Below are 55,153 nucleotides of genomic sequence, written 5' to 3'. Positions count from 1 at the left end.
CGCCGCCCGGAGGGGCGAGGCCGTTGCCGCGCAGACCGACGTCGCAGCTGGCGTGGTGCAGCTGTGCCCCGCGGGACCTTTACTGCGGTGTGGCAGAAGAAAACTCCGTCTCAGCGCCGGCACGCAGGCGGTGACCGCGCCAGTCCCGCGGGGACAGTCCGTATGCGGCGCGGAAGGCGCGGCTGAAACTCGACATGTCGGAGAATCCGTGCCGGCGCGCGACACTGGCGATGGTCACCGTCGCGTCGCTCCGGCCCAGCTCGTGGCGCGCGGCTTCCAACCGCCGGGTACGGATGTACTCGGCCAGGCTGATGTTGGCGTCGGCGCACTTTTGGTAGAGATGCCGCACCGAGACGAAGTGTGCCGCTGCGATGCGTTCGGCGTTGAGCTCCGGATCGCGCAGATGTCGAGACACGTAGTCCAGAATCCGGACGAGCAGCGTGTTGGCGAGGGGTTCGGCCGCGCGCTCTGCATAGCCCAACTGGGTCGTGATCACCGCGCGAAGCAGTTCGATGCTCGGGTGCGCGACGAGATCGCCGTTGACCGCGGTGAACAGGCTCGGATCGGCCGCCACCCGCCGGAGGTGATCGAAGGTCAACGTGGCCAGCGGATGCTCAGGGATAAGCGGCACGGCGCACGCTTCGCGGATCAGTTCAGTCGGCAAAGCGAGCGCGGAGTGGGGAATCTGGAAGAACTCCCCACCCATGCCCTCGGGGTTGAGCAACGTGTAGGGGGCGCTGGAGTCGTACAGCGCCATCGCACCGGGGTGCAGAACCGCCTCCCTGTCCTCCTGCACCACCATCGCGGTACCGGCCAGCTGCAGATTGACGAAGACTGTGGGCTCGGCGCCATCGCGCGCCAGCGCTGGTGTCCGGACCACCCTGTTGGCGGTCGTCTCTCCGACGCAGACGGTCAGGTCACCGAGCGGCGTGACCAGCCCGTGAGCGGTCGCGCCCGGGCCGTCTTCCACCCAATGCCATTCGACAGACACCATGGCCGCGCCCATCGCCCAGTGCATGTAATCGGAGCGTTCCACCGGGTCGACAGGGTCGGTATCGAGGACGATGGCCATGGGGAAGACTTCCTTTCACCTGGCAGGCGAGGGCCCCGTTGCTTGATCGCAATCCTAAAACCGGACCCGCGAGGCCGCCAAGCGTCGGGCTGGGCCAAGCGCTGTCGCACGCGTCGCCCGCCGCGGTGTCCCCGGTTTGCCGCGAACATGGGTTGCCGCCCCTCGGGGCCCGTGGCCCAGTGGTGTTCGGCGTGCCGCCGAGGAGAACTGGTCAATCACCGATCGATTCCAGCCAGGAGCAATTCACCCAACGCGAGCGCTTCTACCATCGCCTTCAAGAGTCCAGAAGGCCTCCGTAGCAGCCTTCTACCGTGGAGGGGACAGCGATGCCGACGTTCAACCACAACATGTTCGACCACGCGGATGTCAGGATCCATTACGTGACCGTGGGTACCCCGCCGAGTCACGGTGGCGACGATCGGACCGTGGTGCTGCTGCACGGCTGGCCCCAGACCTGGTGGGAATGGCGCCATGTCATAGGGCCCTTGCACGAGGACGGCTGGTTCGTCGTCGCTCCCGACTACCGAGGTGCCGGGGGGTCCTCCAAGCCACCCGGCGGCTACGACAAACAAACCATGGCAGGTGACATCAAGGCCCTGCTCGACCATCTCGGTGTGCAGAAGCCCATCACCTTGGTAGGCCACGACCTCGGGCTGATGGTCGCCTACGCCTACGCCTGCCTGTACTCGACCGACGTCGAACGTCTTGTGCTCATGGAGGCGCCGATCCCGGGGACCAATGCGTACGAGAGCGTGGCCACGACCAAGTACAGCGCGAATAAACTCTGGCACTTCCACCTGCACGGGGCGGCCGACAACGTCGCCGAGACGCTCATCGCTGGAAGCGAATTCCCTTACCTACGTTCGTTTTACCAGCGCCTGAGCGCCAATCCCGACGCGATCTCAATATCGGACGCGCAGCGATACGTCGCTGACTACACGGCCCCGGGAGCCATGCGTGCCGGCCTCGAATTGTTCCGCGCCTTCGAGCAGGACGCGTCCGACAACCGACGCATTCTGGCGGAGCAGGGCAAGCTCACGTTGCCGGTTCTCGGACTGGGCGGGACCGCGAGCTTCTTCGTACCGATCGCCGAGGCCATGCTCTTGGAGGTCGCCGACAACGTCACGGTCCGGCCCATCGAAAATTCGGGACACTGGATCGCCGAGGAACAACCCGAGGCGCTCCTGTCGTGCCTGCGCGAATTCATCGAGGTAACCGGCGGTACGAAGGGACGCGCGGCGTGATCATCTTGAATGTCTTCTTCGACGTGGCGCAAGCGCACGAAGCCGATTTTCTGAAGCTGTTGAACCACATGGTGGTTGAGTCCAACAAGGAAGACGGCTGCGGCCTGTATCAACTGTGGCGCAACGCCCATGATCCTTACAGTTACGTCCTCGTCGAACACTGGGCCTCACAGGAGAGCCTTGTCGCCCATGGCAAAACGCCGCACTGGATCAACTTCAACGACACCGTCAACGGATACTTGAAGTCCGACTACGAGGAACACCACTACAACGAGATCCCACGCTGAGCCCCAGGACGCGAGCGCGGGTGGAGATGCTTTGGACCCGCTGGGCTACAACGCGTACAGCGCCGGTAGGTTGACGACGATCGCCTCTTGGCTGCTGCGGGCAATGACCAACTCTGCCGGTGTGTTTGGATCGGGATTCTCCTCACGGTGGGGCAGATGTGGGGGTACGAAGACGTAATCGCCAGGATCGGTCCGGACCCGAACCTCGCGCTCCCCGTCAAAGAACACAAACTCGGGATGCCCGCTGCGGACGTAGATCATCGTCTCGGAATCACCGTGGTGATGGTTGGCCGAGACGCTGCCCGGCGACGCCAAGGTTTCTCCCATCCAGAGCTTTTCGCTACCCACGGTGGATCCACTCAGCGCGGCGAAGCGCTGCATGCCGTCCGTCTGCGCTGTGGTGGCATCAAGTTCGGTTGACTTGACGTGGCGGACGCGATTGCGCTGTACATGCTGCTGGGCATTGGGGGTGAAATCGGGATGAAAACCGTCGGGGCCGGCCATGCAGTCGAGCGTAGACCTCCCGAGAGGCTCAACAATCGCCGTGCCCCGGACGAATTCGAGACAATCAGCGATCAAATCAAGTCAGTCTCAACACATTCGCGGTGGAGGCCGCGACGGTCGGTGGTCGACCTTTACAGTCAGCCGTTCACCGCCTGCTCGCGCGCCCACCGGTAGTCGGCCTTGCCCGACGGGCTGCGCTCGATTGCCGCGCGGAACACGATCGCTTTGGGTAGTTTGTAGCGGGCCAGCGATTGACCGGCGTGGGCGACCAACTCCTCGGCGTCCGCGCGGGCGCCTTCGGCCAGCGCGACGACGGCCACGACCTCCTGGCCCCACCGCTCGCTGGGACGGCCGGCGACCACCACGTCGGCCACCGCCGGGTGCGACGCGATGGCGGTCTCGACCTCCTCGACGAAAATTTTCTCGCCGCCCGAGTTGATCGTCACCGAATCGCGGCCCAGCAGTTCGATCTTGCCATCGGGATGGTGGCGGGCCCGGTCGCCGGGAATCGCGTAACGCACGCCGTCGATGACGGGAAATGTCTTGGCGGTCTTGGCCGCATCACCCTTGTAGCCCAGTGGGACGTAGCCGCGTTGCGCCAGCCAGCCCATGCCGTCGTGGCCCGGCTCCAGGATGGTGGCCAGATCCTCGGCCGCCACGAACGTGTCCGGGCCGGCGTTGAAGGTGCCGGTGGACACCGCTCCCGAAGTGGACATGTGGTGCATCTGCGCGCCGGTTTCCGAGGATCCGACACCGTCGACGACGACGGCGTTCGGCAGGACTTCGATCAACCGTTGCTTGACGAACGGGGTGAGCAGCGCGCCGCCGTTGGCGACCACCGCCAGCGACGACACGTCCGCAATCCCTTTCTCGATGGCGGCGACCAAGGGGCGGGCCATCGCGTCGCCGACCACCGTCACCACGGTCACGCGCTCGCGCTCGATGGTGCGGACGACCTCGTCGGCGTCCAGACGATCGACGACCGAAGGGAAGACGACGGACTGCCCGGTCGTGATCGCCGTCATCACGCTCCACTGGGCCGCGCCGTGCATCAGCGGCGGCAGGATCATCAACTTGGTGCCGGGGCCCGCGACCACTCCCGCCGCGATCTCCTCGACGGACCCGAACGGCTCGCCGGTCATCAGGTTGCGCCCTCCGAAGGACGTCATGAAGATGTCGTGCTGGCGCCACAGCACACCTTTCGGCATGCCCGTCGTGCCGCCCGTGTACAGGACGTACAGGTCGTCGGGCGAAGGCTGCACCGGGGGTGGCTCCGGCGTGGAGGACGCGATGATGGTCTCGTAATCCACTGCGCCGTAGATCAATTCGTTGCCGGAGTCATCGGCGATCTGGATCAGGACCCGCAGCTGCGGGAGGTCCGGCAGGATTTCGGCCACCCGTGGCGCGAAGGCGGCGTGGTAGATCAGCGCGGTCGCCCCCGAATCCGCCAACAGATACTGCAGCTCGCTCTTGACGTAGCGGAAGTTGACGTTGAAGGGGGCGACTCGGGCTTGAAACGCGCCCAGCAGCGCCTCGACGAATTCGTTCCCGTTGTAGGCGTAGATGCCGAGCAGGTCCTGACCGGCCTCGTGGCCGGGGATCCCGGAGCGTTCGGTGTGGCAGCCCAGCCCACGGGAGTGCAGGTACGCGGCGAGGCGTTGCGACCGTTCGAGCACCTGTGCGTACGTGTACCGCCGTTCACCCTGGATCAGCAGCTCCCGGTCGGGAATCGCGGCCGCGACGGCCTTCGCGACGGCGGGGACAGTGAATTGTGTTGCGGTGTCGGACATCAGGCCTCTCAAGGCTGGTGGGGGAGCAAGCGGACCATCAGGCCGTTGGCTTCGCTGAGCAAGGTTCCATTGCCGGCCGTCATAGTAGCGTCAATGAAAAGTTTCCTGCCGTCGATGCGGGTGATGCGTCCGTGGGCGGTCAGCGGCTCGTCGATCGGGGTGATGGCTCGGTAGTCGACATGCAGGTATGCGGTCCGGGTAGGTGGCGTGCCCGCTGTGGAGACCACCATCCCGAACAGCCAGTCGTAGAACAGCGGGATCATGCCGCCGTGCACGGCGTTGTTTCCGCCGATGTGTGCGGTGGTGAAGTGGCCGGCCATGGTTACGCCGTCGGGGCCTGACTCGGTCACCATCCAGGGCGGCATCAAGGGGTGGGCCAACCCGGGCAGGCTCAGCACTCGCCCGGCGACCGACTCGGTCTCCGGGACCTGGTGGCCATCGAGCAGCGCGCAAGCGCTCTCCAGGTGCATGGTCGCGGCGGCCCAAAGCGCGGGGTCGGGCTTGGTGGACACGGTCAGGTCCTGCAGGCGGCGCAGCGCAGCGACGAACGGACCGAGTTCCTCGGGCGCGTCCTCGACGGGATTGACGTCGGGGAATCCGCCACGAACACCGGGTGCGGTGCCGGTCATGGCCGCGTCCACACGTCGAGCAACTCGTCGGTGGTGGTGATGGTCGCGAGCAGCGACAGGGTGTTGGCGATGATGGCCTCTCCGTATTCGGTGGGTATGCCGGCGACCGCATCGCGGGGCACGACGACGCGGTAGGCGGCGTTGACGGCGTCCATGACGACGTTGGGGATGGCGATGTTCAGCGACACCCCGACGACCACGATGGTGGACACCCCTAGGTTGCGCAGTATCGCGTCCAGGTCGGTGCCGCCCATAGGCCCGACGCCGTGCCAGCGGCTGAGCACCAGATCGCTTGGCTCCGGCCCCAATTCGGGCAACACGGCCGCCCCGGGGGTGCCCGGGGTGATGTCGACTTGACCGTGCCCCATGGCGAAGATCTTGGCGTTGTGGTTGGAGCCGAGCCCGTCGGGGCGCCGCTGCACCAAGCAGTGCACGACGCGGACACCGGCCGCCCGGGCCGCCGGCAACAGCCGGACGATGTTCGGCAGGGCGACCCGCCGTGCTTCCTCGGCCAGCATCGCCAGTCCGGCGTGGGGCCCGATGACGGCGCCCTGACATTCCTGTGTGACGATCGCGGTGCGCTCGGGTGCGGCGATCTCGGCGAGTTTCGGGGTCATGCCGGTACTTCGTAGAACTGTTTGGCCCACTTCCGCAATGCCATATAACCTTTCGCGTCCACCTTGGAGAGCGCCGGATTCTCGACGTACTTCTGGTACCGCCAGATTCGCAGATCGTCGAAGACGGTGGACAGGAATTGCTGTTCGATCACGTCGCGCAGCTTGCCCTGCGGTACGTCGGATGTGTCGCCGGGGACCCGCGGCCACCAGATCGAGTAGAACAGGTCCGAACACTCATCGTCGGCCGGAGTGCAGGTGAAGATCAGCCGATGGTTCTGGGCGCCCTCGAAGACGCTGATCGCTCCGCCCAGGCCGAACAGGTGGCTGTGGAACCGCAGCGCGAGGTCGTCGGGGTTGTCGCTGCGCGCGTCCGGCCAGCCCGCGACGAACTGCCACTCGTGGTCGACGATCTTCCAGTCCAGCACCCGCGGCGTCACCGTGGCATGGTGTACGAATTCGAAATGTGCGCTGTCGGGGGCATTCTCCGCGACGATCTGTGGATGCACCGGCTCGCGTTCGGCGCGGCGAGAGAACTCCGGGTACGCGCGGTAATACGCCGTCGGGTCGGTTTCAAATTGCGGAAATTTCCTAAAGATGTCCGGCATGTCCCACTGCGGCTCCTTGCCTTCCGGCTGGTGCCAGATGAACACGCAGTCGTACTGCTCGCGCACCGGGTACACCCGCAGCCGCAGCGCGCGGTTGGGCCGGTCGGGTTGATAGGGGATGTACCGGTTGGTGCCGTCCGGGCCCCAGCGCCAGCCGTGGAAGGGGCATTCGACGCAGTCGCCGAGCACCTTGCCGCCGTGGCCGATGTGGGCCCCGAGGTGTTTGCAGTGCGCTTCCAAGACGTGTAGCTCGCCGGACTCGTCGCGGTAAGCGACCAGATCCTCGCCAAAGTAGTGCAGCGGCCGCACCTCGCCAATCGGAAATTCGGGCGACCACCCGACCATGAACCACCCGGTGACCTTCCAGGTGAAGGGCACTTTCACGCCGAAGCCTCCGATTGCCTGATACTAAGTCCGTTACAGTATAGATTTCAGCAGTCCGGCCCGTGCACGGCAAGGAGTTGATGTGACTGAAGCGGCTGACACCCGGAGCGACGTCATCGTCATCGGCGCCGGCTTCTCCGGGGTCTACACCGGCCGAATCCCCGAATATCGACGGCGCCGCTGCGACGAAATCGCGGCCGGCGGATACACCGGTTTCAAGCTGGCTTAGGTGAGTGGCATGGCGAAGGTGACCCGTGGGCTGGGGCTCGCCAGGGAGGCGACCCGCGAGCTCGGCATGTTGTTGCCGCGCACGGTGGCCAGCCTGAACGAATCGACCGGCTGGGCTCCAATGTCGCCGCGTGGCGTGCGCCAGTTCGGCGAGGTCATGCTGGACGAGCTTGTGCTGAGCGGCTTTTCGCTGCTCGGCGGGGGCCCGGCGGCGATGCGCCCCCTGGCCGGCTGCGCAGCCGCGGCCGAGGAGTTGTCGGCCCTGGGCATCGACCGCGCGCACGCGGACCCGAATCCGCTGCGGGCGACCTCGGTGCGGCGGCGGCGCATCGGCAACCTGGCGTACGAACGGATGACGTTCGAGCACGATCCGGGGTTGCCGAAATCGCTGGAAGCCGAGGGCCTGGGCGGAACGGCGAGGGCGGTGGTGCACCTGTGCCGGCACACCGACGGCCCGAGACCGTGGCTCATCTGGGTGCATGGCGCCGGCCAGGGCGGCACGGAAGACCTGCTGTTGACCCGCATCGGCCGAATACATCACCAGCTGGGATTCAACGTCGCATTGCCGGTGCAGCCCGGTCATGGATGCCGGCGCAGGGAATGGCCCGCCTATCCCGACATGGACCCCTTGGGCAACGTCGCCGGCATGATGCGCTCGGTCTCGGAGATCCGCGCGGTGGTGCGATGGGTACAACCACAGGCGAGTGCGGTTGTGGTAGCTGGGGTTTCGATGGGGACTCCGGTCGCGGCGCTGGTTTCGCACCTGGAAAGGCAGATCGACGCAGTGGCGCTCTACACGCCGATCCTCGGGCTGAATGCGATGATCGCGCGGCATCTGGGGCGCGGGGGATCGTCGCGGGACGGATTCCGCGACCTGCTGGCCTCCCCGGACGTGGCGAACCTGACCTCGGTGGTCGACCCACTGCGGGTGGATCCGGCACCGCCGCCGCACCGCCGGCTCATCGTCGGCGCCTGGCACGACCGGATGGCGATGCGCGATCCCGCGGTCGAGTTGCAGGAGCGCTGGGGCGGCCAACTGTACTGGTACGACGGCAGCCACGTGGGGCACATTTTCTCCCGGCGCGTGCAGCGGGTGACCGATCGATTCCTGCGCGAGGTGGCCGGCTGATGGCGGACCCGCGCACCGCCCGCGAAGTCGTCGAGCTCTACAACCTCGTCGTCTGGAACCAGCACAACCTGAAGCTGGCCGAGGAGTTGTTCGCAGACACCGTGATCCGGCACGGGGTGGGTGAGGCGCATACGCTGACCCGCGACCAGGCGGTCAGCCGGGTCGAAGACGTCTGGGCGATGTTCGACCAGTTGAGGTTCGATCTGAACGTCGTCGCCGCCGGAGACGACGGCGAGCACGTCGCGATCGTCTACGACTCGTCGATGACCGCCAAGGACGGCACCACGGCGAACGTCGCCAGCATCGAGGTGTTCCGCGTCGTCGACGGGAAGATCACCGAAGTCTGGAATTGCGGCTATCAGCAAGGAGTTTGGAGTTGACCGATCGCACTCTCGATGAGTTGGGCTACTACCTGCTGGCCGGCGCCGGCGGGGAAGGCCCGGCAACGCTGGTCGATGAGGCCCGCCGCGGCGAGGAGCTGGGCCTCGGCACCGCGTTCATCTCCGAGCGCTGGAACGTCAAGGAGGCGTCGTCGCTGACCGGTGCCGCGTGCGCCGTGACGACCCGGATGCAGATCGCCACCGCCGCAACCAATCACAACACCCGCCACCCGCTGATCACCGGGTCGTGGGCCACCACCATGCACCGCCTCTCCGGCGGGCGATTCACGCTGGGGATCGGCCGGGGCATCGCGGCGATCTACGGGGCGTTCGGCATACCGGCGGTCACCACCGCGCAGATGGAGGACTGGGCCCAGGTCATGCGGCGCCTATGGCGCGGCGAGCTGATCTTCAACCACAACGGGCCGATGGGCAAATACCCGATCCTGTTCCTCGACCCCGACTTCAACGAGGAAATCCGCTTGGCGCTGGTGGCTTTCGGGCCGAATACGCTCGAGCTCGGGGGACGCGTGTTCGACGACGTCATCCTGCACACCTATTTCACCCCGGAGACGCTGCAGCGCTGTGTTAAGACGGTGAAAGCCGCGGCCGAAAAGGCCGGACGCGACCCGGACGACGTGCGGGTGTGGTCGTGCTTTGCCACCGTCGGCGACCACCTGCCCGAGGAGTTGCGGTTGAAGAAGACTGTCGCGCGCCTGGCCACCTACCTGCAGGGCTACGGCGACCTGATGGTCCGGACGAACAATTGGGATCCGGCTGTGCTGCATCGCTTCCGGGACGACCCAGTGGTGACGTCGATCGCCGGTGGGATCGACCACAAGGCCACGGCCCAGCAGATCGAACACATCGCGACGTTGATTCCCGACGAGTGGCTGGAGCCGTCGGCGACCGGGTCTGCCCGGCAATGCGCGGATCGCGTCCGCAGGGAATTCGACTACGGGGCCGACGCCGTGATCATGCACGGCGCGACGCCGGACGAACTGGAGCCCGTTATCGCGGCCTACCGGGCGGGTGACTAGCACCAGTCAGGGCATGATGACGGTCCGGCTGACCGGTTCGGCGGCGGCCTGCCGGCTCGACAGTCCACGAAGCAATGAACTAAGCAAGGCATCACGGGTTTCGCGGGGATCGATGAGTTCGTCGAATCCCAGATGTTCGGCCGAGCGATAGGACGCCTGCAGCTCGGCGTCGCGCAGCTTCGCGGTGATGTCCTCACCGGCATGCGTCGCCCGGCCCAGCGCCGCCGCGCTCATGGCGCCCATGGTGGCGCCGGGGTAAGCGAAGGTCGCGCTCTGGTGATCGAAACCCAACAGCGACATGACCATCGAGCCGAATCCGTATGCCTTGCGCAGCGTGACGTGCAGCTTGACCGTGGTGGCCGCGGTCTGCGCGGCGAACATCCGCGCACCGGCGCGCAGCACGCCGCTGCGCTCGGACCGACTACCGGGCAGCATGCCGGGGTTATCGGCAAGGAACACGATGGGCAGGTGGAAGGAGTCGGCCACCATGATGAAGTGTGCCGCTTTGTCGGCCGCGTCGGCGTCGATCGAGCCCGCGAGCACGTTGGGCTGGTTCGCGACGACCGCGACCGGGTGGCCACCGAGATGGGCCAACGCGCAGATGATCGCTTTGCCGTACTGCGGCTGGACTTCGAACCAGTCGGGCCGGTCGAAGACCACGTCCAGCACCGCCCGCATGTCGTAGATGCGGCGGTTGTCGCGAGAGACGATGTCGAGCAGTTCGGGCGTCGCACGGGGCCCGCTGGCCTCGTCCGGCGGCCGCGGCGCCGGGTACGACCATGCGCTCGGCGGGAAATACGACAGGTACCGCCGGATATCGGCGATCACGGCTTCGTCGTCTTCGGCAACGTTGTGGATCACCCCGCTCGGCAATGCGGTGCCGGGCCCGCCGAGGTCCTCCTTCGAGATCTCTTCTCCGGTGGACTCTTTGACGACCGGCGGTCCGGCGGTGAAGATGGCGCCCTGTCTGCTCATGATGCGGAAGTCGCACACGGGCGCGACCAGCGCGCCATGTCCGGCCGACGGACCCAACACCGCGGCGACGGTCGGCACCTTGCCCGAGCACTGCGCCTGGGCGAGCAGGTCGGTCGGGGCGCGGCCGTAATGCCCACCGCCAGGGCGAAAGCCGGCGCCTTCGAGCAGCATCACCAGGGGAACCTTGTCGCGCAGCGCGAGTTCGGCGATGCGATAGCGCTTGGAGTTGCCGCCGGGTCCGATGCTGCCGGCCATGGTGGTGAAGTCCTCCGAGCCCAGCATCACCGGTGAACCGTTGATCGATCCGGAGCCGACGACCAGCCCGTCGGCCGCGATGTCGCCACCGACCAGCGTGCCGATTTCGCGGAACGTCCCCGGGTCGAGGAGGTGTTCGATGCGCGCGCGGGCGTCGAGCTTGCCCTTGCCGCGGTGCTTGTCGAGGCGTTCGGGACCACCCATGCCCCACGCGCGCTGACGGCGCCGCCCGAGATCGTCGAGCGTTTCTCCCCAGTCCTGGGCTTTCGGCATGCCTATGTCCTACCTCATGGAAGTTTCGTCTGGCGAGCAGGCCCGATGGTGGCGACCCGCCGCGCCCGGCTACGCCGCGCTTGCGATCGCCACGTCTGCAGGGTCACATACTGGATTGCTTACTGTAAAGTTACCCGCATGGCCGACGCCGCCCGCCTCAAGGTCGACGGGGGCATCCCCAATCAACTCGCCCGGGTGACCGATGCGGCGGTCGCCCTGGAACGTGACGGGTACGACGGCGGCTGGACGGCGGAAACAAGTCACGACCCATTCCTGCCCCTGCTGCTCGCCGCCGAGCACACGTCGCGGCTCGAACTCGGCACCAACATCGCCGTGGCGTTCGCCCGCAACCCGATGATCGTCGCCAACATCGGTTGGGACCTGCAGGCGTACTCGAAGGGCCGGTTCATTCTTGGGCTGGGCACCCAGATTCAGCCGCATATCGAAAAGCGGTTCAGCATGCCGTGGAGCCATCCCGCGCGCCGGATGCGCGAGTTCGTCTCCGCCCTGCACGCGATCTGGTCCGCTTGGAAAGACGGCGGGAAGCTGCGTTTCGAGGGGGATTTCTACACCCACAAGATCATGACCCCGATGTTCACGCCGGAGCCGCAGCCCTATTCCCCGCCGAAGATCTTCATCGCGGCGGTCGGCGAAGCGATGACCGAGATGTGCGGCGAGGCCGCCGACGGTCATCTCGGACACCCGATGGTTTCCAAGCGTTACCTGGACGAGGTCACGATGCCGGCGCTGCTGCGCGGCATGCAGCGAGCCGGCAGGCGCCGCAGCGACTTTGAAGTGTCCAGCGAGGTGATGATCGCGACCGGCGAGAACGAGGACGAATTGGCTGCCGCGACCGCCGCCGTGCGCAAGCAGATCGCCTTCTACGGGTCGACGCCCGCTTACCGCAGGGTGTTGGAGCTGCACGGTTGGGGAGACCTGCAGACCGAGCTGCACCGCCTGTCGATCGCGGGCGAGTGGGACGCGATGGGCGCGCTGATCGACGACGAGGCGCTCGCGGCCTTCGCCGTCGTCGGCCCGGTGGACACCATCGCCGCCGCCCTCAGAGGTCGCTGCCACGGCGCGGTCGACCGGGTCCTGCCCATCTTCTTCAACGCCTCCCAGTCCTCGATCACGGCCGCACTGAAGGAGTTTCGCGAGTGAGCACAACCACGGTAGACGAGTCCGCCAACCTGCTGGCGGATCCCTTGGCGTACACCGACGAGGAGCGGTTGCACGCGGCGCTGACCCATTTGCGCGCCAACGCACCGGTGTCGTGGGTCGAGGTGCCGGACTACCGGCCGTTCTGGGCGATCACCAAGCACGCCGACATCATGGACATCGAACGCGAGAACATGCTGTTCACCAACTGGCCCCGCCCGGTCTTGACGACGACAGAGGGCGACGAGATGCAGGCGGCTGCGGGCGTGCGGACGCTGATCCACCTCGACGACCCGCAGCATCGGGTGGTGCGTGCGATCGGGTCCGACTGGTTTCGGCCAAAGGCGATGCGGGCGTTGAAGGTTCGTGTTGACGAGCTCGCGAAGACCTACGTCGACAAGATGATGGCCGCTAGCCCGGAGTGCGACTTCGTTCAGGAGGTCGCGGTCAATTACCCGCTCTACGTGATCATGTCGCTGCTGGGGCTGCCGGAGGCGGACTTCCCGCGGATGCTCAAGTTGACCCAGGAGCTGTTCGGCAGCGACGACTCCGAGTTCAAGCGGGGCACCACCAACGAGGATCAGCTGCCCGCCTTGTTCGACATGTTCCAGTACTTCAACGGGGTGACCGAGTCCCGCCGCGAGCGTCCCACCGAGGATCTGGCATCCGCCATCGCCAACGCGCGCGTCGACGGGGAGCCGCTGTCGGACATCGACACCGTGTCGTATTACCTCATCGTCGCCACCGCGGGCCACGACACCACCAGCGCGACCATCTCCGGGGGCCTGCACGCGCTCATCGAAAATCCCGACCAGCTCGAGCGCCTGCGCGGCAACCTCGACCTGATGCCGCTGGCCACCGAGGAAATGATCCGCTGGGTTACCCCGGTCAAGGAATTCATGCGCACCGCCACCGAGGACACCACCGTGCGCGGCGTGCCCATCGCGGCGGGGGATTCGGTGCTGCTGTCCTACGTGTCGGCCAATCGCGACGAGGACGTCTTCGCCGACCCGTTCCGCTTCGACGTCGGGCGCGATCCCAACAAGCACCTGGCCTTCGGCTATGGGGTGCACTTCTGCATGGGCGCCGCGCTGGCCCGCATGGAGGTCAACAGCTTCTTCACCGAGCTGCTGCCCAGGCTCAAATCCATTGAACTGAGCGGTGATCCAGAACTTGTTGCCACGACCTTCGTCGGCGGCCTCAAACACCTGCCGGTGCGTTACACGCTGACCTGAGGAATCGCCCGGGTTGAGCGACCCGCTTAGTCCGGGTGTGCGACGATCGCGATCGTTACGCTCCCCCCGGAGGACTAGGCAATGACGCGTAGGACGATTGTCATCACCGGTGCCAGCGATGGCATCGGCGCCGCGGCGGCCCGCCGGCTACACCGCGACGGCGCGAACGTCGTACTGGTCGGACGAACGGAAAGCAAGACCGCCGCCATGGCTGCTGAGTTGGACGCCGCTTATTTTGTGGCCGACTTCGCCGATCTGTGCCAAGTGCGGGCCCTGGCGGACAAGATCCGTTCGGAATGCCCGCGGATCGACGTGCTGGGCAACAACGCCGGCGGGGTGTTCAGCAAGCTGCGCGACACGGTCGATGGCCATGAGATCACTTTCCAGGTGAATTACCTGGCGCCGTTTCTGCTCACCACGCTGTTGCTCGATGTGCTCGTCGTTTCGCGCGCCACGATCGTCAACACGTCGAGTTCGTCGCAGCGGCTGCTCCGCCACGTCACCCTCGGTGATTTCGAAACGACCGTCGAGCGCCGGCCGAGCACCGCCTACGCCGTCGCAAAACTGGCAAACATCTTGTTCACCAGGGAATTACATCGGCGCTACTACGTCGACGGGCTTTCGGCCGCCGTGGTGCACCCGGGCTTCGTCAACACCAATATCGGTCACTCGTCGGGATCGCGATTCCTGACCACCATGCAGCGCACCCCGGTGAGCCGCCTCATCAAAGCCCCGGATCGGGGTGCCGACCAGCTGGTCTGGCTGGCCTCGACTACGCCCGGCGTCGACTGGGCATCCGGCGAGTACTACTCGAACGGGAAGGTCGCGAGGGCCAACCGCGCGGCAAACGATCCCGTGCTCGCGCGCGAGCTGTGGGATCGCACATTGGCCAAGGTCGCTTAGGCGATCGCCAGAGCCGACGCAGAAGTAGGCCGTCTCACACTTTCAATACCAGCTGGTATCCAATCGATACTGAAGAGTATGCTGCCGGTCATGTCGCCTGTCAAACCGCGCCGAACCCGCCCCACTCGCGACGAGGTTCGCGACCGGATCCTGGACGCGGCGTCGAAGGTATTCGCCGCCGAAGGGTTCGCCGGTGCCACGATCGACGCCATCGGGCAGGCCGCGGGCTTCACCAAGGGCGCGGTCTACTCGAACTTTGAATCCAAGGACGACCTGGTCCTGGCTCTCCTCGACCGCCAGTTCGAGCTTCGTGGCGAGCAGATCGCGACAGCGCTGGACAGCAGCGGCGGCGACACCCGCGCGGCCGCACTGGAATTGAGCAGATCGGTGCTTGACACAGTTCGCGACCATTCCGACTATTACGTGTTGTTCGTCGAATACTGGCTGCGGGCCCAGCGTGACCCCCAGGTGCGCGAGCGCCTCATCGAACGCCGCCGCGCCGCCGCCGCCGACCAAGCGCTGCACATCGTCGGATCAAATCCTTCGGTGGCATCCGATCGGGAGCTGGCCGACGTCGCCCAGCTCGTCGTCACGATCAACCTCGGCATCGCGATGGAAGAGGTCCTCCGTCCTGGGACCATGAACCCCGACCTGCTCGCGCAGCTGATCACCGTAGCGCTGGAATCAGTCCTGGTTTCCGCCGAGGAGGGAATGCCCCACCATGGACACAAATGACGCGCCGGACGCCGCGGCGCCGGTGATCATCGCCCGCGGGTTAGGCGTCGACGGCGAGCACGGCCCCCTCTTCTCGGATATCGATCTCGCGCTGGCACCGGGTTTTCACGCGATCCAGATGCCCGGCGGACCCGGCCAGACCACGCTGCTGCTGACGCTCGCGGGACGATTCAAACCGAGCCACGGCACGCTGACCGTCCTCGGCGAGACAACCGCGCGCGCGATCCGCCGGCACTGCTCGATCGCGGCCTTCGAAGACATTGACGACCTCGAGGAATCGGTGACCGTGGGGACGGTGTTCGCCGAGCAACTTCGGTGGCTGGCGCCGTGGTATTCATCGGTGCCGGCGCAATCGGGTTCGGCCGAGCTGTCCGAGGTATTCGGCGAAATACCCCCGCCGTCCCACGACACCTACATCGTTGAATTGTCGGACCTGGAACTGTTTTTGCTGCGAATAACGCTCGCGCTGCTGTCGAAGCGTCCGATTTTGGTGGTCGGCGACCTTGAACAGGTTCGTGACAATTCCCGGCGGGCGCTCGCGGCCGACAGGCTCGGTGTGATCGCCGAGCAGCGCACCGTGGTCGTCGGGGTGACCAACCCGCTCGGCACGGACGCGCCGGACCACGAACTACACGATCACCGCATCCTGACCGGAGAGGACTGAAGATGCTGGCTGGACTCGCCTTCGGCTCGGAGATCAAGCGATTCGGCCGCAGCCGCCTGACGCGCGTGGCCATCGTCGTGCTGATGCTGCTGCCCCTGGTGTATGGGGCGCTGTACCTCTGGGCGTTCTGGGATCCCTTCGGCCACACCAACAAGATGCCGGTGGCGCTGGTCAACTCCGACCGTGGCGCCGTCGTGTCCGGCCAGCAATTCAACGCCGGCGCGGAGATCGCCAAGAGCCTGACCGCGGACGGCGGCTTGGACTGGCACGTCGTGGACTTGCCGGAGGCACGCAACGGAGTCGACCACGGCAAGTACTACTTCATGGTCGAGTTGCCACCGGACTTCAGCGCGGCGATCGCATCACCGGTGACCGGGCAACCCAAGAAGGCCAACCTGATCGCCGTCTACAACGACGCCAACAACTACATCTCGACGAGTATCGGTCGCACCGCCATCGGTCAGGTGCTCAACGCCGTGTCCAGCCGGATCTCGGGGCAAGCCGTCAATCAGGTGCTGTCAATAGTGGTTTCATCGGGATCGGGTATCAAGCAGGCCGCCGACGGGGCCACTCAACTCGACGACGGGGCCGGTCAGCTGGTGGCCGGTCTGGACACCGCCCGGTCCGGCTCGGCAACGCTCGCCACCGGAGCCAAGCAACTGTCGGACGGAATCAACCAGGCCACCGACCCGCTGCTCGCCGTGGCCAAGGCGGTGTCGCAAATCGGCGGCAGCACGCAGCAACTGCAACAGGGTGCAACGGCGCTACAGCAGGCCAATGACCAGATCGGTGCCATCGCCACGGCGCAGGATGCCGCCGCAAACTCCCTGTCAGCGGTGATCGATCAGCTCTCCGCACGACAGGATCCGCTGGCGAACAACCTGCGCGGCGTCCAGGATCAGCTCCGGGGCCACCAGTTCACGCCCCAGATCCGTCAGCAGCTCGCCGATGCGCAGAATGCGGCGATCGCCTTGACATCGGGATTGCGAAACCCGGGCAGTCCGCTTGGGTCGGCGCTCGACCAGGTCGGCAGCAAGGGGCAAGACCTGACGAACAAGCTCACCCAGCTGCGTGACGGAGCACAGCAGGTTGCCACCGGCAACGCCGAATTGGCTGGCGGCATCGCCAAACTCGACGACGGCGCACGACAACTCAAGACGGGATCGGCCGAGCTGGCAACGAAACTCGCCGACGGGGCCAGGCAGGTGCCGAACTGGACCACCCAGCAAAAGGATGCGGTCGCCGACACCATCGGTGGTCCGGTGCAACTCGAGGCATCGCATGAGAACGCCGCGCCCAACTTCGGCACCGGGATGGCCCCGTTCTTCCTCACGCTCGCCTTGTTCTTCGGTGCCTTGGTGCTGTGGATGGTGTTGCGGCCCTTGCAGAGTCGCGCGATCGCCGCGGAAGTCCTGGCGATTCGCGTGGTGCTCGCGAGCTACCTGCCTGCCGCCGCGATCGCGGTATTCCAAGCGATCATTCTCTACTGCGTGGTCCGGTTTGCCCTCGGTGTGCACGCCGTGCACCCGGCCGCGATGCTGGGGTTCATGATGCTGATCTCCGGCGCGTTCGTGGCCGCGACGCAGGCCATCAACGCGCTTGTCGGTCCGGCGGTGGGTCGGGTGCTGATCATGGCCCTGCTCATGTTGCAGCTTGTCAGCGCGGGCGGCATGTATCCCGTGGAAACCACGTCACGGCCCTTCCAAGTCCTGCACCGCTTCGACCCGATGACCTACGGCGTCAACGGGCTCCGCCAGCTCATACTCGGCGGCATCGACGCCCGACTATGGCAGGCGATCATCGTGCTGGTCGGGATAACGGCTGCCGCACTGGCGATCTCCTGTCTGTGCGCGCGAAGAGACCGGGTCTGGAATCTCAGCAGGCTGATCCCTGCGATCAAGATGTAGGCAGACGTTCCGCGTCGACGATCGACGTTGCATGATGGTGGGCAAGCTCTGCGATCGAGAGGAAGCCCATGTTGGGTGTTCATCATTCGGCAATTTGCACCTCTGATGTCGAACGGTCGCTTCGATTCTGGTGCGAAGGCCTGGGACTGAGCCAATTGATGGATTACGACTTCGTCGGCGATTGGCCAGAACTGTTCGGCGCCGGGAGTGATCGGCTGCGATCGGTATTTCTCGGCGATCCGCAGACATCGGGCAGCGGGTTTGTCGAACTGGTGGAGTTGGCCGGTGCCCTTGAGGCACTGCCGGATTCGACCGCGTTACGGCACGGGTTCATGTTGCTCTCACTGCAGCGTGAAGTCGACGAGACGCTCGCCGCCTTGGCAGCATTGGGTTTCACCGACGGCGTGCGGCGCATCGACGTCGCGGCCCCGGACGGAAGGACCGTCGCGATGGCGGTGATCGAAGCGCCGGACGGCGTACTTGTCGAGCTGATCGGGCGCGCGAAATGAGCACCGCCCTGGTGACCGGCGGGGCGTCGGGAATCGGATTCGAAGTGGCCGCTCGGTTACGCGCCGCGGGCCACGACGTCGTGGTGTGGGATCTCGCCGATGCCGACATCGCTTGCGATATAAGCGATCCCGATGCGGTGACGGCGGCCATGGACCAAACCGTGCGCGAGCGCGGCGTGCCGAGGCGGGTGGTGACCTGCGCGGGAATCGGTGCGTCGGGCTTGCTCACCGAGCAGTCGCCCGCCGACTGGCGACGGGTGCTGGAAGTCAACCTCACCGGTACCTGGCTGACGCTTCGGGCGGCCGCCCGAGCCATGATCGATGGGGGAGGGGGCGGTTCGTTGGTCGCGGTCTCCAGCATCAGCGGGACGGTCGCCGATCGTGATATGGGCGCGTACTGCGTGTCGAAAGCCGGGGTGGACATGCTGGTGAAGGTCGCAGCCGTGGAGTGGGGTGCTCACGGAATCCGGGTCAACGCGGTGGGACCCGGCGTCACCCGAACCCCGATGCTGCCCAACCCGGAACAACTGCCCGGCTGGGTCGAGGGCATGTCCGAACGCACGGCCCTGGGCGGACTGGGAGCGGCCACGGACGTGGCCGGGGCCATCGTCGGTGTGCTCGAATTGCCTTGGGTGACCGGTCAGGTCGTGCACGCCGACGGTGGTCTGGCCCTGCACAGTCCGATCGACGCCTACGGCCAAGTGCAGCGATTGCGCAGGCTCAGCCGGCCCGACCCAGCATCAGAGTGACCTGGCGCAGCAGCGCGGTCCGAAATTTGTCCGCCGTCGGGTTTCGAAAGTGCAGGGTCCGGGGCACCATGGCGCCGGCAAGCCAAACCAGTACCAGGTCGACGACGTCGTCGGGGCTGGCGATCGGCGCGAAGGCCCCCGAGTCACGGCCCTCGGTCACCGCTTTGACGAACGGGGCGCGGTAGCGCGCCCAGCCCTCCTCGCTGTAGTCACGCAATTCCGCATCGCGCATGCTGGACCGCCAGACCTCAAGCAGCAGTTGGTGATTGCTCAACGGAGTGTTGAGGTTTCGATCGATCATGGTGACCAGGCGATTCCACGGATCCCGCTCCGCCTCGGCGACGGCCTCAAGCGCGACGGCCTCCACTTCGGTGGCGTGCCTGATGGCCTCGATGAGCATGTCCTCACGCGACCCGAAGTAGTTTTGCAGCGTGCTGATGGCCACACCGCTGGCCGCCGAGACATCGGCGAAGCGGGTGTTCTCGTACCCGCGTTCGGCCAGGACGGTTGCGACCGTCTCGGTCACCTCGACTCGACGCGCTCCGCCCGCCCGGCGAGTGCGCCGCTGGATAGTCATGGATGTATGGTACGGCTATACCGACAGATTGCAATCGCATTCACGCCGCGCCGTGGGGCGGGATGTTGTGGTTGAGGCGAAACCTGTTGTGCGGGTCGTAATTCGTCTTGACCGCCCTGAGCCTGTCGTATACCTCGGGATCGTAGGCGTTCCGCACGCGTTCCGGCGTCGCATCGCCGGGGCCCTGAAAACTGGGGCTGGCCATCTCGTGCAGCCACGGCTTCAGCGCCGTGAGAAGCTCGGAACCGCAGTGCATGTGGCGCACCGGTTCGTGCCCGGGTGGCACGACGGTCAGGCCGAAGAAGGCAAAGGCGGCGTCCCGCGCTCCAACGGCGTTGGGGAAAGGCGCCGGCCTGCCGAACGCGCCTTGCAGGTGTCGGATGTCAACGATGTTGATGGGGCTGCCGGAGTCCGGGCCGACGACATCGACGATCGCGGCGACGGTGTCTTCGGTCAGCTCCCGGAGCAGGCCGAAGTGTTCGACCGCGGCCGCCGGATCCGTCGGATCATTGCTGATCGATGCGAATTCGGTGTAGGGCATGCTACGGACGGTGTCCGCCAGCGCGGGTGCGACCTGGCGTATCGGATCGATCAGCCGGGCCCCGACGGCGCCATCTCCGGCGAAGGAGACGCGCAGTGAGATGGTCAGCTGGCCCTGCATGAAGGGCGGAAGGCCTGGCAGGGGAGGCAGATTCAGCAGAGCCAGGCTGGTCGTCAGCTCGTCGGGCGCCGTGGCCGTGAGCTCGCGGTAGGCGTCCAGTACCTGCCGGGCGTGCCGGCCCGAGTAGAAGATGGATCCCGCGTAGAGCGTCGTCACGGGAAAGAGGGAGAACTCCATCGCCGTGACGACCCCGAAGTTGCCCTTGCCGCCCAGCAATGCGCCGAATAGGTCGACTTCGGAGTGCGGAGACACCCGGCGCAGCTGACCGTCGCCGGTCACCACGTCGATGCGGGTGACATGGTCGGCGGCCCAACCGTATTTGCGTCCCATCGTCAGACTGGCGCCGCCACTGAGGGTGTAGCCGACGACGCCGACGCCGGGCGACGATCCGGGCAGCGGAGCCAGTCCGTACTCGGCGGCTGCTTCCACCAGTGCTCCGAACCGCACACCGGCGTCGACTCGCGCCAAGCGGGTCTCGGCGTTGATCGTGATGCCCGACATCCTTCTCGTGGTGATCATCAGCGCGTCGCCGTCGGCGGCGAGCGATGGCCCGTGCCCGGTATTGAGGACGCCGATCTTGAGGCCGTGGCGCGCCGCGAACCTCACCGCCGTCGACACGTCGCCGGCACTGGCCGCGCCCACCACGACGGCGGGCCGATGCTGCAGCGCCGTGTTGAAGACCGCCACTTCCCGCTGGTAGCCCAAGGTCCTCTCCGTCTCGACCGGGCCCTGTAGGGCCGCTTGCAGTTCGGGGAGTTTGTCGCCCCACGAATCCATGGCAGGTCCTTTCGATAGGTACCGTGATACGGTATCACGATACCGATTGCTCGATCGGCGTTTATGGGCCAGATCACAAGAAGCGAGGATGCGGATGTATCGCCGAACGCGACGCGGGTGGGGCAGACCAGATCGGCATGAGGACGTATTCGTCGGAGCGATAGTCCGGAATCTCATCTCCTCGGCGGCCCTGCTTGCCATCGCGGCGTGGCTCGCCTACGCGCTGATCGGAGCCGGGCGAAAACCTACCGGCGTGGACTACGAGGTGGTAGCGCAAACCTCAACCGAGGGAAGAACGTTCGTGGTTCGCGATACCACGATTGCCCCCGGTGGTGCCATAGGTTGGCACTGGCATCCAGGCACCGTCATCGCGGTGGTGAAGCAAGGTACCTTGTACCACTATGGCAACGACTGCACCGTCGATGGCATCTACCGGCCCGGCGACTCGTTCATCGAGCCCAGTGGTCCCGCCCATGTGCACGATGGCCGCAATCACGGAACGACTCCGGTAGTGCTCGAGTTGCTGTTGATCGATCCGGTGGGCACGTCACCCGCGGAGGCGACTGACCCGCCGCGAGCTTGCAAATGACCTCGACCGGCGGTGATTCACTGAATCCCGTAATCGATGATGCCCCTGACGATCTTTCCGTTCCGGAGATCGTCGTAGGCGTCGTTGATTTCGTCGAGGCGATAGCGCCGGGTGATCATCTCGTCGAGCTGGAGCTGCCCGGTCTGGTAGAGCCGGGCCAGCCGGAAGACGTCGGCCCTCGGGTTGCAGGAACCGAACACGGTGCCGGCCAGCGTCTTGTTCATCAGGATGAAGTCCTGCAGATCGATCTTGACTGACGCGGTCAACTGCGAGGTCATCCCCGTGAGCACACAGGTTCCGCCCTTGCGGGTGAGCTTCACCGCGTCGCGAACATCCCCCGGTGTGATCAGCGACGGCGAAACCACGACCGCATCGGCCATCACGCCATAGGTCAACTCACGCACCAGGTCCAGCGCCTCTTCCGCCGTCGCGGCGGTGTGGGAAGCACCGAACTGCAGAGCCGACTTCTGCTTGAAATCAACGGGATCCACCGCGACGATCTGCGCGGCACCGCCGACCCGGGCGCCCTGGACCGCGCCGGTGCCGATGCCGCCGACCCCGATCACGACCACGGTATCGCCCACCCGCATGTTGGAACGGTTGGCGACCGAGCCGAAACCGGTCGGGATCGCACAGGACAACAGGGCGCTCGGCGCAAGCGGCAGATGCGGCTCAATCTTCACCAGCGAATTCGTCGACACGACAGTGTGTTCGGCGAACGCACCCACTTTGGCGATGTGACCCAACGGCTTGCCCTCGGCGGTGTGGTGGCGGAAGGTGCCGTCGGTCGGCATGCCGGGCGTCATGACGCTGGCCCCCATGTCGCAGATGTACTCCATGCCGCTGGCGCACCAGCGGCACTGCCCACACACCGCGACGAACGACATCACGACGTGATCGCCGGGCTCGAATTCGGTGACACCGTCGCCGACTTCCCGCACGATGCCCGAACCCTCGTGACCGCCGATGGTCGGGAACATGGTCGGCAGCCCGAGCTTCCGCAGCGTCTCATTCGGCGCCGCCATGTCGCCCTTGAGGATGTGGTCGTCGGAATGGCACAGGCCGGCGGCGGCCATCTCGACCAGAACTTCCCCCGCCCGAGGCGCGTCGAGCTCGAATTCCTCGACAGACCACGGGCCGCCGACGTCGTGCAGGATCGCCGCGCGGCTTCTCATGCGACCGGGGAGAAGGTGACCGGAAGCTTGTTGGGGGAGCGGAAGGTGAGCCCGACGATCTTGGACTCCACACCGGTGCCGTCGTCGGCCACGAAGGCCACGTCTTTGACGCGATCGAAGAGGCTGTTCAGCATGACGCGCGTCTCCAGTCGGGCCAGATGCATGCCGAGGCACATGTGGATGCCGCCGGCGAACGCGATGTGGGCGTTGCGCGGCCGGGTGATGTCGAATACATCGGGGTCGGCCCAGCGTGTGTCGTCGCGGTTGGCCGACCCCATGCACAGGTCTATCTGGGCGTCGGCCGGGATCGTCTTGCCGCCGATCTCGATTTCTTCGGTGGTGGTCCGCATGACCATGGTCAGCGGCGTTTCGACCCGCAGGCCCTCCTCGATGGCGACCGGTATCAACGACCGGTCTCGGGACACCATCGCCAGTTGCTCGGGATGGGTGAGCAATAGGTACAACAGGTTGCCCGACGATCGATAGGTGGTCTCCAGTCCGGCGGGCAACAGTAGCCGAAGGAACGCGATGATGGCCTCGTCGCTGAGTTTTTCGCCGTCGATCTCGGCCGTGACCAAGTCGCCGATAATGTCATTGGTCGGTTTGCGGCGCCGCTGCTCGACCTGGTCGAGGAAGTAGCCGTGCAACTCCTCTGCCGCGGTCAGCCCCGCCATGATGTCGGCCTGGATCGAGATGAGGTCGAGGGACAGCCGCCGGAACATGTCCAAATCCTCCGGCGGCAGACCGAGCAACGTCGAGATGATGCGGGTCGGAAATTCGAACGTCAGCGCCTTCACCAAGTCGGCGCGGCCCTCGTTCTTGATCTCGTCGATCAACTGATCGCAGACCGGCCCGATGACCGACGGCTCCCAACGCTCCAGCGCGGTCGCGCGAAACGCCTTCGCCACCAGGCTGCGGTGATCGTGGTGCTCCTTCCCGCCCATGGCGAGGATGGTGTGGCCCATCACCAACCCAATCGTCTTGTCGTAAGCGGCCGACGTGAAGATCCGGTCGTCTCGGAAGGCGCGATGGACCCCGTCGTAGCTGAACAAGACCCACTCGTCGCTGGGCAGCAATTCCTCCGGGATCTGCTCACGATCGCTCAGGGAGCCGTGCCAAACCGGGTCCGTGCGCCTCATGTATTCGAAGAACGGGTAGGGGCTCGTTTCGCCGGTGAGGTCGAGTGTGACGGGCTGGTTGGCGGGGTCGGTGCTGAGCGTCATTCAGCGCTCCTCCTGGGCAGCCGGTAAGCGGATGGATCGACGGGATTATCGCTATCATAGTATAGATAGCAACTAAGCCCAACGGCTTGTCGTGGTTACCGTAACGGGCACAGTATTGATGCTGCGTGGCGTCGGAGGCGGTGATGCAAGTGGCCGAGCGGCGATTCGTGTGCTCGCTGGACGATCTGCCGCCCGGCGGGATGAAGCTGGTCGACGTCGGGAAGTTCGGCGTCGGCGTGTACAACGTGCGCGGCGAGTTCTACGCGATCGTGAACTATTGCTCGCACGAAGGGGCCCCGCTGTGCCTCGGTCTCCTCGGTGGGACCAACGAGTTCGCCCCGGACGAACCCGGCGGGCTGCGGCGCGTTCGCGACGGCCAAATCATCCGATGCCCTTGGCACAACTGGGAATTCGACATCACCACCGGTCAAAATCTCGCCGATCCGACCCGGCGTATCCGCACCTACCAGGTCGACGTCACCGATGGGGAGGTGTACCTGACCGCATGAGCCCACAGATCATCGATGCCAATGTGCAACCGCATTTCCGCTCCAACGCGGAGATCCGGCGCTACCTGCCCGCCGCCCATCAGCTGCGATCGATCCCCGACGTCGAACAGCAGTGGTACTCCGCACCCGGCGGCGACTACCGGCAAGACCTCTACGGGGAGCACTACCCGGGGTCAGACCCGGAGACGGTCAGTGGCGACCTGTTCGCGCAGGGCGTCGAGTACGCCATCCTCAACCCGCTGACGCGCGGCAACATCGCCGACTACCTGCTCAACAGCAGAATTTGCGCGGCGGTCAACGACTGGCTGCTCGACCGCTGGATCGAGCCCGACAACACCGATCGATTCCGGGGCACCATCCGCGTCAATCCGGAAGACCCGAAGGGGGCCGTCGCGGAGATCGAGCGCCTGGGCGATCACCCGAAGCTCGTCCAGGTCGGCGTCCCGATGCAGTCACGCGAGCCCTACGGCAAACCGATGTTCGAGCCGATCTGGGAGGCCGCCGCCGCCCACGGGTTGCCAGTGGCGGTACACATAAACGGCGGCAACGGCGTCGACTATCCGCCCACCTTCGCCGGCCACGCCCACACCTATCCCGGATATGCCGCGTTCATGCCGCTGAACTACTTCGTGCATCTGGCCACCCTCATCGTCGAGGGGATGTTCGGCAGGCACCCCGGCCTCAAATTCGTCTTCGCCGACGGCGGCTATGACATCCTCACCCCGTTGATCTGGCGGCTGGACACCTTCTGGGTGTCCATGCGTGACCAGACGCCGTGGGTCGACCGTTACCCGAGCGAATACCTGCCCGGCCACGTCAGGTTCTGCTCGTCGGCGTTCGACGGACCGACCGACGCCGGCGACACGCAGCGCTGGATGGAGTTCACCGGCAAGTCCGACCTGCTGATGTACGGCTCGGCGTATCCCCATTGGTCCACAACTCCGCCGGAGACCATCGCCGAGGGCCTCGATCCCGCCCAACGCCACAAGGTGCTGTGGCGGAACGCCAGCGAGCTGTACGGGCTGAAGGAGCGTGTCCGATGACCACCATCGAACGAGTCGATTCGCAGACCGGTCACGACGACGAGATTGCGGTCAGCATCGTCGACACCGACGTGCACCCGTTGCCCCTCTCGACCGACGTGCTCAAGTCGTACGCGCCGTCCGAATGGGTGGACAAGATCTGGCCGACCGGCAACGCCGTCACCCCGGTGCCGCATTTCTACGACACACCGGACTCGTACAAAACCATGTCGCTGCGGATGGACGCCGCCCCGCCGGGGGGTGGGGTTGCGGGCAGCGACCCGGAATTCGCCGCCAAGCAGTTGCTGCTCGACGCCGGCGTCAGCATCGCGACGCTGGAGCCGATGTGTGACGCCCAGCTGCCACAGGCCGAACACGTTCTGAAGTCCGCCTACAACGACTGGCTTGCCGATGTCTGGCTCGACACCAACAACGAACACGGCCGGTGGCGCGGATCGATCAGCGTCAGCGCGCAGACACCCGAGCAGGCGGCGCGTGAGGTCGAGCGGTGGGCGGGACATCCGTACATGGCCCAGGTGCTGATGACACCGCAGACTCGTGGGATCCCGTTCGGCAACCCGCATTTCGACCCGCTCTATGAAGCCGCTGCACGCAACGGTTTCCCGGTGGCCACGCACCTGATGGGACAGACGCCGTTCGAGCTGATTCCGTTGTATCCCGTCGGCAACCCCGCGCACTGGCATGACTTCTTCGCGTCCTGGCCGCTGCTGTATGTCTCGCACCTGATGAGCCTGGTGTTCGACGGCGCGTTCGACCGCCACCCCGACCTGCGGGTGGTGTTCGTCGAGGGTGGGTTCACGTGGGCGATGCCGGTGATGTCGCGGATGGACCGCATCTGGGAAGCCCGCCGCGGCGACCTGCCCCACGTGCGGCGCCGCCCGTCGGAGTATGTGCGAGAACATGTTCGGTTCACCACTCAGCCGCTGGAAGATGCCGACACCGTGCAGTTCCGGGAGTATCTGGAAATGATGGACCTGGGCGACAACCTGATGTTTTCGACGGACTACCCGCACTGGAGTTACGACGCGCCAACCTATGCGATCAGCCGATTCCCGGCCGACCAGCGCGAGCGGATCATGCGCGGCAACGCGACCGCTCTCTACGGGTTACCGGCGACGGTCAAGGCGCTTCCCGGAGAACTCTGAATCCGCCCGCGCTGAAGCGATGCGCCCCTCGTCTGTCACCACCCGGAATCGCAGGTCTACCTTGAAGAAAGTTTCCGGCACGGCCCCGCGCCGGGACCGGACGAGCCCGCACGACGAGCCCGGAAGACGAGAAGGTATGACACAAACGAATCTGACGCGGCCACAGGGCCTTACCCGGATCGACCCGGTACTCCGAGAGGCCGCCACCGCATTGGGCGTCGTCGAATTCCGCGCCGAGACACTGCCCCCCGAACGGGAGCACGCCAACCGGCTCGCAGCCGAGCGCGCCGCCGCGGTCGACACCGCCGATGTAACCGTCGAAACGCGCACCATCGCCGGCCCCGGCGGACATCAGCTGAAGCTTCGCTTCTACCGCGGTCCCGACCTCGATCGAGCCGGATCAGATGCACCGCTTGTCCTGTACGCCCACGGCGGGGGATTCGTGACCGGCAACCTGGACACCGATCATGCCCAGTGCGTGGAGCTGGCCAGAGATGGCGGATGCCTGCTGGTATCGGTCGACTATCGACTCGCGCCGGAACACCCTTGCCCGGCCGCGTTGGACGACGTCGAGGCCGGCCTCTACTACGCCATCCGCAACTGCGCCGAGCTGAAGGTGGACGTCAACCGCATCGCCGTGATGGGACGCGACGCGGGCGCGGCACTGGTCGCGGGCCTGAGTCAGCGCATGTTCGATGACGAAGGTCCACAGATCCTGGTGCAGATCCTGCACCAGCCGATGCTCGATTCCGACGCCACCCAATCCCGGCGCGAATTCCAGCGCACGCCGGGCCTCAACGGCCCGGCCGTGAGCCGGGCATGGGGTCATTACCTCGGTCACGCGAGCGCCAACGGCCAGCATGTCCCCGCGCACCGCGCGAACCTCGAGGGCCTGCCGCCGACGTTCATCAGCTGCGCGGAGATCGATCCCTGCCGCGACGAAGCCATCGACTACGCGAACAGACTGTTGCACGCCTACGTGCACACCGAATTACACGTCATCGCAGCAGCATTCAACGGGTTCGACTCACTGGTTCCCGATTGGGTTGTTTCTCAGGAGAACCGTGCCCTGCACGCGCGTTCGCTGCGTCGCGTGTTCGCCATGTAGCGCCGAACAGCACTATCGACGGAACTCCGGTATCTCTTACCGTAGCGTTAATTGCTACCATCGAGAACGCCGGAGAACTCTCCACGAGAGGCAGCATGACCACACTCGACTCTCCCGAAAAGACGCTGTTCACTTCGACCACCCAGGCTTTTCTGGAAAAGGAAGCGCCACTGCGCCGCGTGCGGGAGTTGCACGCCGCGGGGGTGTCGTTCGATCCGGCATGGTGGCGGCGCGCCGCGGAGCTCGGCTGGACGGGCCTCTTGGTGCCGGAGGAATTGGGCGGCGGCAGCGTCTCGGACAGCGGTTTGGCGGATCTGGCCATGGTCGCCGAACAGCTCGGCAAGACTGTGGCGCCCGGGCCGCTGTATCCGGTCAGCGTCGTACTGGCCGCGCTCGTCGAGTGTGCGGACCGGCAACCGCATACCGACGCCATCGAGGCTCTGATGTCCGGTGAAACCGTGGCATCGTGGGCGGTTTCGGAGCCGGGCCAAGGGTGGGCGCCACTGGATCCGTCGGTGACGGCCACCCCGACCGATTCGGGTTATCGCATTGACGGCACCAAGGACCGGGTCGAGGCCGGCGCGCAGAGCGCGGTGCTGCTGGTGGCGGCGCGCAGTGGCGACGAGCTGCGCGAGTTCTTGGTCCCCACGGACGCGCCCGGCGTGACCATCGAGCCCCAGCAGTCCGTCGACCTGGTCAAGCAATATGCCCGGGTGCATTTCGACGGTGTGATGGTGGATCGATCGGCGGCGGTCGGCACCGCCGCCGAGACCGCCGCCCTGATCGACCGGCAGAGCCAGATCGCCCAGACCCTGCAGTGCGCCGAGGTGGTTGGCATCCTGCAGACGGTGTTCGACCTGACCGTCCAGTGGGCGTTGGACCGGCACACCTTCGGGCGCCCGCTGGCGTCCTACCAGGCCCTCAAGCACAAGTTCGCCGACATGAAGCTGTGGCTTGAAGCGTGCCGCGCCACCACGGCCGCAGCGGTCGCCGACGTCGCCGCCAACTCACCCGGCGCGGGCCTGTCGGCCAGCATCGCCAAGTCCTACGTGGGTGAGATGGCCGGCCAAATCGTCCAGGCCTGCGTGCAGATGCATGGCGGCATCGGCGTCACCTGGGAACACGATCTGCACCTCTACCTGCGCCGGATCACGTTGTATCGCTCCATGTTCGGAACACCGGAGGAACACAACCTGCGCGTGTATGAACACGAGAAGGCGGGTCGGTCCAACAAATGACACCGACCGAATCCGTTGCCGAGTTCGCGGCCCGGGCCCGGGAATGGCTGGCGGACAACATGCCCCGCATCGATCCCGAATCGCCGCCGCCCGCCCCGCGCGACGACGAACGATCCTGGCTACGGGCCCGAGAACTGCAAAAGCGGTTGTACGAAGGCGGATTCGCCGGGATCTGCTTTCCCCGCGAGTACGGCGGCCTCGGCCTGGACTACGAGTACCAGAAGTCCTTCGACGCGGAGACCATCGACTACGAGATGCCGCTGATTCTCAACACTCCGACGTTCACCATCTGCTGCGCCACGCTGCTCGACACCGGAAGTGAAGATCAGAAGAAACAACACATCGCGGCGGCGCTGCGCGGCGACGAGGTGCTGGTGCAGTTGTTGTCCGAACCCAGCGGCGGATCCGATCTGGCCGGCGTCCTCACCCGGGCCGAACGCCACGGCGACCGCTGGATACTCAACGGCGCCAAGACGTGGAGCACCAGCGCGTTCGCCGCCGACTATGGGCTGTGTCTGGCCCGCACCAATTGGGATGTGCCCAAGCACGAGGGCTTGACGATGTTCCTGGTGCCCATCGCCCATCCGGGAATTACGTTGCGGCGCATCACCATGCTGAGTGGTTCCACGGAGTTCTGCGAGGAGTTCCTCGACGGGGTGGACGTCGGCGACGACGCCGTCGTCGGGGAGGTGAACAATGGCTGGGCGGTGGCGTCGCGGCAGCTGTACCACGAGCGCAGGGCGGTGGGGCAGGGCTCCGAGTTCGCCAGTGGCAGCGGCAGTGAGGGCGGCAATGCGAATCCCGTTGACTACGTGGCCCTTATCGAGAAGACGGGTCAGGCCGGGAACGAACGCGTGCAGCAGATGGCCGGCCGCGCACTCGTACAACGTGCGGTGGCCGAGCAGCTGATCGGTCACGTCTACCGCAGCGTCCGCGATGGCACGCTGCCGCCCGCCGCCGGTACGCTCATCAGGCTGTTTCACGCCGAGACCGTGTTCGTGGATGTCGACACCGCCATGGCGATCGCGGGAAATGCCGGCGTGGTCGGAGAACCCGGGGACGGCCTGGAAACCGGTCTGCGTTACCTGGCCCGCCAGACCGTCGCGATGGGCGGCGGCACCACGGAGATGGCGCGCAACGTCATCGGCGAGCGGGTGCTGGGCTTCCCGCGGGAATACGCGGCCGATCGAGGCGTGCCGTTCAAGCAGGTGCGGCACGGCCAGCGATCCGAGCGGCTCTAGCCCTCCGCGACGAGATTCTCGGCGAGTCCGCCGGCGACCGGGAGCTGTACCAGCGACAACACATGGTGCGCCGGGCTGCCCGGCGGGGCCACCAGCACGTACTCACTGCCCTGGCGTAGTGCACGGTCGCGCGCGGCCGCCAGCGCGCTGACGCCGGCCGACCCGAGCTGGGTCACGGCGCTGAGATCGATGGTCAACGGCGCTACCCCGGAACGGCTTTCGACCGCGATCTGGCGATCCAGCGTGGAGGCGGTGGTGGAGTCGACGTCGCCGCTGACGACGATGCGGCCCGGTTCGGTGACCACGGAGACGAATTCGGAGTCGGTCGACCTCCGCTGCTGATCGGTCCGGCTGACGAGCGTGTCCGTGACGAAATTGGCGGGTCGCGACAGGCGGTGCGTCAGGCTGGCGGTGGTACCGCCGGGCCCATGGGTGACGTGGGCGCTGGATACCAGGGCTTCGGCCATGGCCAGGCCGCGGCCGCGACCCTGCTCGCCCTCGAGATGGTCCTTCCACTGCCCGTGGTCGGTGACCGACGCGTAGAGGTTACCGTCCCCGGCCAGCGATGCCTCGACGACAACACCGTCGGAAACCTCTGTGGTGTAACCGTGTTCGACCGCATTCTCGACGAACTCGGAGATCGCGTGCACGATGTCGGAAATGTCATCGGGGGCGGCGCCGACCTCGGCGAGCCACTGACGCAGTCGAGAGCGAACCGCGCGCGCGGCATGAATCGTGGCATCCAGCGTCATCTGGAGTGGTGGCGGCGGCATACGCCGTTGCGCCGCAAGCAATGTGATGTCGTCGCTGTAGCCGGTCGACCGCAACAGCAGTTCCAGCGTCTCCGCACAGATGCGGTCGATGGGCCGCCCCGAGGACTCGATCACGAACCCGCCCTGGCCGCCGGCGATGTTGGCTGCCAAGTCGGCGAATTCGGCGGTGCTGGCCATCAGCGGTCGGCCGGGACGTTCGATCAGACCGTCGGTGTAGAGCATGACCACGTCGCCCAGGTCCAGGAATTCGGTGCGCACCGGGAAACCCGTGCCGCTGCCCAGCGGGCCAGCGCCGGACGGCTCAAGGTAACGCGACTCGCTCTCCGAACCGACGAGCAGCGGCGGCGGGTGCCCGGCCGTGCAGTACTGGAATTCTCCCGTGCCGAAGTCGAGCGAGCCCACGCACATGGTGGCCGACCTCGAGCCGGGCACATGTTCGTGGAAGCGATCGACCGCCGCCAGCGCCTCGGCGAGCGGATAGCCCGCGACGATCTGCATCCGCAGCGCAGTGCGCAATTGCGACATCACCGCGGCCGCCTCGACGCCGTGGCCGACGACGTCACCGACGATGAGCACCAGCCGATCTCCGAGGGGAATCGCGTCGAACCAGTCGCCACCGGCGGCCGTGTCCTGGGCGGCGACGAGGTACTCGGCGGCGACGTCGGCGCCCGGAACGACGGGTACCGACGGCGCCAGCAGCGCCTGCTGCATGACGGTGGCAGAATCGCGCACGTTCCGGTATCGCTCGGACAACTCGTGCATGCGCGACTCGGCGGCCAGCCGTGCGCGCACCCGCTCGGTCACGTCGACGAAGGCGAGCTGCACCCCCTCGATCGAGCCGTCGTCTCCGCGCCGTGCCGTGACGATGAAGTCGAAGAAGTGCTCTTGTGCCGTCCCCGAGCCCTCGAAGTCAGCTTGCACCCGCCACTCGGTTCCCGACTGCGGCTCGCCCGTCTCGTAGACCCGGTCGAACATTTGCAGGATCTGCTGGCTCTCCAACTCGGGATAGACCTCGCGCACCAGGAGCCCGATGCTGTCGATCGGAGGACTGAGCGCGCGGTAAGCGGCGTTGACCGCGACGAATCGGTGGTCGGGCCCTTCGAGGCCGACCAACAGCGCGGGAACATTCTCGAAGATGCGGCGGACGTCGTCGGCCGCGCCCACGGTGTTGTCCCAGTTCCTTTCGGCGGCCATTGGCCGTTCCTCCTACGGCCCCCCGTTTTCGGGCTGAGTCTCGCAAGCTGGTCACAAAAGCGCTGAGCACTCGCCAGGCACAGGCACTAAGAATATCAATGGCGGCCGCGTGCTCAATGCAACAGTTTGCCCAGCGTGGCGCGCGTCGGGCTACGGTCCCGGCAATTTAACCAGGACAGTTTGTAATTAATCAGCGCGGGTACCACGGCTTCATGGTCATTGTCGTCCCGCGGCGGTTGATCTCGATCTGGCGAAGCATCGTGGCCTCACCGGTGCTCACCCTGAACGGCTGGGTTGCGTTCAACCTGCCGCGAACGGTGACCGCACTGGGCGCATCGCTGCTGGTGGGTCTGGTAGCGCTACACGCCTACGTATGGATCAGGGAACCGGACGTTCCCTGGTACTTCTCCGTGTACTCGGCTTTGCTGGCGGCCTGTTGCCTCGCGGCCGTGGCCGCGATGGTGTTCGCCGTCAAACCGCGTGTGCCACAGGCGGGGTGGTACCTCGGCAGCGTGATCTGCTTCGCCTTCCTCGCGGTCTACCTCGTCAGCCGGTGGGTCACCCTGCCGGGGCTGGAGTCGCTGACCGGCCGATGGGACCTCGCGCCGGGCACGTTCGCTTTGGCGTTCGCCGCCGCGTTCATCGCGGTGCACACGACGGTGCTGTCCGCCGTCAACGTGGCCTACCCCCAACGGCAGCAGTGGTACGACTGACTGGAGCTCATGCATGACGACACTCGACTATCCGGCGTGGCTGCGAGTGGATCATTGGCTCAACGTCCTATTCGTCACCCTGATCATCCGCAGCGGCATCGAGATCCTCGGCACCCACCCGAAGTTGTATTGGCACGACGACAGCAAACCCGGCAGCGAATGGGCGCGCTTTACCCGCAAGGTCATGCCGCGCAACCGGTTATACGACACCCTCGACGAAGAAGAGTCCTATAGCTCGCTCGTCGCGCTACCCGGTCACAAGAAATTGGGTATGGGTCGCCATTGGCACTTCTTCACGGTGATCTGCTGGATTCTGCTCGGATTGTCCTACTACGTCCTGCTTTTCGCGACCGGCCAATGGCATCGATACTGGCCCTATTCGTGGTCGATCTTTCCCGAGGCGGCCAATGACATCATCACGTACATGTCGTTCAACCTGCCGCCGCTGCTCCCCGGCGAGCCGTTGGACGCAATTCAGAAGCTGACCTATGCCGGGGTCGTCTTCATACTTGCGCCGTTCCAAATTCTGACTGGCGCCGCGCAGTCACCGGCGATCGAGGCGCGCTTCCCCTGGTACGTGCGGATGTGGGGTGGCCGGCAGTGGGCCAGAAGCCTGCATTTCCTGGGGTTGGTGGCTTTCGTCGTCTTCATCCTGATCCACCTGTCGATGATTTTCTTCTGGGGCTGGGGCCAACTGACGGCGTCGATGATCTTCGGCTCCGTGCGCAACATCAATTGGGCGACGGCGCTGTCGCTGATGATCATTGGAGCCATCATCGCCGTCCACGTCGCGGCCACCAAATGGAGCCTCCGCCATCCCGTCCAAGTGCGTCGCATACTCGGCGCCGTGGTGACCGGCGCCCGGCTGCTCTTGCTGCGGCCCTTGAATTCCCGGCAAGACTATCCGGTTCGCAAGTTGACCAAGGATCACCGGGTGAACGGAAAGCCGCCCGCCAGTACGGAATACAAGGTGATGGCGGTCCACAACTTCGTCGACTGGAGGCTACCGGTCGGTGGACTCGTCGAGAACCCGGTGACCTTGGACTTGGCCGCGCTGCGGGCGCTCGCCGAGCGGCAAACCCAGCGGACGATGCACAACTGCGTGCAAGGGTGGACAAGCATCGGCGAGTGGAGCGGAATTCTGCTTGCCCAGCTGGCGGATGTGGTGCGGCCGTTACCGCAAGCCAAGTACATCTGCTTCCTCAGTATGCAGGAGACGGGGCGTGACGAACCCGCGGCGGAGACGCCGGGGGGCCAGTTCTACGAGGTGATGGACCTCGAGCTCGCCTACAAGCCGCAGACGCTCCTCGCATATGAGATGAACGGTCGGCCGCTGCCCATCAAGCATGGGGCTCCGCTGCGATTGCGGGTGGAGACCCAGGTTGGATTCAAGATGGTCAAGTGGATCAACCGGATCGAGTTCATCAACGACTATGCCGGCATCGGTAAGGGCTTGGGCGGCTGGCGCGAGGACCATGTCCACTACGACAAAGACGTGGAGATTTGACATGACCGGTGGCGACCCGACGGTGCGGCCGGAACTGATCGACCTCAATTCCGCTGCACGGCACCGAGTTATGGAAAACGTCTCCGCCAAGGGCGGCCACTGCGAGGCGTGCGGCGGAACCGAGTTCGAGGTCGGCCACGCCCTGTATCTGGGGTTTCTGTTCCTCAACGAGGATGAGGACGCCTACATGGTGGCGCTGACGTGCCGCAATCCGGATTGTCCGAAGCCGCGCACCGGGATCGTGTTGCCGGAGCGGGATTTCCTCAGCCTGGTGAACTCGGCTTCGGAGAACGCGACCGCATCCTGAGGCGGCGTCCCTTTGCCCGCGCGATCTGATCGCCGGGCAGCGCCGGGCGCGGCAGCCCCAACTTTTCGGCGAGACCGGCAACCCCGCGGAGATCCTCGCAGAGTGACTGGAACCGGTGCTGATCCGCGTCGTCTAGCAGACCGAGCGAGCTGTAGTGCACGAGGCGGGGCAGCCGCCCCGCCAGCGCCGCGCCCCAACGGACGCTCAAGTCGTAAAGTTCGTCGTCGTCAACCGAATCCTTTTGGCCCAAAGCCCGGAGGGCCTCAATCTGCTCGGCGAGAAACTCGACGTCGGGGTCGATGCTGACCGGTGCCCGGCCTTCCGATGCCACGCTCATCTGTCCTCCCGTCACTCTGACCGCGCAACGCACGTCATCACGTGGCGTATACCCGCCGACGTGGGTTTACACGCCGCGTCGACGGGTACTGCCGAGTCGCGTGCACGGTGCTCACAGCCACATCGGCGACCGCGCAAGGAGGGACGACATGAGCGAATGGACCACTGAATTCGCCCGGCAGGGTGGCAGTTTCGCGGGCAGCTCCGGCTCCTGACCACCGGCCGGTTGTGCGATGAACGGATTCGTACTGCAATTCTTCGACGGGTGGCGACCGGCAGCCTACGCGGCGCTCAAGGCCCTCGCGTTATTCGCCACCGCCGCAACTGCTTTCCGGCTCACGCAGCGGCGAACCATCGCCGAATTCACGCCGTTCGACTGGGTCACCGCCGTCGCGGTCGGCGCCATCGTGGGTCGAACCGCGACCGCCGCCGACACCTCATGGCTCACAGGGTCTGCAGCGCTGGTGGCCCTGATCGCCGCCCATGACCTCGTGGCGCGGCTGCGCTTCATCCCGTGGGTGCGCCGGCTCGTCGACCCGCCGGTCCGGGTGCTGATCCGCGACGGCGAGCTCAACGAGGCGAACCTGAGGCGTTGCCGGATTACCCGTGAAGACCTGGATGCGATCCTGCGTCAGCACGGGCACCGAACACCCGCCGACGTCGGCCTCGCGCTGTTCGAGACCAAGGGCGTGGTTTCCGTCTTCGACGAAGCCGACTGATCAGGCGGAGACTGGCTTCTTGGCCGGCGCAGAAACCTTCATCAGCTTCATCAGGTTGCCGCCCATGATCTTGGCGATGTCCGCCTCGTCGAAGTCGGTGAGCTCGTCAACGAAGGAGATGGGGTCCTTCAGGCCTTCGGGGTGCGGCCAGTCGGAGCCGAAAAGCACTCGGTCCGTGCCGACCATCTTGACGATCTCGGTGAACCGGTCCTCCCAGAACGGCGTGATGTAGACGCAGCGCTTGAACGCCTCGATGGGGTCCTCGCTGAACGACTGCGGCATCTTCTTGTAGACGCCCTTGAGGCCCTTGAAAAGGTCTGGCACCCAGTCGGCGCCGTTTTCGATCGACAGGATCCGCAGCTCCGGGTTGCGGGACAAAGCGCCGTGGCAGACCAGCGCACCCATCGCGTCCAGGATCGGGCGATGGCCCATCGCGAAGCTGCGGAAGGCGGTCGGTTTGAACGGCAGGAACTCGTCGCCTGGTTCCCACACGTTGGCGAACTCTGAGTAACCACTGTCCGAGGCGTGCATCGATACCGGAATCTCGGCTTTGATGCACGCCTGCCAGAACGGGTCGAATTCTTCGAGGCCGAACGACCGGCTGCCCTTATAGCCGGGCACCGGCGCCGGGCGGACCAGCACGGTGCGGGCGCCGCGCTCCAGGCACCATTCGAGTTCTTCGAGCGCCCGCTCGACGATGGGCAGGGTGATCACAGGGGTGGCGAAGATGCGGTCCTTGTAGTTGAACGACCACTGCTCATGCATCCACTGGTTCAGCGCGTGGATAACGTCGTGGGTCATCTCCGGGTCGTCCTTCATGCGCTCCTCGACCAGGCTGGCCAGGGTCGGGAACATCAGGGCGTAGTCGATGCCGAGTTCGTCCATCACCTCCAGCCGCGCGCCGGGTTCGCGGAAGGCGGGGATGGCCTTCATGGGCTCGCCCAGGATCTCGCGGTAGCTCTTGCCCTGCGCGCCGTTGCGGAAATAGTCCTCCTGGGCGCCGGGGCGTGCCACCACCTCGAAGGTGGGGTTGGGGATGTACTCGCTGATGTGCCCGCGCACCACGATCTTGGTCCGGCCGCGCACCTGCACGTAGTCGATGACGCGTTTGCGGTTCTCCGGCAGGAACTTGGTCAGCGCCTCCTGCGGCTCGTACATGTGGTTGTCCGCGTCGAACACGGGAAAGGAAAGTTCGCGAGACGGCATGGCGATCTCCTTGCGGAAGTACTCGGGTTCTCTATAGGTGGTAATGACGTTACCACTTCGGCCCCGTCGCGTGTAGCGCCCTATTCCGCTCCCGCTCGGTCGCCGGCGCTGGACGTCACGCCGGCGTGACGCTCGTCGTCGCCGGCTAGGCGTCCGGCCAGTTGGGAAGGTTCGGCGTCGCTCCGTTGATGACGGCGAAATTCACCGTCGCGGTCGCGGCGAGCTCGTCGTCGGCTTCGCCGTAGATGTCGACCTGCATCACCATCGCCCGCCGCCCGGACCGCAGCATCCGGGGCACCGCGACGGCCGAGCCCTGCCGGATCGGGCGCAGGTAACGGATGAAGAGGTCCGCCGTCGTCATCGTGGTGTCCGGCTGCAGGTAGTCCAGCCCGAACTGACCGCCCGCCACGTCGACGAGGGTCGCGATCAGGCCGCCCTGCAGCGCGCCGGAAGTGTTCACGACGGCCGGGCTGACCGGCATCGTCATCGCGAATTCGCCATCGTGGGTTCCCGGCCTCATGCCGATCTGGGCGAACAGTTCGCTTAACGACGGCGTGTTCGATTCTTCGTCGCCGTCCCGGATGCCCAGGGCGCGACTGCAGAAGTCATACAGTTGACCGACGTCGACCGGAGCTCCGTTCAATTCCGTTCCCAGCCAATGCAATCGCTGTGCCCCCATCACCGTCTGCATGACGATGGCGGCCGCCGCACCGACGTCCACTCCAGGGTTGAAGACGCCCTCGGTGATGCCCTGGCCCACGATGCCGCGAATGAGTCGATGCAGGGGTGAGAGCACCCGGGCGTAGTCGCGGGGACGGGTCTCGGCCAGATGTTGGTTGTAGAGGGTCAGCGCGCGATTGAGGCTGTCTTGGGTGCTCGATTCCGGTTGCTGGCTGATGCGGTCGATGACCAGCTTCAGTGCCGCGGTGCTGTCCAGCCCGTCGGTCTCCGTCCGCCAGGTTTGCACCGATTGGGCGATGGTCCGATCGAACAGCGCGAGCAGCAACTCGTCCTTGCTGCTGAAATGCTGGTAGAAGGCGCGCAGCGATGTTTTGGAGCGGGCGACGACTTCCTGCACGGTGAAGTCGGTGCGCCCGGTTTCGCCCAATATCTCGACAGCGGTCTTGATGAAGCGGTCACCGCGCGTCACTTCGACGTCGTCGCCAAGGTCGGTCATGAGCGATTCGTCCCCTTCCGCGGCGCGGTGCGCGCTATGAGAATGAGGTTACCGTGGGCTCACCGCGTATCCGAGAAACCGGAGATTCCGGGCGACACATGGTTGAGGGCCGCGGCGCCGGCGTGGCGCGTCGTGTCGACGGCTTTGCTGCCAGAATCTGCTCTACCAGCCAGGATTCAGGGTTTAGGCTGCTGGAATGGCAGCGAGCGTATCCGGAAAGGTTGCATTCGTCACCGGCGGCGCTTCCGGCATCGGCGCGGCATTGACCGCCGAGCTGGTCGCCGGGGGCGCCGAGGTTTGGATCGCCGATCGGCAGATCGGTCCCGCACGTGAGTTCGCAGAGCGCCTCAACAGCGGCGGGGGTAAGGCGCACGCGATCGAGCTCGATGTGCGCGACTACCCATCGTTTGAGCGCGCCGTCGCTGAGGCGGTGCAGCAGTCAGGGCGGATCGACTACCTGTTCAACAATGCCGGCATCGGAGTCGCCGGCGAGGTCGACAAGTACACGCTTGACGACTGGAACGACGTCTTCGATGTGAACCTGCGCGGTGTCGTGCACGGTATCCAAGCGGTGTATCCGATCATGATCCGGCAGCACTCCGGGCATATCGTCAACACGGCCTCCATGGCCGGTCTCATGACGACTGCGGGCCAGGCAAGCTACACCGCGACCAAACACGCCGTCGTCGCGCTGTCGAAATCGTTACGGCTGGAGGCCGAGCGCCACGGGGTGCAGGTCTCGGTGCTCTGCCCTGGCGTGATCCGGACCCCGATCCTTACCGGCGGCAAGTACGGACGCACCGATATGGCAGGGTTCAGCAACGAGGAAATCCTGAAAATGTGGGAGCGGATGCACCCCCTTGCGCCCGAGAAATTCGCCGAGCGCGCCCTTCGTGCCGTATTGCGCGGAGACGCGATCATCGTGGTGCCCGGGTGGTGGAAGGCGTTTTGGTACCTCGAGCGGCTTTCGCCGGCGTTGTCGATGCGAGCCGCAAAAACCATGCTCAAGCGCGCCCGGGAAATGGAGCGAGCCTCGGCGCCGTCGGCAGGTTGACAAAGCCGGCAACGGCTTTCGAGGTCGTGAGTGGTTAGGGTGTGGCTGGGGCAGAACTATGGCACGGTGAGCATGTGTTGAAAAAAGCGCTGACAGCCGCGGCAACCGTACTGGGCGGCGCCGGTACCGTTCTTGCGCCGCAGGTGTTCACGCCGATGGCCGCCGCCGATCAGGACAACTACGTGGCTTTCCTGTCCCCGTCGCGCAACATCAGCTGCGAAATTGATTACCAGCGCCGCGGCATCCCCGACGAAGCGTTCTGCTTCAGCATCTCCCCGCCGCAGTCGGTGACGATGGATGCCGCCGGCGTTCTATCCCGTTGCAGTGGTGAGGGCTGTCTGGCCAATCCGGCGGAGGGCACCCCGATCCTCGGTTACGGGCAGACGAAGGGAGCCGGCCCGTTCAGCTGCCGGTCGGAGACGGACGGCGTGACGTGCACTGTGACCTCGGGTCGCGGGTTCACGATATCCAACGCCGGGATCGCGACCGTGGGCTGACTTTCGGCCCTCAGCCGCCCCGCGCCTCGATCATCGCCGAACGATTGACCTTGGTCGCCGCGGTGCGGGGAATCGCGTCGACGAACTCGACGGTCTTGGGCGCCTTGTAGTGGGCGAGCCGGCTCTTGGCGTACTCGATCACCTGCTCCTCGGTGAGCGCCACGCCGTCGGCGAGCTGCACCACCGCGTGCACTCGGCGTCCCCATTGCGGGTCGGCGAGGCCGATGACGACGACGTCGGCGATCCCGGGGTGACCCGCCAATGCCGATTCCACTTCCGCCGGAAAGACATTCGCGCCGCCGGTGACGATCATGTCGACTCGGCGGTCGACGATATAGAGGTAGCCATCCTCGTCCAGGTAGCCGATATCGCCGGCGGAACGGAAGCCATCCTCGGTGGACGGCAGTGGCGCCGCGCCGCCCACATAGCGGGATCCCGCGCTCATCGGTGCACGCAGGTAGATCTCGCCGTGTTCACCAGGGCCAAGCTGTCTCGTTCCGGCGTCGAGAATCCGGATCTCGGTATCGCGGAAGCCGCGGCCGACACTACCCGGGTGGGCCAGCCACTCGTCACCGCGTAAGGCCGTGAGCCCGAGGTTTTCGGTCATGCCGTATGCCGACACGATCTGCTGCGGGCTCAGCAGTTCGAACCAGGTATGCATGAGCGACGGCGGCATCACGGCGGCGCCTTGCAGGATGAACACGATGCTGGACAGGTCCCGCTCCCGGACGTCCGGCCGGGCCGCGATGCGCGCCAGCATTGTCGGCGTGGCGGTGAAATTGGTGATCTTGAAACGTTCGATCACATCTAGAACCAGTGCGGCATCGAACTTTTCCAGCACCACCAAACGGTCGCCGGCCAGCAGGAAGAAGAAGGTGGCGAAGCCGTTGGTGTGATACATCGGCGCGGGCACCATGATGGTCTGCGGCTGAGCCACCGGCGTCCAGTTCGCCAGGAACGGCTCGCCGTGCTGTGGCGTCCACAGCGATGGCGCCAGGCTCAGGATCACCTTCGGCACGCCGGTCGAACCGCTGCTGCAGATGCCATTCACGTTGGGGGAGACGGCTTCGGGCAGCGCGCTGTCGGACTCGGCCGCCGCCCGCGCCTCGAGGCGCCACCGACTCGCCTCGTCCACGACGACCGCGGGGTTGATCACCTCGCGCACCCTGTCACGCTCCCACTCCGGCAGGTCCCAATGCATGGGAACCGGAACGGCGCCGATCTTCCAGCATCCCAGCGTGGCCAGCACCAGGTGGATCGAATTCGGGATTGCCAGCGCGACAAGGGAACCGGACTCGGCGCCGTGGGCGGCCAGCGCCCGGCCCCACTGGTTGGCGCGGGCGTCGAGTTCACCGAATGTCAGCGACTGCGCGGTGCCATCGAGGGCGACCACCGTCACCCCGATGTCGTCGCGACACTTTTCGGCGAGCTGTTGAAGTTTGGTTCCGAACGGGATTCCGTCCGCTAACGGGTTGGCTGCCACTTCGGTCGCGGCGGGCTCAGTCACGCCGATACCGGCCTGCTGAACAGTGTCTCGAAGGAGCCGTCCGGGACGCCCGGGATCAGCCGCAACGCGAGCGCCTCGGCGCTAAGGGGCAGCCGGATCAGCGGCTGGGTATGCCGGTCGAGCACGCTGACATCGGACTCATCGCAGAAGCCCAGTGCGCCGAGCAGTTGGTGCGAGGTCCGGAGCACCTGCCTTGCGGTGTCGGACGCCTTGAGCCGAAGGACGAGCGCGTCGGCCGAACGAACCTCTATCGGTAGCGATTCCGGACGGCAGACGGTGAATTTCGCCAATTCGTACAGTCCGCGCACCGCGACCGCGGCTTCCGCCACGGCGAACCGGACGGCCTGAAAATCCGCGAGTGGCTTACCGAACTGAACCCGGGCGCGCACATGATCGGTGACGATCTGCAGCGCCTGCTGCACCGATCCCAGAATCCGCCATGATCCCAGCACGAGGTGAAGGTTAACGTCGGCGGGCGGAACGGTTCCGTCGGGTTCGCCGAGGGATGCGGGCACCAGGAACGGGCCGAGCTTGGCGTTGGTCCGCGCAGCCGGCCGCGGGTGGTACCGGGTGCCGTCCAGGTCGGCGGCGATCCAGTCGCCGGGCAGGTCGCCATGGTCGATGCGCGGCGCGCAGGGATCGATCAGGGCAAGGCGGGCGCCGTCAATAGCCAGCAACTCCTCGACGAGGGGATAGGGCAGCACGGTCGCGCCGGCGGCGCGGCACAGCACGGCTGCGGCGAGCAGGTCGTCGGGCGCCGATCGGACATCGAGCTCGAACGCGCCAACCTCGCCGAGGGAACCCCGCGCCGCGTCCCGGATGCTGTCGTCGGTTTCGGCGCGCAACGCTGCCTGTGGCCCGCCCAGCCGGCCCAACCGCTTGGCGGCGACGGCAGCGAAGTCGCTGATGTCTTGTGGCAGATCAGTTTTCACCGGTGCTCTCCCAATACGTCCCGGGCCACCAACATCTTCTGCACTTCGATGGTGCCCGATGCCACGGTGGCGGCCTGTGCGTAACGCCAATGGTCTTCGATCGCCCCGTGCAGCGCGGCACTCGCGCCGCTGTCCAGCGCGACCGGGCCCAGCACGTCGAAAAGTAGCTCGGCGACCTGCTGGTCACACGTCGTGGTGGCGATGCGGGCTGCACTGGCCGCCGCGCCCGCCGCCGGGTCGTCCTGCAGCGACACGGCTCGGTAGGCCAGCAACCGGGCGACCCGTAGATCGACCAGCGCCCGCACCCACCGCGAGCGAAGCGATTCGGGCAGCCCGTCCCAGTCATCGCCGAGCTGGGTGCACATCCGGTCGAGCAACGATTCGCAGCGGGCGTAGCGGGCGATGCCCACGCGCTCGAATGCCAGCGCCTCGCGCATGACCCGCCAGCCGTCGCCGACCTCGCCGAGAACATCACCGGGGAACGCCTGCACGTCGTCGAGGAACATCTCGTTGAGGTGATGCGGCCCCAGCATCGACCCGATAGGCCGGACGGTGAAGCCGGGCCGGTCCATCGGAATCAGAAAGAGCGTGAGCCGCTTGGGCTTTGCGGCCTCGGGATCGGTGCAGGCCGCCAGCACACACCAGGACGCCATCAGCGCGTACGACGTCCACACCTTCTGTCCGGTGATGCGCCAGCCGTCCCCGTCCGGGACGGCGCGGGTACGCAACGAGGCGAGGTCGGTACCGGCCTCCGGCTCGGAAAAGCCCTGACACCAGATCACGTCGCCGGCGGCGATGGCAGCCAGGTGCTTGGCCTTCTGTTCGGCCGTTCCGTAGCGCATCAGGGCCGGGCCCACCCAATTGATTCCCATGTATTGGGGACCGCGTGGCTCGTGCTGGGCCCACATCTCCTCGCGCAGCACCGTCTGCTGCCACACCGAACCACCGCCGCCGCCATGCTCTTTCGGCCACGCCAGCGCCAGGAGGCCCTCGGCGGCCAGCAATTTGCAGAACGTCTCGGTGGTGGCGAGATCCTGCGGGTTCTCGGTGCAGGCGCCCAGGAAGTCGGCGGGGATGTGGTTGGACACCAGCTCGCGCAGGTGGTTTCGCAGTTGTGCGGCGTCGTCGCCGAGGTCGTAATCCATCGTCGTCATCCCTTCGGCAGCCCGAGCAACCGCTCGGCGATGATGTTGCGCTGGACCTCCGATGTTCCGCCGTAGATGGTCGCGGCCAGCGCGTCCTGGCGTTCGAAGAGCAGATCCGGGTCGGTGAGCGACTGCGTTCCCTCGGTAACGGCGGCGAGCTCCCAAACCCGTTGCAAAGTAATCGATCCCAGCAGCTTCATGGTGTCTGCTTCTGGACTCGGACATCCCGCCAATTCGTTGCCCAGGGCGCGGTATCCGGTGGCCCGCAACGCTTCGGCATCGGCCAGCAGCGAACCGAGCTCGGTGCAGATATCGGCGGTCGGCTGCGCCCTGCGTACCGACTCGAGTCCACGCTTGATCTCGACCCAGTTCATGATCCAGATCATCTGGCGTTCGTGGTGCAACGACGACAGCGCGACGTTCCACCCACCGTGCAGCGGGCCCAGCAGGTTTTCCATCGGAACTTCGACATCGTCGAGGAAGACCTCGCAGAATGTCTCGTCGGAGATCGACGCCATCCGGATGGGCTCGATCCGCACCCCCGGCGAATGCAGGTCGAGGATCAAGCAGGAAATGCCCCGGTGCTTCGGCGCCTCCGGATCGGTGCGGGCATACAGGGTGCACCAGCGCGACTCGTGGGCCTGGGTGGTCCAGATCTTGTGACCGTTGACCCGAAACACGTCTCCGTCGCGTTCGGCGCGTGTGCGCAGGCCGGCGAAATCGGATCCGGCTTCCGGTTCGGACATGCCCAGCGCCCACCATTCGTCACCGCGCAGCAGGGGAGCCAGGAGGCGGTCGATCTGGGCGGCGGTGCCGAATTGACGGATGCCGGGTGCGGCGACGTTGGGGCCCGCGATGTTGGGCAGCTTGGGCGCGGACCGCAGCGCCCCCTCGAGCCGGACCTCCATGGCATCGCGCAGACCCAGCGATCGGCCGCCGTGCTCGCGCGGCCAGGTCGGTTGTATCCATCCGGCCTCGAAGGCAGCCCGCTGGTAATCGCGCCGCAGCCCCAGATCCCAGCGATAATCGCGATAATTCTCGTAGTAGTCCTTCGGCAGAAACTCCGTCAGCCACGCCCCGAATTCGTCGACCACCGCGCTCATGCCGCGCCTCCAGCGAAACGGCGGCCGACCTCGTGATAGAGCGCGCGGCTGTCTCCCAGCATCGCGGCGGCCTGCCAGGCGTGGCGGACATAGAGGTGGGCGTCGTGCTCCCAGGTCTGCCCGAGCGCCCCGTGCACTTGCACCGCGGTTCTCGCACAATTGGCGGCCGCATCGCCGGCCGCCGCCTTGGCGAGCGCCGCTGTGGTCCAGGCGTCCGCGGGCGTCGTGGCCGGATCGCCGAGCCGGGCGGCCGCGGCGTAGGTGAGACTGCGGGCGCGCTCCAGGCCGACATAGTTGTCGGCGAGCGCGTGCTTGATCCCCTGGAACGCGCCGATCGGGGTGCCGAACTGGCGGCGAGTCTTCGCGTGCTCAACGGCGCGGTGCAAGGCTGCGCTCGCGGTGCCCACCAAGTCGGCTGCCGCAGCCACCAGCGGCGCCGTCAACGCGCTGTCGAGGTCGACGGGCGCAGCAGCCAACGGCTCCGCGTCGACCTCGACGTCCGCCAGCGGCTGCGCGGGATCGGTCGACTCGCCCGAGATCACCGCCACCCCGTCGCCGCAGCGCGCGACCACCACCACCGTGCCGTCGGGGCCACTGGCGCCACCGTCGGCGCGCGCCAGCGTGACGAGCAACTCGGAGCGGGTCAGGTTGGGGACCGCGACCGCGCGCCCGCGCAGGCGTCCCCCGCGCAGGGTCATCGGCACCACGGGCAGCCGAGATCCCCTGGCGTGCACGGCCAGGGTGGCGACGGCCCCGCCGGCGATGTCGTCGAGAACTGCGTCGAGGCCCGTGCCCCGCAACGCGCCGGCGGCCAGGCCGACACTGCTCAACAAGGGGATGGGCGCGATGGCGGCACCGCACTCCTCGAGCACTACCGCGAGCTCGACCGGTCCGTAGTCGCCGGTCCCGGGCGCGGCCAGTTCCGTCCAACCGAGATCGACGACTGTCTTCCATAGGGTGCGCCATCGCTCCGGATCCGTCATCGCTTGGCGCGCGGAGTCGGGCGGGCACTCGGTGCGTAGGACATCGCGCGCCGTGTCGCGCAGCGACAACTGCTCCGAATTCAGTCCGACATCCATAAGACCCCTAACATAATAAAAATAGTAAACTAGCGGCCTTGTGCGCAATCGCACCGGAACAAACGCATAGGTGGGCCATGGTCGAGTGGTATTTGTTCCTGCCGCAGGTGCGGCTGTCGGCGGCCGACCTCGTGGAGCGGGCACGTCACGCCGAGGCCAGCGGCTTCGACGGCATGGCATTCATCGATCACCTCGAGGCGCCCGGGCTGCCCGATGAAAGCATTTGGGAGGCAATGGGCATTGCGAGCTGGGTGGCGGCCAAGACGGAACGGCTGCGAATCGGCCATCTGGTCCTTTGTGACGCCTTCCGCCACCCCGCCGTGCTGGCCAAACAAGCCGTCACCCTGTCGGACGCGTCGGAGGGCAGGTTCGATTTGGGCCTCGGTGCGGGGTCCTGGCCCGCGGAGTTCACCCGATTCGATGTCGGCCGGCAGGACGCGGTGGCCCGGGTCGAGCAGCTCGGGCGGCACCTCGAGTTGATCAAGCAATACTGGGGTGACGATCCGGGCGGCGGCCCAGCTCCGCAGGCCCCGCCGAGGTCTCATCCGATCCCGCTGGTCCTGGGTGGCACCGGCCCTCGGATGATGGAACTCGTTCGCAGACACGCGGATTGGTGGAACCTGCCGGCGAACCACCTCGACAAGTTGCCCATCCTGGCCCCCGCCGCGGGGACGGCCCGGATGTCGGTCCAGCAGATGGTGGGGTTCGTACGATCAGGTACCGACCCCGATACGGTGCGCGAGGTAAGCACGCGGCGATTCGGCAACCTGGGCGCGGGGCTGGTCTGCGGGGATGCCGACGAGCTCATCGGCCACTTCACCGGGCTAGCGGCGCAGCGCGTCGAGCGGTTCTACGTGTGGTTCGCCGATTTCGCCGTGCCCGATTCGCTGCACGAGTTCGGTGAAACGGTGATTAAGGCGTTTCCGCCGCGGTAGCCGTCAACCCCGTTGCGCCGCGCGCCGCCGCGCTTCCGTGGGAACGACCGGCGGCCGGGCGAACGGTCCGCGCTGGACCGCGCTGAGCCGGATCTCCGGCAGGTCGACCGATGGGTCGACGGTGTCCAACCAGGCCACCGCGTCCGCCACATCGGAGACCTGGATGGCGTACATCTCGAAGGGAACATCGGAAAGCATCTCGGTTTCCACCGGGCCGGGGGTGACGATGTGGACGCTGATGCCGTCACGATCGACTTCGAGGGCCAAGGCCCGGGCGAACGCGTTCATGCCGGCTTTGGATGCCGAGTAGGCGGTCCGCGCCATCATCGGTTCGTGCGCCGCCGACGAGGAGATGAACACGAACCGCGAGCCCGCCCGCATCCTGGGCAGGGCTGCGGCGGTCACCACGAAGCACGAATCCAGATTGGCCGAGATGATGGTCCGCCACTGCTCGAACGTCTGCTTGCGCGCGTAGGTTCCGCCCAGCGTGCCGGCGGCGTGGACAACGAGGTCGATTCTCTCCAATGCGCTTGTCGCAGCCGCAAATCCGTCCGGGTCCGAGGCATCGGCCACGAGGTGGCGCGCGCCGATCTCCTCGGCCGCCGCGCGCAACGGGGCCTCGCGACGCGCCGCCAGCACCACGTCGTAACCCAACTGGGCCAACTTTCGACCACACCCTTTGCCGATCCCGCCGCTGCCGCCGGTGACCAATGCGGTTCTCACGGGCTGCCTCTCAGGTTTGACGGAAATCCCGCGTCCGCGACAGCGCCTGCGGCGACAGCGCGTGAATTCGTTGATCGTGCCGACCGGAGAGCACGTACGTCTGGGTGTCGGCGAGATGGCGACCCGCGATGCGGCGCGCCCGGTCGACGTCGCCCTCCGCGATGGTCTCGGTCAGCTTGACGTGCGTGCTGAGCACGGCGCGGCGCTGCGCCAATGAGGGATAGGTCCCCCTCGCCGCGCTCTCGTCTGCCCACTGTTGTTCGTGGCTGGTCCACAGCGTCTCCAAGCTGCCGACCACCGCGATGATGGTGTGGTTTCCGCAGCCGCGGACCACGAGATCGTGGAATTCACGGCCGATTTCGGTGAACAGCCCGCCGTCCTCGATGTTCTCGGCCATGGAGTCGTTGACCCGGTTGAGCTCCGGGACCAAGGTGTCCGCCCGGTCCGGGCGCCGGGCGGCCAGCGCGGCGCACGCGGGCTCGAGTTCCTGCAACGCCATGCCAAGGTCGGCGACCGCTACGGACTCGCTCTGCAGTAGCAGCCCGAGCATGTACGCTGCACTGGTCTTCGCAGGGGCATGGACGACGGCGCCACCACGGTTGCCCCGCCGCACCGAAACCAGGCCCTCGGTCTCCAGGATGCGAAGCGCTTCGCGCAGGGAAACCAGACTCACGTTGAACTGCTCGACGAGCACCTCTTGCCGCGGCAACAGATCGCCGTCGGCGAGGTCACCGTTGATGATCTGGCGGCGCAACTCGTCGGCTACGATTTCTGCGATCCGCGGCGCCGACAATCGGCGACGGGCGTCGCTCCCAATTCCCAAGGCGGTCATCCGATCCTCGATGCATAGCAACTCGCTGGCTTAGCTATTTTAGCAGTAATGGTATAAATAGCTTCTTCGATCGCGCGTCGATCGGGAGGGCGGGTGTAAGTGAGCGAGCGGTTCGACGGCCGGCCCACACCGCTGCACGACCTGCGTGTCGTCGAGATCAGTGATCGGATCGCCGGCAGTTACTGCGGAAAGCTGCTGGTCGATGCCGGGGCCCAAGTGTGCAAAATTGAACCGCCGCAAGGAGATTGGCTCCGACGATACTCCGCGACGGGCTCGCCGATGCCGGATGGGGAGAGCTCGCCGTTCTTCGCCTACCTCAATGCCGGTAAGCGCAGCGTGACTTATCCGCCCGATGCCGAGCGCTTCGCCGCCGAACTGTCCGCCGCGGACGTGGTGGTGGTCACCGCCGGCCGGGAGCAGGCCGCCGCGTTGGGCGTTGACCCGCAGCGGCTGCTGGCGGACTGTCCGCGCGCAATCATCGTCACGATCTCCGACTTCGGCTGGACCGGACCGTACGCCGACCGTGCCGCCAGCGAGTTCACCCTGCAGGCGTGGGCGGGCTCGCCCGGCTTCCGCGGCGATCCGGCGGGACCGCCCATCTCGATCGGCGGCGACTTGGGGGAGTACATGGGCGGCGTCTACGCCGCATTCGGCGCACTGGCCGTGCGCCGCCGCGTCGAGCGCGGTGGCCCCGGTGAGCACCTCGATCTCTCCATGCTCGAGGCGTTGACCGCGATGCAGAGCAGCGAATGGCTGCACTCCCAGCTGCTGCGGGTGCCACCCATCCGCCGCACGCTCGAAGTGCCATCGATCGAGCCCGCCAAGGACGGCTACGTTGGGATCACCATGGTCACCGGCCAGCAATGGCTCGACTTCGTCGCCATGGTCGAATGCCCGCAGCTCGAAGAGATCGAACAACTCCGCTTCCAGATCGGCCGGTGGGCCTACCGCGACCTGATCCGCGAACAGATCGGCCCGTGGCTGGCCGAACGCACCGTCGGGGAAATCGTCGAACTGGGCCAAATGTTCCGGTTGCCCATCGCCGCGCTTGGCAACGGCTCCACGATCCGGGAGATGGAATACGTCACCGAGCGCGGGGCATTCGTCGAAAACCCCGCCGGCTTTCACCAGCCCCGGCCTCCCTGGTTGATGTCGGCATGCGCTCCCACCCCGCCGCGGCCGACCCCCGCTCTCGGTGAGGCCAATGACGAAACCCTCTGGTCGCCAAGCGAATCCACGAGGAGCGCGACGCAGACAGGGCTGCCCCTGGCCGGTGTGCGCATCGTCGACCTGACCGCGTTCTGGGCGGGTCCCGCGGCCACCCATCTGCTGGCCGCGTTCGGCGCCGACGTCGTCAAGGTGGAGTCGATACAGCGACCGGACGGCATCCGATACTCGGGCGGCATGCGCACCGACGTCCACGATTGGTGGGAGTACGGCTGGGTCTTCCACGCCATGAACACCAACAAGCGTTCCGTCACACTGGATTTGGGTTCCGAAGACGGGCGCCGCCTGTTCACCGAGCTGGCCGCCGGCGCCGACGTGGTGATCGAGAACTTCTCCCCGCGGGTGATGGACCAGTTCGGCCTGACCGCCGACGTGCTGCTCAACGTCAACCCCAAGCTCGTCGTCGCCCGGATGCCCGCGTTCGGACTGGATGGGCCATGGCGGGATCGCGTCGGATTCGCTCCCACCATGGAGCAGCTCGCCGGCCTGGCCTGGGTGACCGGGCTGCCCGAGACCGCGCCGGTCACACCGCGCGGGGCTTGCGATCCGCTGGCCGGTGTGCACGCCGCGTTCGCCGTGCTGGCCGCGCTGGACTTCGCCGAACGCACCGGATCGGGACAGCAACTCGAGCTGCCGATGCTCGAGACGGTGCTCAACGCGACCGCGATACAGGCGATCGAATCCGAGGTCTTCGGGATAACGCTGACCCGGCGCGGCAACCGCGGTCACGGCGACTCGATCCAAAACATCTACCGGTGTGCGGGGGACGACGACTGGATAGCGGTCACCGTGCGCGACGACCGGCACTGGCGTGCCCTGGTCGAGGTGATGGATCGACCGGCGTGGTGCGACGAGGAGCTGTCCACCGTCGCCGGGCGGCGACGGCGGGGCGACGACGTCGATCGCCGGCTCGCGGACTGGTTCGCGCGCCAACCCCTCGACTCGACGGTGGAGCGATTGGCGGCCGCCAGCATCCCCGCCGCGCCGGTGGTGTCGCCGTCGTTGGTCGTCGAGAGTCCCCAACTGCGTCACCGGGGATTCTTGGAGACCCTCGACCACCCCAGCACCGGCGCGGGTCTCTATCCGTGCCCGCCGTTCGCCCGGCTGGCCGGCCAGGACAGATGGCTGCTGCGGCCACCGCCGCGGCTGGGCGAGCACAATGAAGAGATACTGCGCGAGCGGTGCGGGCTGACCGACGAAGAACTGACGCGCCTCGCAACCAGCGGGGTGATCGGGACCCGACCCAAGGGCCTGTAGAGAAGTGGAGGGCAACTGATGCGCGTGACAGTTGACGAAAACCTTTGTGAGGCCAACGGCTTCTGCGAATCGCTGGCACCGGATGTCTTCGAGCTGGGGGACGAGGACGTGGTGCAGATCGCGGACGGGCCCGTGCCCCCGCGTCTGGAGATCGACGTGCGCGCCGCGGTGGACCAGTGCCCCAAGGCCGCGCTGCGGCTGATCGACTGAGGGATCGGCGACTAGTCAGGTCGACCGTCCGGCCAGCGAGATCGGCATTTCGTCGTAGATCGACATGTTCGTGGTCAGGTTCGGGTAAGCCACTTTCGCCGGGCCGAGGGCGATGTCGTCGCAACGCAGCAAGAGTTCGTCGAACACCGCCCGCAGTTCCGCGCGCGCGAGCATGGCGCCCAGGCAGTGATGGGGTCCGCCGCCGCCGAAGGCCACCTGAGGGTTCGGCTGACGACCGATGTCGAAGGTGAACGGTGATTCGAAGACCTCCTCGTCGCGGTTGGCCGAACGCAGCATCGACACCACCCGCTCGCCCTTCGCTATGCGCTGGCCGTCCATCTCGACGTCGACCTTCGCGGTGCGCGTCCAGTACGCGACCGGTGACGCCCAGCGCAACACTTCCTCGATGGCGCTGGGTCGCAGCGCTTCCTGCTCGCGATAGCGCTCGATCTGCTCCGGGTTCGCCACAAACGCCTGTAGCCCGATGGCCAGTGCATTCTTGGTGGTGTCGCTGCCGGCGAACGCCAGCACGAAGAAGAAGAATTCGAGTTCGTGAGGTGGCAAGCTGAAGTGATCACCGTCTTCGCCGGTGATCACCGCGGTGGCCAACGTGCTCCAGATGTCGTCGGTGGGATTGCGTCGCTTCTCCGCGGTGAGGTCCATCGCGTACCCGAAGATGTTGGCGTAGAGGTCGGTTTCGTCCTGCCGGCTCAGCTGCACCTCCGGTGAGTTGGCCTTCAATATCCGGTCCAGGCCGTCGAAGATGCGGGGCCGGTCGTCTTCCGGTATGCCGATGATGTCGCCGATGACCGTCATCGGCAGGGCGTCCGCGACGTCCTCGATCCAATCGCCGCCGCCCTCGACCAGCAGGCGGTCGATCATGCGCGCGGCCCTCGCCCGGATGCCGTCCTCGAGCTTGGCGATCGCCCGCGGATTGAACGCGTTCGAGATCAGCTTGCGGCGCTTGTTGAGCCCGGGCGGGTCCATGTTGATGATGGTGGGGTACGACGAGAACATCCCGACCGGCTGGATGAGCGGGCCGTCGACCGCGGTGAAGGACTCGACATCGCGATGCAGCCGGACCGCATGCCGGTGTTTGGTGGTCACCCAGAACTGGCGCTGGACCGTCCTGGCGACACCGGGGGTCAGGTCGTGGCGGAAAATCGGTCGGCTGCGCCGCAACTCCGTGAACAATTCGTCAGGAAATCCGTTGCGCCACAGGGCGAAATCGGAAAGATCCACTGACCCAGCCGTCATCTGAAACTCCGCTCTGCCCGGGCGCATCTGGTGCCGCGTTGACGTTCAATGCTTAAAATAGTAAAAATAGACCTTGTCGTCGAACCGCGGTGAGTGAAGGGCGGCCAAGTTGCGCTCGACTCGCCTTGGTCTGGGCGGGATATGGAGAGTTCGTGACGCACACAATTTCTGACCCCGCGTCGGATGCGGCCGGGGATCCCTCGGAACGCGAGTTCGGACAGGCGGGCATCGCGCTGTCGACCTATCGGTTCCCGACGGGTTGGTTCATCGTCGCCTTCAGCTCCGACCTGACCACCGGTCAGGTCAAGCGCGCCCACTACTTCGGTGAGGAACTCGTCATCTTCCGCACCGAGTCCGGCCAGGTGCACGTGATGGACGCCTACTGTCAGCACCTCGGCGCCAACCTCGGCGTCGGCGGCACCGTGGAAGGCGAGAACATCGTCTGTCCGTGGCATGGCTGGCGCTGGCGTGGTGACGGCAGCAACGCGCTGATCCCGTACAGCAAGATCGGGTGCAAGAACAACGTCCGCATCCGCACATACCCGAGCATGGAGTGGTACGGCTTCGTGCTGGTGTGGCACGAGCGGCACGGGCGGGCGCCGTACTGGCAGCCTCCGGTGCTGCCTGAACTGGAAACGAACGAGTACTACCCACTGCACCCGCACACGCAGATGATCAACCGGGTCAAGGTGCACCCGCAGATGATCATCGAGAACGCCGCCGATCCGTATCACGTGCAATACGTGCACAAGGCCGCCAATCCGGCCACCACCGCGTCGTTCGAAGTGTCCGGTTACCACTTGCACGCGACCGTCAACGCCCACTTCGGCGGCGGCCGCGCCTCTACCTGGCTGACCCCCAATGGGCCGGTCGACGCCAAGATCATCTACGACAACTACTCGCTGGGGCTGGGGGTGGTCCGCTTCCCCAGCGAGCTGGTGGCCACGGTTCAGGTGACCGGGCAGACGCCGGTCGACGAGGACTACACCGATTACTTCTACACGCAGGCGTCCGTCCGCGAGCCCGGCGACACCGGGGACGCGCCGACCGGTCGCGCGGCCAAATTCCTGGCGCTGCAGCAAGAGGTCATCAAGCAGGACTTCTTCACGTGGGAGAACATGAAGTACCTGGAGAAGCCGAACCTGGCTCCCGAAGAGGCGCATGACTATGCCGCGCTTCGCCGCTGGGCGCACCGTTTCTACCCGGGCACGCAGCCTTCGCCGTCCGACTTCGGGTACACGGCCGACGGTGAGCCCGACCCGGCGGCCGCGAAAGCCTGATCGGCCGTCCGATGAGCCCCGACCGGAGCGGACCTCTCGGGCCCGCCGACTTCGGCGTCGAAAGTTTCACGGTCCCAGCCGTGCTCGATCGGCGGGCCGAGCAACATCCCGACCGGGTGATGATGTCGATCGCCGGCGTCGACGTGACCTTCGAGCAGATGCGGCAGCGCTCCTGCGCCGCCGCCAACGTGCTCGCGGACTTGGGCGTCGGCCGCGGCGATTGCGTGGCGTTGTTCACCGCAACCTGCCCGGAGTGGGTCTACTTCTGGTTGGGTGCGGCGCGTACCGGCGCGGTGAGCGCCGCCGTCAATGCCGCGAACAAAGGGGATTTCCTGCTACACGCCCTGCGGCTGTCGCAGGCCAAGGTGATCCTGACCGATGCCGAGCGCGGGCCCCGGGTGGACGAGGTTGCCGGGGCGTTGAAGACCGCCCCGACCGTTGTGCTGCAGGGTGATTCACTTGCCGACGAGTTGAGCCGAGGTGGCTCCCGTGCGGTCGCAGACGTCGGCGTGGCGGTGGAGGACGTGGGCTGTCTCTTCTACACGTCGGGCACCACCGGGTCGTCGAAAGCGGTTGCTACGACCTGGCATTACCTGTTCACGGTGGCCGCGACGGTCGCTTCGGCGTGGGAATTGCGCGCGGGGGAGGTGCTGTGGACGGCGATGCCGCTGTTTCACTTGAGCGCGGCACCCAGCGTGCTCGCCCCGATGCTGCTCGGCGCGACGACTGTGCTGGCACAAGCGTTTCACCCCGCCCGGGTGTGGGAGGACATACGCGCCCGCGGTGCCGTCGGCTTCGCCGGCGCCGGCGCGATGGTGTCGATGTTGCACAACCTGCCGGCGGATCCGCGTGACGCCGACTTGCCGCTGCGATTCATCTCGGCGGCTCCGATCGACGCCAAGGCTTATCGCGACATCGAAAAGCGTTACGGCTGCCGCATTGTCACGATGTACGGGATGACCGAGGCGTTTCCGATCGCCGTAAAGACCCTGGCCGACGAAGGGGTGCCGGGAACTTCGGGCCGGCCGAACCCGAATTTCGACGTGCGGATCGTCGACGAGGGCGGCGATCCGCTACCCGCAGGCGCGGTCGGGGAAATCGCCTGCCGGCCCCGGTATCCCCACGTGATGAGCGAAGGCTATGTCGCGCAAGGCATGCGGGTCATTCCGCACCCGGAATGGTTTCGCACCGGCGACGTCGGCCTGCTCACCGCGGAGGGAAACCTCACGTTCGTCGACCGCAGGAAGGATTCGCTTCGCCGGCGCGGTGAAAACGTGTCCTCGGTCGAGGTGGAAACCGTGGTCGCGAGCCATCCCGCCGTCGCGGAAGCCGCCGCGATCGGGGTGCCCAGCGCGTTGGGCGAAGACGACATTCTGGTGATCGTGACGTTGCGACCGGGGGCGACAGTGGATTACGCCGAGCTGCTCGATTTCTGCTCGGCCCGGATGCCGTACTTCTGCGTGCCCCGATACGTGGAGACCGTCAGCGAACTCCCGAAGACGGTCATCGGGCGGATACGCAAGGACTTGTTGCGCGAGCGGGGGGTGACTCGGGAGGCGTGGGATCGTGAAGCTCAGGGCTATATCGTTAGCCGGTAAGTTACGTTAATGTTACGTATTAGTCGG

The 55,153-nt window shown here is 66.2% G+C and carries 55 protein-coding genes; 32 read left to right on the top strand and 23 right to left on the bottom strand.

The window, feature by feature from the left end; all coding sequences use genetic code 11:
• Window positions 1–79: 79 nt before the first annotated feature.
• A complete protein-coding gene (locus A5709_RS00705; RefSeq protein ID WP_068117254.1) occupies window positions 80–1,072 on the bottom strand; it encodes a helix-turn-helix domain-containing protein in 993 nt (330 codons plus the stop codon).
• 326 nt (window positions 1,073–1,398) lie between these two features.
• Here A5709_RS00705 and A5709_RS00700 point away from each other — a divergent pair, with 326 nt between their 5' ends.
• Entirely contained in the window at window positions 1,399–2,316 is a 918-nt protein-coding gene (locus A5709_RS00700; RefSeq protein WP_068117252.1) for an alpha/beta fold hydrolase, read from the top strand.
• Window positions 2,313–2,603 (top strand): putative quinol monooxygenase, encoded by a 291-nt coding sequence (locus A5709_RS00695; RefSeq protein WP_067943593.1) that lies wholly within the window; start codon window positions 2,313–2,315, stop codon window positions 2,601–2,603. The genes A5709_RS00700 and A5709_RS00695 overlap by 4 nt, the downstream gene beginning before the upstream one ends.
• Window positions 2,604–2,648: 45 nt before the next feature.
• Here A5709_RS00695 and A5709_RS00690 read toward each other — a convergent pair whose 3' ends face one another.
• The 5 genes from A5709_RS00690 to A5709_RS00670 all read right to left on the bottom strand — a co-directional run bounded on the left by A5709_RS00690 (window position 2,649) and on the right by A5709_RS00670 (window position 7,132).
• A complete protein-coding gene (locus A5709_RS00690) occupies window positions 2,649–3,107 on the bottom strand; it encodes a cupin domain-containing protein (RefSeq protein WP_067943591.1) in 459 nt (152 codons plus the stop codon).
• A 137-nt stretch (window positions 3,108–3,244) separates the two neighbouring features.
• A complete protein-coding gene (locus tag A5709_RS00685) occupies window positions 3,245–4,897 on the bottom strand; it encodes an acyl-CoA synthetase (RefSeq protein ID WP_067943589.1) in 1,653 nt (550 codons plus the stop codon).
• An 8-nt stretch (window positions 4,898–4,905) separates the two neighbouring features.
• A complete protein-coding gene (locus A5709_RS00680) occupies window positions 4,906–5,526 on the bottom strand; it encodes a PaaI family thioesterase (RefSeq protein WP_067943600.1) in 621 nt (206 codons plus the stop codon).
• Complete coding sequence (locus A5709_RS00675) at window positions 5,523–6,143, bottom strand: cysteine hydrolase (protein WP_067943587.1); 621 nt, start codon at window positions 6,141–6,143, stop codon at window positions 5,523–5,525. Before A5709_RS00675 ends, A5709_RS00680 begins: the two co-directional genes overlap by 4 nt.
• Window positions 6,140–7,132, bottom strand: coding sequence for a Rieske 2Fe-2S domain-containing protein (locus tag A5709_RS00670; protein WP_067943586.1), 993 nt, complete (start codon window positions 7,130–7,132; stop codon window positions 6,140–6,142). The genes A5709_RS00675 and A5709_RS00670 overlap by 4 nt, the downstream gene beginning before the upstream one ends.
• A gap of 82 nt (window positions 7,133–7,214) precedes the next feature.
• Here A5709_RS00670 and A5709_RS27860 point away from each other — a divergent pair, with 82 nt between their 5' ends.
• Genes A5709_RS27860 through A5709_RS00655 form a run of 4 tightly spaced genes read left to right on the top strand, consistent with a single transcriptional unit; the run spans window position 7,215 to window position 9,909 of the window.
• Window positions 7,215–7,361, top strand: a complete 147-nt coding sequence (locus A5709_RS27860; protein ID WP_156673166.1) for a hypothetical protein — start codon at window positions 7,215–7,217, stop codon at window positions 7,359–7,361.
• A 9-nt stretch (window positions 7,362–7,370) separates the two neighbouring features.
• Entirely contained in the window at window positions 7,371–8,489 is a 1,119-nt protein-coding gene (locus tag A5709_RS00665) for a PHB depolymerase family esterase (protein WP_068117250.1), read from the top strand.
• Window positions 8,489–8,869 carry a nuclear transport factor 2 family protein gene (locus A5709_RS00660; protein ID WP_067943584.1) on the top strand — a complete coding sequence of 127 codons (381 nt, stop codon included), beginning with the start codon at window positions 8,489–8,491 and terminating at the stop codon, window positions 8,867–8,869. The genes A5709_RS00665 and A5709_RS00660 overlap by 1 nt, the downstream gene beginning before the upstream one ends.
• On the top strand, window positions 8,866–9,909 hold the full coding sequence (locus tag A5709_RS00655) for a TIGR03857 family LLM class F420-dependent oxidoreductase (protein ID WP_068117269.1): 1,044 nt from the start codon (window positions 8,866–8,868) through the stop codon (window positions 9,907–9,909). The genes A5709_RS00660 and A5709_RS00655 overlap by 4 nt, the downstream gene beginning before the upstream one ends.
• 6 nt (window positions 9,910–9,915) lie before the next feature.
• Here A5709_RS00655 and A5709_RS00650 read toward each other — a convergent pair whose 3' ends face one another.
• The gene (locus A5709_RS00650) at window positions 9,916–11,412 is read right to left on the bottom strand and encodes an acyl-CoA carboxylase subunit beta (RefSeq protein ID WP_067943581.1); all 1,497 of its coding nucleotides are present in this window, start codon (window positions 11,410–11,412) and stop codon (window positions 9,916–9,918) included.
• A 138-nt stretch (window positions 11,413–11,550) separates the two neighbouring features.
• Here A5709_RS00650 and A5709_RS00645 point away from each other — a divergent pair, with 138 nt between their 5' ends.
• From A5709_RS00645 to A5709_RS00610, 8 genes are all read left to right on the top strand, one after another.
• Entirely contained in the window at window positions 11,551–12,573 is a 1,023-nt protein-coding gene (locus tag A5709_RS00645) for an LLM class F420-dependent oxidoreductase (RefSeq protein ID WP_068008590.1), read from the top strand.
• On the top strand, window positions 12,570–13,805 hold the full coding sequence (locus tag A5709_RS00640; RefSeq protein WP_068117247.1) for a cytochrome P450: 1,236 nt from the start codon (window positions 12,570–12,572) through the stop codon (window positions 13,803–13,805). The genes A5709_RS00645 and A5709_RS00640 overlap by 4 nt, the downstream gene beginning before the upstream one ends.
• Before the next feature lie 81 nt (window positions 13,806–13,886).
• On the top strand, window positions 13,887–14,708 hold the full coding sequence (locus A5709_RS00635) for an SDR family NAD(P)-dependent oxidoreductase (RefSeq protein WP_068117244.1): 822 nt from the start codon (window positions 13,887–13,889) through the stop codon (window positions 14,706–14,708).
• 78 nt (window positions 14,709–14,786) lie between these two features.
• Complete coding sequence (locus A5709_RS00630; RefSeq protein WP_068117241.1) at window positions 14,787–15,443, top strand: TetR/AcrR family transcriptional regulator; 657 nt, start codon at window positions 14,787–14,789, stop codon at window positions 15,441–15,443.
• Complete coding sequence (locus tag A5709_RS00625) at window positions 15,430–16,107, top strand: hypothetical protein (protein ID WP_068117238.1); 678 nt, start codon at window positions 15,430–15,432, stop codon at window positions 16,105–16,107. The genes A5709_RS00630 and A5709_RS00625 overlap by 14 nt, the downstream gene beginning before the upstream one ends.
• A 2-nt stretch (window positions 16,108–16,109) precedes the next feature.
• Window positions 16,110–18,014 carry a YhgE/Pip domain-containing protein gene (locus A5709_RS00620; protein WP_068117236.1) on the top strand — a complete coding sequence of 635 codons (1,905 nt, stop codon included), beginning with the start codon at window positions 16,110–16,112 and terminating at the stop codon, window positions 18,012–18,014.
• A gap of 68 nt (window positions 18,015–18,082) precedes the next feature.
• Entirely contained in the window at window positions 18,083–18,523 is a 441-nt protein-coding gene (locus A5709_RS00615) for a VOC family protein (RefSeq protein WP_082973734.1), read from the top strand.
• Complete coding sequence (locus A5709_RS00610; RefSeq protein ID WP_068117230.1) at window positions 18,520–19,272, top strand: SDR family NAD(P)-dependent oxidoreductase; 753 nt, start codon at window positions 18,520–18,522, stop codon at window positions 19,270–19,272. The genes A5709_RS00615 and A5709_RS00610 overlap by 4 nt, the downstream gene beginning before the upstream one ends.
• Here A5709_RS00610 and A5709_RS00605 read toward each other — a convergent pair.
• Together A5709_RS00605 and A5709_RS00600 are read right to left on the bottom strand one after the other, a co-directional pair.
• Complete coding sequence (locus A5709_RS00605; RefSeq protein ID WP_082973733.1) at window positions 19,244–19,849, bottom strand: TetR/AcrR family transcriptional regulator; 606 nt, start codon at window positions 19,847–19,849, stop codon at window positions 19,244–19,246. The two genes, A5709_RS00610 and A5709_RS00605, sit on opposite strands and share 29 nt — an antisense overlap.
• 40 nt (window positions 19,850–19,889) lie before the next feature.
• Window positions 19,890–21,287 carry an FAD-binding oxidoreductase gene (locus A5709_RS00600; protein ID WP_068117224.1) on the bottom strand — a complete coding sequence of 466 codons (1,398 nt, stop codon included), beginning with the start codon at window positions 21,285–21,287 and terminating at the stop codon, window positions 19,890–19,892.
• Between the two features lie 253 nt (window positions 21,288–21,540).
• Between A5709_RS00600 and A5709_RS28290 the strand changes: the two genes are divergently transcribed.
• Entirely contained in the window at window positions 21,541–21,876 is a 336-nt protein-coding gene (locus A5709_RS28290; RefSeq protein ID WP_197520050.1) for a cupin domain-containing protein, read from the top strand.
• 17 nt (window positions 21,877–21,893) lie between these two features.
• On the opposite strand, the gene A5709_RS00590 is transcribed toward A5709_RS28290, so the two are convergent.
• Together A5709_RS00590 and A5709_RS00585 are read right to left on the bottom strand one after the other, a co-directional pair.
• The gene (locus A5709_RS00590) at window positions 21,894–23,051 is read right to left on the bottom strand and encodes a Zn-dependent alcohol dehydrogenase (protein ID WP_068117222.1); all 1,158 of its coding nucleotides are present in this window, start codon (window positions 23,049–23,051) and stop codon (window positions 21,894–21,896) included.
• Window positions 23,048–24,274, bottom strand: a complete 1,227-nt coding sequence (locus A5709_RS00585; protein ID WP_068117220.1) for a cytochrome P450 — start codon at window positions 24,272–24,274, stop codon at window positions 23,048–23,050. The genes A5709_RS00590 and A5709_RS00585 overlap by 4 nt, the downstream gene beginning before the upstream one ends.
• A gap of 125 nt (window positions 24,275–24,399) precedes the next feature.
• Here A5709_RS00585 and A5709_RS00580 point away from each other — a divergent pair, with 125 nt between their 5' ends.
• The 6 genes from A5709_RS00580 to A5709_RS00555 all read left to right on the top strand — a co-directional run bounded on the left by A5709_RS00580 (window position 24,400) and on the right by A5709_RS00555 (window position 30,558).
• Window positions 24,400–24,783: a Rieske (2Fe-2S) protein gene (locus A5709_RS00580; RefSeq protein ID WP_369827212.1), complete on the top strand. Its 384-nt coding sequence runs from the start codon at window positions 24,400–24,402 to the stop codon at window positions 24,781–24,783.
• Entirely contained in the window at window positions 24,780–25,826 is a 1,047-nt protein-coding gene (locus A5709_RS00575) for an amidohydrolase family protein (RefSeq protein ID WP_067947156.1), read from the top strand. Before A5709_RS00580 ends, A5709_RS00575 begins: the two co-directional genes overlap by 4 nt.
• On the top strand, window positions 25,823–26,971 hold the full coding sequence (locus A5709_RS00570) for an amidohydrolase family protein (protein WP_067947155.1): 1,149 nt from the start codon (window positions 25,823–25,825) through the stop codon (window positions 26,969–26,971). The genes A5709_RS00575 and A5709_RS00570 overlap by 4 nt, the downstream gene beginning before the upstream one ends.
• A 136-nt stretch (window positions 26,972–27,107) precedes the next feature.
• The gene (locus A5709_RS00565; RefSeq protein ID WP_067947153.1) at window positions 27,108–28,079 is read left to right on the top strand and encodes an alpha/beta hydrolase; all 972 of its coding nucleotides are present in this window, start codon (window positions 27,108–27,110) and stop codon (window positions 28,077–28,079) included.
• A gap of 95 nt (window positions 28,080–28,174) precedes the next feature.
• Entirely contained in the window at window positions 28,175–29,317 is a 1,143-nt protein-coding gene (locus tag A5709_RS00560) for an acyl-CoA dehydrogenase family protein (protein WP_068117217.1), read from the top strand.
• Entirely contained in the window at window positions 29,314–30,558 is a 1,245-nt protein-coding gene (locus A5709_RS00555; protein WP_068117215.1) for an acyl-CoA dehydrogenase family protein, read from the top strand. The genes A5709_RS00560 and A5709_RS00555 overlap by 4 nt, the downstream gene beginning before the upstream one ends.
• Here A5709_RS00555 and A5709_RS00550 read toward each other — a convergent pair.
• A complete protein-coding gene (locus tag A5709_RS00550) occupies window positions 30,555–32,525 on the bottom strand; it encodes a SpoIIE family protein phosphatase (RefSeq protein ID WP_068008322.1) in 1,971 nt (656 codons plus the stop codon). The genes A5709_RS00555 and A5709_RS00550 overlap by 4 nt on opposite strands.
• A 212-nt stretch (window positions 32,526–32,737) precedes the next feature.
• Between A5709_RS00550 and A5709_RS00545 the strand changes: the two genes are divergently transcribed.
• The 3 genes from A5709_RS00545 to A5709_RS00535 are packed head-to-tail and all read left to right on the top strand — an operon-like array spanning window position 32,738 to window position 35,052.
• Window positions 32,738–33,238, top strand: a complete 501-nt coding sequence (locus A5709_RS00545) for an oxidoreductase (protein WP_068117211.1) — start codon at window positions 32,738–32,740, stop codon at window positions 33,236–33,238.
• Between the two features lie 13 nt (window positions 33,239–33,251).
• Window positions 33,252–34,745 (top strand): molybdopterin-dependent oxidoreductase, encoded by a 1,494-nt coding sequence (locus A5709_RS00540; protein WP_068008329.1) that lies wholly within the window; start codon window positions 33,252–33,254, stop codon window positions 34,743–34,745.
• 1 nt (window position 34,746) lies between these two features.
• Complete coding sequence (locus A5709_RS00535; protein ID WP_068008330.1) at window positions 34,747–35,052, top strand: hypothetical protein; 306 nt, start codon at window positions 34,747–34,749, stop codon at window positions 35,050–35,052.
• Here A5709_RS00535 and A5709_RS00530 read toward each other — a convergent pair.
• Window positions 35,009–35,389: a hypothetical protein gene (locus tag A5709_RS00530; protein WP_082953233.1), complete on the bottom strand. Its 381-nt coding sequence runs from the start codon at window positions 35,387–35,389 to the stop codon at window positions 35,009–35,011. The two genes, A5709_RS00535 and A5709_RS00530, sit on opposite strands and share 44 nt — an antisense overlap.
• Before the next feature lie 232 nt (window positions 35,390–35,621).
• Here A5709_RS00530 and A5709_RS00525 point away from each other — a divergent pair, with 232 nt between their 5' ends.
• Window positions 35,622–36,107: a DUF421 domain-containing protein gene (locus tag A5709_RS00525; protein ID WP_068008333.1), complete on the top strand. Its 486-nt coding sequence runs from the start codon at window positions 35,622–35,624 to the stop codon at window positions 36,105–36,107.
• Here the strand turns inward: A5709_RS00525 and A5709_RS00520 are convergent, their stop codons facing one another.
• Window positions 36,108–37,313 (bottom strand): amidohydrolase family protein, encoded by a 1,206-nt coding sequence (locus tag A5709_RS00520; protein ID WP_067947131.1) that lies wholly within the window; start codon window positions 37,311–37,313, stop codon window positions 36,108–36,110. It abuts the gene before it with no gap.
• Between the two features lie 145 nt (window positions 37,314–37,458).
• Window positions 37,459–38,490, bottom strand: coding sequence for a hotdog fold thioesterase (locus A5709_RS00515; RefSeq protein WP_067947129.1), 1,032 nt, complete (start codon window positions 38,488–38,490; stop codon window positions 37,459–37,461).
• A gap of 196 nt (window positions 38,491–38,686) precedes the next feature.
• Between A5709_RS00515 and A5709_RS00510 the strand changes: the two genes are divergently transcribed.
• Both A5709_RS00510 and A5709_RS00505 read left to right on the top strand, forming a co-directional pair.
• The gene (locus tag A5709_RS00510) at window positions 38,687–39,544 is read left to right on the top strand and encodes an SDR family oxidoreductase (protein WP_067947127.1); all 858 of its coding nucleotides are present in this window, start codon (window positions 38,687–38,689) and stop codon (window positions 39,542–39,544) included.
• Window positions 39,545–39,618: 74 nt separating this feature from the next.
• Entirely contained in the window at window positions 39,619–40,041 is a 423-nt protein-coding gene (locus A5709_RS00505) for a hypothetical protein (RefSeq protein WP_231971972.1), read from the top strand.
• A gap of 10 nt (window positions 40,042–40,051) precedes the next feature.
• Here the strand turns inward: A5709_RS00505 and A5709_RS00500 are convergent, their stop codons facing one another.
• Genes A5709_RS00500 through A5709_RS00480 form a run of 5 tightly spaced genes read right to left on the bottom strand, consistent with a single transcriptional unit; the run spans window position 40,052 to window position 45,807 of the window.
• Complete coding sequence (locus A5709_RS00500) at window positions 40,052–41,548, bottom strand: class I adenylate-forming enzyme family protein (protein WP_068117208.1); 1,497 nt, start codon at window positions 41,546–41,548, stop codon at window positions 40,052–40,054.
• On the bottom strand, window positions 41,545–42,480 hold the full coding sequence (locus A5709_RS00495; RefSeq protein WP_068117205.1) for an acyl-CoA dehydrogenase family protein: 936 nt from the start codon (window positions 42,478–42,480) through the stop codon (window positions 41,545–41,547). Before A5709_RS00495 ends, A5709_RS00500 begins: the two co-directional genes overlap by 4 nt.
• Window positions 42,477–43,634, bottom strand: coding sequence for an acyl-CoA dehydrogenase family protein (locus A5709_RS00490; protein ID WP_197520049.1), 1,158 nt, complete (start codon window positions 43,632–43,634; stop codon window positions 42,477–42,479). Before A5709_RS00490 ends, A5709_RS00495 begins: the two co-directional genes overlap by 4 nt.
• Window positions 43,631–44,728, bottom strand: a complete 1,098-nt coding sequence (locus A5709_RS00485; protein ID WP_068117202.1) for an acyl-CoA dehydrogenase family protein — start codon at window positions 44,726–44,728, stop codon at window positions 43,631–43,633. The genes A5709_RS00490 and A5709_RS00485 overlap by 4 nt, the downstream gene beginning before the upstream one ends.
• Window positions 44,725–45,807, bottom strand: coding sequence for an acyl-CoA dehydrogenase family protein (locus A5709_RS00480; RefSeq protein ID WP_068117198.1), 1,083 nt, complete (start codon window positions 45,805–45,807; stop codon window positions 44,725–44,727). The genes A5709_RS00485 and A5709_RS00480 overlap by 4 nt, the downstream gene beginning before the upstream one ends.
• Before the next feature lie 77 nt (window positions 45,808–45,884).
• On the opposite strand from A5709_RS00480, the gene A5709_RS00475 reads away from it, so the two are divergent.
• Window positions 45,885–46,742, top strand: coding sequence for an LLM class flavin-dependent oxidoreductase (locus tag A5709_RS00475; RefSeq protein WP_068117195.1), 858 nt, complete (start codon window positions 45,885–45,887; stop codon window positions 46,740–46,742).
• A gap of 3 nt (window positions 46,743–46,745) precedes the next feature.
• Here the strand turns inward: A5709_RS00475 and A5709_RS00470 are convergent, their stop codons facing one another.
• Window positions 46,746–47,465, bottom strand: coding sequence for an SDR family oxidoreductase (locus A5709_RS00470; protein ID WP_068117192.1), 720 nt, complete (start codon window positions 47,463–47,465; stop codon window positions 46,746–46,748).
• Window positions 47,466–47,475: 10 nt separating this feature from the next.
• Window positions 47,476–48,297, bottom strand: a complete 822-nt coding sequence (locus tag A5709_RS00465) for a FadR/GntR family transcriptional regulator (RefSeq protein WP_066958635.1) — start codon at window positions 48,295–48,297, stop codon at window positions 47,476–47,478.
• Window positions 48,298–48,396: 99 nt separating this feature from the next.
• Between A5709_RS00465 and A5709_RS00460 the strand changes: the two genes are divergently transcribed.
• Window positions 48,397–50,781, top strand: a complete 2,385-nt coding sequence (locus A5709_RS00460; RefSeq protein WP_068117189.1) for a CoA transferase — start codon at window positions 48,397–48,399, stop codon at window positions 50,779–50,781.
• A gap of 18 nt (window positions 50,782–50,799) precedes the next feature.
• On the top strand, window positions 50,800–50,991 hold the full coding sequence (locus A5709_RS00455; RefSeq protein WP_067947112.1) for a ferredoxin: 192 nt from the start codon (window positions 50,800–50,802) through the stop codon (window positions 50,989–50,991).
• A 15-nt stretch (window positions 50,992–51,006) separates the two neighbouring features.
• Here the strand turns inward: A5709_RS00455 and A5709_RS00450 are convergent, their stop codons facing one another.
• A complete protein-coding gene (locus tag A5709_RS00450) occupies window positions 51,007–52,248 on the bottom strand; it encodes a cytochrome P450 (RefSeq protein WP_067947176.1) in 1,242 nt (413 codons plus the stop codon).
• Window positions 52,249–52,400: 152 nt separating this feature from the next.
• Between A5709_RS00450 and A5709_RS00445 the strand changes: the two genes are divergently transcribed.
• Window positions 52,401–53,528: an aromatic ring-hydroxylating dioxygenase subunit alpha gene (locus A5709_RS00445; RefSeq protein ID WP_156673154.1), complete on the top strand. Its 1,128-nt coding sequence runs from the start codon at window positions 52,401–52,403 to the stop codon at window positions 53,526–53,528.
• A gap of 11 nt (window positions 53,529–53,539) precedes the next feature.
• Window positions 53,540–55,126 (top strand): AMP-binding protein, encoded by a 1,587-nt coding sequence (locus tag A5709_RS00440; protein ID WP_068117186.1) that lies wholly within the window; start codon window positions 53,540–53,542, stop codon window positions 55,124–55,126.
• Window positions 55,127–55,153: the final 27 nt, after the last annotated feature.

Source organism: Mycobacterium sp. E1386 (genome assembly GCF_001672745.1).
Taxonomy (GTDB): domain Bacteria; phylum Actinomycetota; class Actinomycetes; order Mycobacteriales; family Mycobacteriaceae; genus Mycobacterium.
Note: the sequence above shows the minus strand (reverse complement) of the source record. Positions and strands in the feature narration are given on the sequence as shown.

Excerpts from the sequence above, each read along its gene's own strand:
- A5709_RS00705 (WP_068117254.1), bottom strand. The coding sequence starts at position 1,072 with ATGGCCATCGTCCTCGATACCGACCCTGTCGACCCGGTGGAACGCTCC.
- A5709_RS00700 (WP_068117252.1), top strand. The coding sequence starts at position 1,399 with ATGCCGACGTTCAACCACAACATGTTCGACCACGCGGATGTCAGGATC.
- A5709_RS00690 (WP_067943591.1), bottom strand. The coding sequence starts at position 3,107 with ATGGCCGGCCCCGACGGTTTTCATCCCGATTTCACCCCCAATGCCCAG.
- A5709_RS00685 (WP_067943589.1), bottom strand. The coding sequence starts at position 4,897 with ATGTCCGACACCGCAACACAATTCACTGTCCCCGCCGTCGCGAAGGCC.
- A5709_RS00680 (WP_067943600.1), bottom strand. The coding sequence starts at position 5,526 with ATGACCGGCACCGCACCCGGTGTTCGTGGCGGATTCCCCGACGTCAAT.
- A5709_RS00675 (WP_067943587.1), bottom strand. The coding sequence starts at position 6,143 with ATGACCCCGAAACTCGCCGAGATCGCCGCACCCGAGCGCACCGCGATC.
- A5709_RS00665 (WP_068117250.1), top strand. The coding sequence starts at position 7,371 with ATGGCGAAGGTGACCCGTGGGCTGGGGCTCGCCAGGGAGGCGACCCGC.
- A5709_RS00660 (WP_067943584.1), top strand. The coding sequence starts at position 8,489 with ATGGCGGACCCGCGCACCGCCCGCGAAGTCGTCGAGCTCTACAACCTC.
- A5709_RS00650 (WP_067943581.1), bottom strand. The coding sequence starts at position 11,412 with ATGCCGAAAGCCCAGGACTGGGGAGAAACGCTCGACGATCTCGGGCGG.
- A5709_RS00645 (WP_068008590.1), top strand. The coding sequence starts at position 11,551 with ATGGCCGACGCCGCCCGCCTCAAGGTCGACGGGGGCATCCCCAATCAA.
- A5709_RS00635 (WP_068117244.1), top strand. The coding sequence starts at position 13,887 with ATGACGCGTAGGACGATTGTCATCACCGGTGCCAGCGATGGCATCGGC.
- A5709_RS00630 (WP_068117241.1), top strand. The coding sequence starts at position 14,787 with ATGCTGCCGGTCATGTCGCCTGTCAAACCGCGCCGAACCCGCCCCACT.
- A5709_RS00625 (WP_068117238.1), top strand. The coding sequence starts at position 15,430 with ATGGACACAAATGACGCGCCGGACGCCGCGGCGCCGGTGATCATCGCC.
- A5709_RS00620 (WP_068117236.1), top strand. The coding sequence starts at position 16,110 with ATGCTGGCTGGACTCGCCTTCGGCTCGGAGATCAAGCGATTCGGCCGC.
- A5709_RS00615 (WP_082973734.1), top strand. The coding sequence starts at position 18,083 with ATGTTGGGTGTTCATCATTCGGCAATTTGCACCTCTGATGTCGAACGG.
- A5709_RS00610 (WP_068117230.1), top strand. The coding sequence starts at position 18,520 with ATGAGCACCGCCCTGGTGACCGGCGGGGCGTCGGGAATCGGATTCGAA.
- A5709_RS00605 (WP_082973733.1), bottom strand. The coding sequence starts at position 19,849 with ATGACTATCCAGCGGCGCACTCGCCGGGCGGGCGGAGCGCGTCGAGTC.
- A5709_RS00600 (WP_068117224.1), bottom strand. The coding sequence starts at position 21,287 with ATGGATTCGTGGGGCGACAAACTCCCCGAACTGCAAGCGGCCCTACAG.
- A5709_RS00590 (WP_068117222.1), bottom strand. The coding sequence starts at position 23,051 with ATGAGAAGCCGCGCGGCGATCCTGCACGACGTCGGCGGCCCGTGGTCT.
- A5709_RS00585 (WP_068117220.1), bottom strand. The coding sequence starts at position 24,274 with ATGACGCTCAGCACCGACCCCGCCAACCAGCCCGTCACACTCGACCTC.
- A5709_RS00575 (WP_067947156.1), top strand. The coding sequence starts at position 24,780 with ATGAGCCCACAGATCATCGATGCCAATGTGCAACCGCATTTCCGCTCC.
- A5709_RS00570 (WP_067947155.1), top strand. The coding sequence starts at position 25,823 with ATGACCACCATCGAACGAGTCGATTCGCAGACCGGTCACGACGACGAG.
- A5709_RS00565 (WP_067947153.1), top strand. The coding sequence starts at position 27,108 with ATGACACAAACGAATCTGACGCGGCCACAGGGCCTTACCCGGATCGAC.
- A5709_RS00560 (WP_068117217.1), top strand. The coding sequence starts at position 28,175 with ATGACCACACTCGACTCTCCCGAAAAGACGCTGTTCACTTCGACCACC.
- A5709_RS00555 (WP_068117215.1), top strand. The coding sequence starts at position 29,314 with ATGACACCGACCGAATCCGTTGCCGAGTTCGCGGCCCGGGCCCGGGAA.
- A5709_RS00550 (WP_068008322.1), bottom strand. The coding sequence starts at position 32,525 with ATGGCCGCCGAAAGGAACTGGGACAACACCGTGGGCGCGGCCGACGAC.
- A5709_RS00545 (WP_068117211.1), top strand. The coding sequence starts at position 32,738 with ATGGTCATTGTCGTCCCGCGGCGGTTGATCTCGATCTGGCGAAGCATC.
- A5709_RS00540 (WP_068008329.1), top strand. The coding sequence starts at position 33,252 with ATGACGACACTCGACTATCCGGCGTGGCTGCGAGTGGATCATTGGCTC.
- A5709_RS00535 (WP_068008330.1), top strand. The coding sequence starts at position 34,747 with ATGACCGGTGGCGACCCGACGGTGCGGCCGGAACTGATCGACCTCAAT.
- A5709_RS00530 (WP_082953233.1), bottom strand. The coding sequence starts at position 35,389 with ATGAGCGTGGCATCGGAAGGCCGGGCACCGGTCAGCATCGACCCCGAC.
- A5709_RS00525 (WP_068008333.1), top strand. The coding sequence starts at position 35,622 with ATGAACGGATTCGTACTGCAATTCTTCGACGGGTGGCGACCGGCAGCC.
- A5709_RS00520 (WP_067947131.1), bottom strand. The coding sequence starts at position 37,313 with ATGCCGTCTCGCGAACTTTCCTTTCCCGTGTTCGACGCGGACAACCAC.
- A5709_RS00515 (WP_067947129.1), bottom strand. The coding sequence starts at position 38,490 with ATGACCGACCTTGGCGACGACGTCGAAGTGACGCGCGGTGACCGCTTC.
- A5709_RS00510 (WP_067947127.1), top strand. The coding sequence starts at position 38,687 with ATGGCAGCGAGCGTATCCGGAAAGGTTGCATTCGTCACCGGCGGCGCT.
- A5709_RS00490 (WP_197520049.1), bottom strand. The coding sequence starts at position 43,634 with ATGACGACGATGGATTACGACCTCGGCGACGACGCCGCACAACTGCGA.
- A5709_RS00485 (WP_068117202.1), bottom strand. The coding sequence starts at position 44,728 with ATGAGCGCGGTGGTCGACGAATTCGGGGCGTGGCTGACGGAGTTTCTG.
- A5709_RS00480 (WP_068117198.1), bottom strand. The coding sequence starts at position 45,807 with ATGGATGTCGGACTGAATTCGGAGCAGTTGTCGCTGCGCGACACGGCG.
- A5709_RS00475 (WP_068117195.1), top strand. The coding sequence starts at position 45,885 with ATGGTCGAGTGGTATTTGTTCCTGCCGCAGGTGCGGCTGTCGGCGGCC.
- A5709_RS00465 (WP_066958635.1), bottom strand. The coding sequence starts at position 48,297 with ATGACCGCCTTGGGAATTGGGAGCGACGCCCGTCGCCGATTGTCGGCG.
- A5709_RS00455 (WP_067947112.1), top strand. The coding sequence starts at position 50,800 with ATGCGCGTGACAGTTGACGAAAACCTTTGTGAGGCCAACGGCTTCTGC.
- A5709_RS00450 (WP_067947176.1), bottom strand. The coding sequence starts at position 52,248 with ATGACGGCTGGGTCAGTGGATCTTTCCGATTTCGCCCTGTGGCGCAAC.
- A5709_RS00440 (WP_068117186.1), top strand. The coding sequence starts at position 53,540 with ATGAGCCCCGACCGGAGCGGACCTCTCGGGCCCGCCGACTTCGGCGTC.